Raw genomic sequence first — 53,365 nt, forward strand, 5'->3', positions numbered from 1 at the left:
GCCGTCATCGAACGCGTGCGTCAGATGGCCGACGCCTGGGAGCAGCAGCTTCCCGACGTCATCCGTACACCCGCCGTCGTAAGCGCCCTGCGCGCTGCCCTCGACCAGCCGCAGCAGCCCACCACCTGACCCCGCCAACTGCCCCGCCCCAGGAGGGACGACCATGATCGAACTCCCCGCGTTCCTCACCCACGGAACCGCTGCCTGCGCCCAGCCCGACCACAACCCCGACCTCTGGGCCTCCGCCCTCCCCGCCGACCAACGCGAAGCCGCCCGCATCTGCCAGGGCTGCCCCCTCCGACCGGCATGCGCCGACCACGCCCTCAACCGGCCCGAGGAACGCGGCACCTGGGGCGGGCTCACCGCCAAGGAGCGCCGCCGCATCCTCCGCCCCGGTGACGAAACGTGGCTCGACGCACAGGGCCGGGTTCGTGTCCCCTGCGGCACGTACAAGGCGCTGTGTGCCCATATCCGGTACGGGGAGGAGTGCCAGACCTGCCGGGGCGCCCAGGCCATCCGTGTGGAGACGCAGCGCCGTGCACGGCTCGCCGAGGAACACATCAGCGGCGGGTCGGCCACAGGGGCGGTCATTCACCGCCGGTTGGGAGAGGACGTGTGCCTCGGGTGCCTGCGAGCGGAGCGGGCGAACACGGCGGCAAGGCGGGCAGCACGGCAGGCCAGGGAGCAGCGGCCGGCGCTGGCCTTGGCGTCATGACCGCCACCATCACAAGCAAGGAGCAGCACCATGCCAGTTGATCCGTACCGTGGCGTCATTCAGGCCGTTGACCGGTTGACGACGCAGGTCCGACGGGTCGCCGACGCGATGACGACGCCCGTCGTCGAGGACGCCGACAACGTGCAGACGACGGGTGACGACGCCCCGGCCGCGCAGCTTGCCTCCGTCGTGGCGACGCCCGACGCCGCCAAGGAGACGCCCGACGACGACCCGCACCAGCCCGCATACGACGCCGTGTTCGCGTACATCCGCAGCCAGCCCTGCGATTTCCTACCGGACACCGTCGTCGGGCGGAACGCGATGATCTGGCACGCCGTTCACGCCGCTCTCGACGCCATGCCCGCCAAGGAGGGGCCGCGCTGACCTGTAGACGACATCCCGCCCCCGTCGCATCATGTGGCGGTGGGTACACCGTTCGCCGAGTTCCTCAGCTACACCGAGCCGCATCCCGAGCCCTGCCCCACGTGCGGCACGTGGGGCCAGCGGAAGTACACCGAGCCGAGCAAGACGGAACAGAAGATCGTTTGCGTCAACCGGTACTGCTCCGTCTCACCGTTCCATGACCCCGACGCCCATTGGCCCCCCAAGCGCTGACGCAGCACAGACGCCCCGCCACCCACACGGTGACGGGGCGTCGACATACCCAGACGACGCACGTCGGACTACTCCGACGACGCCCTGTTCTTCCCCGCCGCGATCTGGCCGGCCGTCTCCCCCGTCACGCCCATGCGCGCACCGATCGCCCGGTACGTATGCCCCTGCCCCTTGGCCGTGATGACTGCCTGCTGGCGCACGTCGGCCAGCACCCGATGCAGCTCGGGCCACTCCCGGAGCAGCTCGGAACAGGCCGCGGCCCGGTCCACCGCATCCGGGATCGCCTCCAGCGCACGCAGCGCCTCACGCACCCGTTCCACCTCTTCAGCCACGACAGCCACCTCCCGGCCGGAGCGTAGGACTGCACAGACACCCACCCAAGGGGTACCCTCTGGAACATCCAAGGGATACCCCTTGGATGCGTCTGGACGGGCCGACGACGCCCAACGACGCCCAACAACTGAACGAGCCCCGGCAGGACTGCGAATCCCGACCGAGGCTCTGACCACCGGAGAGTGACCTCCATGGGCTGGAAGAAGCCTCGCACATCCCCGCTCCCAGCGGGACCCTGGTACGCCACACTCGCGACCAGTGCCGGACGCCCCGCCGTCCTCGGCGCCACCCTCATCATGTCGATGCCCGGCGAGTACCACGTCGCGAAGTTCGCCGGATGGTCCGACCCGTGGGCGTACGGCATGCCGTTCTCGCTCTCGGCCTACGCCGGTATCGCCGCCGTCGTCGCCGCTACCAGGCCGAAGGGTGCCCGCGGGCGGTTCTCCGCAACGATCGGCGCAGCGTTCGCGATCGTCCTCGCCCTGGCCGCGCAGGTCGTCGCGCACCTCGTGAACACCGGGCACATGAACCATGACCAGGCTTGGCTCATCGCCGTTACGTCGATGGTGCCCCCGGCTGTCCTCGCGCACCTGCTGCACCTCGCCGCGACCCCGACACCCACCGCCGCCCCGTCGACCAGCGTCGACACCCCTGAGGAGACGGCCGTCGTCGAGCGCGTCGAGCAGGCGCCCGTGCTGCCGCCGCTCCCGACGCAGCCCCCGGCCGCGCAGCTCCCAGCCCCGACCCCGGTTGCGCCGCAGCCGCAGCCAGTGCCCGCCCCGATCGTCTACCGCGACCCGCGGTGCGCCGCCGTCCGCCCGCTGTACGACGCAGGGACGCGGCCCGGCACCGCCGCCATGCGCGACGCCCTCATCACTGCTGGGCATGGCCGCGTCGGAGACTCCACCATCCGCGGCGTCATCCGGGCCGAGATCGAGGATCACGAGCCGAGCCTCAAGAGCCTCCCGGCCACACTCCCGCTCGCCGTCGGGCAGAACCCGTAGGCCCGGCCGTGCTCGCCGCCCTCGGCGTGCTCTTCCCGCTCGCGGCCCTCCTCGGGCTGCTCGGTCTCGCCTACGTGGCCACCCCCGACGTCCCCCGCATCACCGGGACCGTCGCCCTCATCGTCACCCTCGCGGCGCTCGGCGCCGCCATCCTCCACTGAGGACTCATGTCTGATCACCCGATCACCCCGACCCGGATCATTCCGGCCGGCGCCCCGCTTCCCGACCGCGGGCCCGAGCCTGGCGAGGTTCCGCCGTGGCGTGCCGCCCCAGCCACGCCCGCGCCGCCTGCGGCCCCAGTTCCGCCGCCTGCCGCACCACCGGCCGCACCGCCGCCCCCGCCGCCCGTGCAGCAGATCTTCATCCCGCAAGGCCCGTTCGAGTTCCACGTCACCCTCCAGCCCCCGGAGCCCGAGCCGACCCGGTGGGAGCGATTCACTGCCTGGATCGGGCAGTTCGGCCGACCGTGGCAGATCTGCGGGGCCCTCACCCTCGCCCTCCTGCCGATCCCTGGCGTCGGGTACAGCGTCGCCACCACCTGGGCCTCCGCCGTGTCCGAGACCCGCGGCATGTGGGGGCAGGGCGCCGCATACGGGCTCGCGTGCACACCACTCGCCTGGACCCTGCTGCGCATCTACTACCACGGCGGCACCATCCGCCGGCTGCTCGTCCTCGCCGTGTCCGTCGTCGGTCTGACCGGCGCCATCCACCTCTACGACCCCATCACCTGGATCACCGGAGTCACCCGATGAACACCGCTACCACCGGCGTCACGCTCGCCGGAGCCGCCATCGCCGTCACCATCCTGTTCATCCAGCTCCGGAAATGGTGGACCGGGGGACGCGCGCTGAAAGACCTCCTCCCCACCGTCCAAGGGCTGCTCACCGGAGCACTCGGCACCATGTGCGCGGGCGGCCTCCTCGGCTGGCTCGCCGGATGCACCCGCCAAGGCGTCAACTCCGCAGGAGGCAAGGCCATCACCGGAGTGACCGGCACCGATTCAGGCGCACCGCTGGCCGGCGCCTCCATGGGCCAGCTCACCCCCGAGGGTGGAGTCGTCGTCTTCATCGTTGCCGTCGCTCTCGTCCTCTCGTACAAGGCTGCGAGCAAGGAGGACAAGGGCAAGCTGCTCGGCGCGCTGGCCGCAGGATTCATTCTCTGCGCCGTGGCGGGCGTCGCTGGTGCGCTGGAGGGCCTGCCCGAGCTGGTGAACGGCATCGGTCTCAGCGGCCGAAACGCGCTGGAGGGGAACCTCTGATGGCCGAGCCAGAGACCACCAAACGGACCCGCGCCGCGCGCACCCTCACCGCCGGGCAGCGCTACCTCATCCGCAACCTTGCCGAGCGCGCCGCCGAATGGGTACGCGCCGGCCGCCGCGACGACCTCGATGGACTCGCCGCGATCCTCGGCTGCATCCTGCGCCTGGTCCTGCTCGCCGCCGGAGCGTACGGAACGTGGTGGCTGCTCCGGCGCTGGCCCGCGATCCTGTGGGCCGCCGTCCCGCTGTGGTGCTGGGCCGCCGTGCGCGCCATCCCCGACGACGAGGAGGAGACCCCCGAGGCGGCCGAGTCCATCGAGGCGCAGCGGGAGCAGCTGCACACCCTGATCCGCGACCTCATCGCGGACCGGCCCGGCGTGCACCTCGCCACCCTCCTCACCCACCTTCGGCGGCACGGGCAGGGGGAGGGCTGGGAAGTGTCTGATCTGCGGACCCGGCTGCCGCTCCTCGGCATCCCCGTCCGCCGCTCCGTGAAGGTGGACCGGAAGGTGGCGTACGGCGTCCACCGAGACGACCTCCCGCAGCCCTCCCCGGCCGAGGGTGAGCAGCAGGCCGCCTGACGGTCTACCACCCCCGTCTACCTGCGGATCTACCACCACAGCTACCCCGATCTACCGACCCGCCTACCCCGGATCTACCAGCACGAGAGGATGACCCCATGGACGACCTGGTGCAGTTCCTCCGCGACCGCCTCGACGAAGACGAGCAAATCGCGCACATCGGCAACGCCTCCGAGCCGCCGCTGACCTGGCGGCAGATCGGCGAGACGGGCGTGATCGTCGCGTCCGACGGCGACCGTGCCGAAGAGTGCGCGAACGGGAACTGGGCGGGCGTTGCTGAGCACATCGCCCGCCATGACCCGGCCCGCGTCCTGCGCGAGGTCGAAGCCAAGCGGGAGCTGCTCAGTCGATACGAAGCCATGGCTGCTGGGGTGCTCGTAATGACAGGCGCTGAGGCGATCCTCTCGGAGTACAGGCGGGTCCTCCTGCCTCACCTCGCCCTGCCCTACGCCGACCACCCCGACTACCGGGACACCTGGCGGTCGTAGCCCAGTTGTCAGTCCCGGCCCGTACCGTGAACGTGTCCCCATTCGCGCTTCATGGCTGCGGCGCTGCTCGGACCCGAGGCCCCGCCCGAACATCCCCCCGGGCGGGGCTTCTTCACATCGTCATCACGTCTCGCGCACGTACATGGCACGATGCTTTCCCGGACCAATCCGCCCAGGGGGATACATGTACACCCGCGCCACCATCGCCGTGCTCGCCGCCGCGCTGCTCACCCTCACCGCCTGTTCCTCGTCGAACGACGACAAGCCCACTGCCGCGTCGTCGTCGAGCGAGCCCAGCACGAAGCAGCCGACCACACCCTCGCTGGGTACCGAGGACGGCCCGGAGGAGGCCGTCATCGCGTACACGGCCGCGTACTTCAAGGGCGACGCCACCACCGCGTACGAGATCCTGTCGAAGCGCTGCCAAGGGAAGGTCGGTCTGGATGCATATGCCGGTGTCGTGAAGCAGGCCGCAGCCGACTACGGCAACGACCACCCAGCCACAAACGTAAAGGCGAACGTCTCTGGGGATATGGCCCGCGTCACGTACAAGGTGAACGGGTTGCCCAAGTTCGACCAGGAGGCGCAGCCGTGGGCGCGTGAGGGCGGCGCCTGGCGGTACGACGCCTGCTGAACCGGCCCGGCCCCGCCATTGTGCGGGGCCGACGCATGTCCGCGACATACACACCTCAAGATCCTGGAACGCCCGAAATCCGTACCCTCCCGACCAGGAGGAGGTACGGACATGGACGACCCGCAGGCACGCCCGCACGACGGCCGAGGCCGGTTCGTCCGTACCCTCAGTACTGCCGAGCGAGACGCGGCTGCGGCTGATCTCCGGTCGAAGGGCTGGACGTACCCACGCATCGCCGAGCACCTCGGCTACAACCACCGCGCCGACGCGTACAACGCCGTCCAACGTGTCCTCAAGGAGACCGTGCGCGAGGCCGGCGAAGAGCTGCGGACGCTGGAGCTGGAGCGCCTCGACGCCCTGTACGTCGCCGCTTCCGAGGTGCTGGAGCGCGAGCACGTCACCGTGTCCAACGGCCGCGTCGTCGACCTCCACGGCGCCCCCATCCCCGACGACGGCCCAGTCCTCGCCGCAATCGATCGCCTCCTGAAGATCCAGGAACGCCGCGCCCGCCTCCTCGGCCTCGACGCACCCGTGAAGCGCGACATCAGCCTGACCGACGAACGCGCAGCCGCGATCGAGGCCCTCGTCGAGGAGCTGGGCGAGCAGTGACCAACCTGCGCGACCGCCTCGCCGGCATGACCGAAGCAGAGCTGGACCTCCTGGAGGAGAAGCTCCGCGCCAAGCTCTGGCAGAAGAAATGGGACCGCTGGACCCCGTATCCGTGGCAGGTGGCCCCGGACGGGGTAGAGACCCACGGCATGTGGCTCCAGCTCGGCGGCCGAGGCACCGGCAAAACCGACGGCTGCGCCCGGTACATGGTCCAGCACGTCAACGGGCCAGCCTGCGACGACCGAGTACCCGGCGGGCACCGGATGAGCATCATCGCGCCGACACAGGGTGACGCCGTTGAGTCCGCCGTCAACGGGCCGTCCGGGCTCAAGGCCCACGATCCGCGCGTCGTCTTGAGGACCACCGCAGGCGGCACACACGTGCGTTGGCCCAGCGGAGCCGAGGCGAAGCTCTTCGGGGCGCACACCCCCGACGACGTGGAACGCCTCCGCTCCGGCGGTAACAGATGCTTGGTGTGGCTGGAGGAGGCCGCAGCGATGCGCCGCCTCGGCCCCGCCCTCACCCACTCCGCCATGGGACTCCGCGTCGGCCCGAACCCCCACTACATCGCGAGCACGACGCCGAAGCCTCGCAAGGAGATCAGGGACCTGCTCGCCCGCCCGGACGTCATCACGACCAAGGGCCGCACCCGCGACGCGATCCACCTCCCCGAGATGATGCGCACCAAGCTGGTCGCCCAGTACGCCGGCACCCGCCTGGAACGCCAGGAGCTCGACGGGGAACTGATCGACGACATCGAGGGCGCCCTGTGGTCGTGGCGCGGCCTCGATGCGACTCGGGTTGGTGCGGCCCCGCCCATGGCCCGGATCGTCGTCGCGATCGACCCTGCGGCCAAGGGTGGTAGCGAGTCTGACGAGATGGGCATCGTCGTGGCCGGGCTCGGCCAGTCCCTCATCCCCGACCGGAACGGGTTCGCCCGCAGGCATGGGTACGTCCTTGATGATCTGTCCGGCCGGATGTCCCCGGAGGAGTGCATGCGGAAGGCCGCGCAGGCGTATCACGCGTGGAAGGCCGATCTCGTTGTTGCCGAGGTGAACAACGGTGGCGACTGGATCGGACTCGCCATGCGGCAGACCGACCCGACGGTGAACTACGACACCGTCACCGCCACCCGCGGCAAAGCCACCAGGGCCGAGCCGGTCGCCGCCATCTTCGACCAGCTGGCCGCGCACATCGTCACGTCTTTCCCGCATCTGGAGGAGCAGCTCACCACGTGGGTGCCGGGCGACGACAGTCCGGACCGGCTCGACGCCACGGTCTGGGCCCTCACCAAGCTCATGCTCGCGCCTGCGGGCAACTACGCCGCGGTCGCATAGGAGGACTACGTGGGACGGATCAAGGACGTGCTCGACGTGGCGTTCGGCCGACGCGCGATCGGCGGCGTGGACACGCTGCGGGACCGGCGCCCGATCACCGTCGCGTCGATCGGTGGGCAGCAGTCCCTCACCCTTGACCTGGACGCCGAGGCCCGCGGCTACACCCACAGCGCGGTGGCGTACCGGTGCGTGGCTGCCATCGCCGACAACGGGAGCTCGGTGCCGGTAGTTGTACGGCGCCCGGACGGTTCGATCATTGAGCAGCACCCCGTCGCGCAGCTCTTCAACAAGCGGCCCAACGGCCAGATGTCCGGCCGTGTCTTCAAGTCGCTGCTGCTTCAGCAGGCCGAGTTGGCCGGACAGTCCTTCGTGTGGCTGGACCGCGGGGAGACCGGGCTCGGTGACGTGACCGAGGCGCACCCCGTGTTCGACCAGGTCGACGTCATCGTGTCGAAGCCGCTGGCGCAGCGGCCGACGACGGCCGACGTGATCGGGTTCATGATCCGGCGTCTCGACGGGGTGCAAGTCCCCGTGCTGCCGGAGGAGATGCTGTGGTTGCGGTATCCGCACCCGTTCGATCCGCTCGGGTGCTTGGCCCCGTGGAAGGCGGCCCGGCACGCGGTGGACATGGACGCGTATGCCCGGGAGTGGCAGCGGTCCAGCTACAAGAACGGGGCGTCGCCGACGGGCGTCATCTACCTCGGGCAGATGGAGGAGCAGCAGTTCATCGCTGCCAAGGCGTCGTGGCGTAGCAGCATGCAGGGCCCTGCGAACGCGGGTAAGAACCTGCTCGTCGCGTCTCCGCCTGGTGGCGGTACTCCGGTGTCGTACGCGCGTGTCGGGTTGACGGCCGAGGAGATGGACTACCTCGAATCCCGCATGGCCAACGCGTCCGAGGTCATGATGGCGTTTGGGGTGCCGCACGACTACTTGAGCGCGGGTACCACGTACGAGAACCGGTCCGCGGCCAAGACGCTGCTGTGGTCGGACACGATCAAGCCGAAGCTGGAACTGATCGGCTCAGAGATCGACCGCATCCTCCTGCCCTCCGATGCCGAGGAGGCCGAGTTCGACCTGAGCGGCGTCGACGCCTTGCAGGAGTCCCGGACGGCCGTCGTCGACCGCACCGTGTCCCTCGTCGACTCCGACATCCTCCTCCTCGACGAAGCCCGCGCCGACGTCGGGCACGACCCGCTGCCTGGCGGTGCCGGGCAGCAGACCATCACCGCGTACCGGGCCCAGTACAACGCCGCCCCGCCCGCAGCAGGTCAGCGCCTGGACGCTCCCGCGCTGGAGGCCGCCGTGCAACGGGCCGTGGCCGAGGTGCTGGCGCCCGTCGTCGCGAGAATGACGCAGGTTGACGCCCCGTCGGCGACCCGTCGTCTGGAACTGACGCGCGCGGACGACGCCCCGTCGTCACCGTCGCTGGACGACATCAACGCCGCGTACGACGACCTGGAGGCGGCCGGGCGGTCCGCCGTGCGGGCGCTCGCGCGGGAGCAGCAGGAGCGGGTGCTGCGGGACTTCGACCGGCTGATGAAGAAGCCGCAGCGCTCCACTGACTGGCTCACCGGGCTGCGTGCCGAGGCGTGCGCCCTTGCCCGCGAGGCCACCGTCCGCTTGGCCCCGCCCGACCTTGACATCGTGCCGGCCGCGCGCGCCACGGACATGGACGTCGCGACCGGCCCTGACGGGTGGGAGGAACGGATTCGCGCTCGCGAGATCTTCGACCCCCGGTATTGGCGGCGCCGCACGGCCGAGGCGCTGCGCCCGTTCGTCGAGCGGGCATGGCGCCGCGGCGGCGTGTCCATCAACCCGTCGTTCGACCTCGACGAGCCAGACGTGGCCGGCGCCCTGGACGACCGGATCGACGAACTGGCCGGGCAGATCACCGCCACCACGGAGCAGGTGCTCCGCAGCCAGCTGCTCGCGCATGGCGTGTCCGAGGGCGAGTCCGTGCCGGAGCTCCGGGCCCGCATCCAGCAGGTGTTCACCAACCTCGGCGACTACCGCGCCACGATGATCGCCCGCACGGAGACCGTCGGCGGCTACTCGGCGGCCTCACACATGGCCGCGCTCGATCGGGGCGCGGTGCGGAAGACGTGGGTGTCGACCGACGACCGGCGGACCCGGCGCACCCACCGCGCGGCGCAGGGCTCCACCGTGGCGATGAACCGGCGCTTCCCGCTGACCGAGTCCCGGTGGCCGGCTGATCCGGCCGCGCCCGCCAGCCAGTCCATCCAGTGCCGGTGTGCGCTGACCTTCGAGTTCGAGGAGAACTGACCATGGCGACTCTGCTGCGCGGCGAGGTTCGCGCCATCCTCCAGCCCGCCGGAACAGCTCAGTACCAGGGGGCGTACTGCCCGCCCGGGGTTCCGTTCAAGGAGGTCCGCCGCGGCCCGTTCGACGGGAAGCAGGACATCGCCGTCCGGCCGGACGGCGACGGGGAGTTGCCCCGCCACATGACGTTCGGCGGCGGCCGGGTCGTCTACGAGTACGACGGCCGTGACAAGCAGCAGCGGGCTGTTTACCGGTACTCGCCGCTGCTGTCCCCGTCGCACCGCGAGGTGATGAACGGGGTTGCCGAGGTGTACGCCGAGCACGCACTGAAGAAGGAGGGCCAGCGATGAGCGAGCTGGAGTTCAGGTCTCTGGAAGACATCGACTGGCGTCTCGACGACGGGGCCGACGGCACGTTCGAGGGGCTGGCATGCCGATACGGCGTCGTCGACAGCTACGGCACCACGTTCCACCCGCGCGCGTTCCGGAAGGGCCTCAAGGGTCAGTACGCGATGCTGTTCATGCACTCCCCGTTCCAGCCCGTTGGGACTTTCACCGCTGAGGAGCGAGACGACGGCCTGTACATCAGCGGCCGGTACGACGACACCGCAGCCGGGCGTGACGCCCGCACCATGGCCCGATCCGGGTCCGCCTCCGAGCTGTCCGTAGGGTTCGTCCGTACCGACCTCCCCCCGTGGGAGAAGCTCGCCGAGATGAGCGACGAGGACCGCGAGGAGACGATCGTGAACATCAAGGGCGCCCGGCTGGTGGAGGTCTCGCAGATCACCGCCCGCATGGCTGCGGTCCCCGGCTCGAAGCTCAAGACGGTCCGCAGCGCCCTCGGTGATCTGTACGAGCAGGTCGACGCCCCCACCCTCGACGAGCAGGCGCACCAGGCCGAGCGGGAACAGGTCGACGGCGACCGACGGATGGCCGAGCGGCGCCGCCGGGCCGCGCTGCTGCGGCTGGCGTCCTGACGGATGCGTCCTATGAAAACTCACACCAAGTAACATGATCTTGCGGGGCGGTGGGGGCGACGACGCAGGTAAACGCCCGTCGTCGCCCGCGACATACACCCCTCCCAAACGCGGCAAAGACGTTTCGATCTACCCTCGCCGCAATGATCCGGGGCTCACACCGGACGTAAAAGCCGTGAGCATGCCGGGCGCGATCCACCGGCCGTGAAAGACGGACCGCAGACCCCCAGACATCTGGGCGGCTGCGAGCCGTCCACGGACCGAAAGGACGCGGCCCATGAGCAACTTCGCCCGCATCCGCCCCATCGGTCGCCGTCGCGACGGACGGCCGATCTACCCGATCAAGGGCGGGGCCCCCACCCTCACCGAGCAGCGCGACGAGATCATGCGCCTGCTCCAGGACGACTCCTACGACGGCGACGTCGACGAGCTGATGCAGCGCGCCGACGACATCGCCGCGAAGATCGAGCAGGCCAACCAGCGTGACGCCCGACTGCGCACCCTGCGCGCCGCGAACCTTCCCGCTGGCGATCCGGCCCCGGACACCCGCCGCGAGCAGCCAGGCATGCAGCCCGACGACCAGGGGCGACAGCATCCGCTGACCGTTGCTGAGAACTTCGTTCGGTCCAAGGCGCTGGAGACCTTCCGTGCGAATGGTGCCGTCGGCAAGTTCAGCGTGGAGTACCGCGACGCGCCGACCGGCACGGTCACCACCACGAACGGTGTCCCGACCCGGCCGGAGCGGGTGCCGGGGATCATCCCGCAGAACCCCGACTTCCCTCTCCTCATCGCGAACCTCCTCGACCGGCAGACGTCCAGCGGCAACACGCTGGAGTACGTCCGCGACACCTCCGGCCCCGTCGAGGGCACCGGCACGTGGAACAAGGCGGCCGTGGTTCCGGAAGGGACGATGAAGCCGCAGAGCGGACCGTTCTCGTGGGACACGATCACCACGTCCCTCAAGACGGTCGCGCACTGGGTGCCGATCACCCGCCAGGCCGCCGACGACGACGGCCAGATGATGGGGTACATCAACGGCCGCCTCACCTATGGCCTCGAATTCCAGATGGACCGGCAGATCCTCACCGGCAACGGCACCACGCAGATGCAGGGGATCCTCACCACCCCGGGCATCGGCGCGTACCAGCCGGGCGCCGGATCCACGGACTCGAAGCTCATCACGCTCCGCAAGGCGAAGACGCAGGGGGAGCTTGCGCTCTACCCGCCGGACGCCGTGGTCCTCAACCCGCTGGACTGGCAGGACATCGAGCTGGACAGCGACGGCATCGGCCAATTCCGCGTCATCACCAACGTGACCGAGGGCGCTGCGGCACTCCGCATCTGGGGCCTCCAGGTCGTCACCTCCGTCGCCATGGCGGCTGGCACCGCCCTGCTCGGCGGCTACCGCACCGGGGCCACCCTGTGGGAGCGGCAGGGCATCACGATCCTGATGACCGACAGCCACGCCGACCTCTTCCTCGCGAACACCCTGGTCATCCTGGCCGAGCGCCGAGCGAACGTCGCAGTCCACACCCCGGCGGCGTTCGTCAAGGTCACGTTCGCGGCGGCCCCGTGATGGGATTCATCCAGGCCGCCGTCAGCAGCGGCACACGAGTTGAGGGCCAGGACGTCGTAGACCTCCGCGTCGTCGAAGGCGACCTCGGCGGCGGGTCCACGGCGTGGGCCGACATCACCGGCAAGCCCGCCACGTTCGCGCCGACGATCGGCGCCACCGCTACGACCGCAGTCGCGGGCAACGATTCGCGGCTGGTGGCCGGCGCCGCCGGTACGGCGACCGTGCGGGCGCTCGGCACCACAGGGACTACGGCAGCTGCGGGCAACGACGCGCGGTTCCTCACCGGCACTGCAACCGCGGTCAACAACGCGGCGACGTTCGCCGACCTCACTGCGGCCACGACCGCCTACAACACTCTGCTCGCCGCTCTGCGGGCGCGCGGCATCATCACCGGGAGCTGATCAGCATGGCAGCGAAGAAGACCGAGGAGCAGCCCAACGAAGCTGTGAGGACTCGGGAGTACGCGGCTGGCACCGGCTGGCAGGTCGGGCAGACCGCGCCGGAGGACGCGTTCCGGGCGCTGGACGCCGCTGGGACCGGTGCCCCGGTCGGCCCGGTCGTATCCGCCCACCCGGGCGGGTACGCCCGCCAGATCGTCGCCAAGGGCGCCCTCGTGACGGAGGGCGTGCGCCGCGAGCTCGACGCGGCCAAGGCCGAGAGCACCGGGGCCTGACACATGGCGTACTGCTCTGTGGAACAGGCGAAGAACGCAGGCTGCACCGGCACTGATGCCGAGGTCGCTGCGTGGATCAGCGCTGCCACGGAGCGGATCACCGCCTACACGCAGCAGCTCTTCGAGCCCACACCCTTGGTGGTCGTGGTAGACGTGGCGCCGGATGGGACGTGTCTCCTCCCGCGCCGCGTCCGCGCGGTCTCCTCTGTGACGCCCGTCGTCGCCATGGACGACGCCCCGTCGCTTCCGTCGTCGGCATGGCGGCTTACGTCGTCTGACGTGCTTGGACAGGTCGACGCCGTACTCCTGCGCTGGGGCGGCTACGACGACCTCATTGCCGGAGCCGAGTCCTACAACGGTGGGTGGCGCGGCCTGTTCGAGAGCTGGGGCCTGGAGCAGGCCCGCATCGTCGGGGAGTTCGGATACGCCGAAGTCCCGCTGCTTGTCGGCCAGGCCTGCGCCCTGCTTGCCGCGCACATCCAGGCGCAGGCTGCTCCGTCCGACGCGGACGCGCAGCAGTCACCGGGGCTCGACGTGGACGACGAGGGCAACAACGTCCGCATCGAGGACGACACCGAGTCGACGACGCCCGTCTCCCCGTCGGCGTCGACCGGATCGACGCAGGTAGACGCCCTCCTCGTCGGCTACCTCAACCGCGGCTACAACCTGATCGGCGGTGTCTGATGGTCTCCGGCAGCTTCAGCATGGACTCCCGCCAGTTCGAGCGCGGCCTCCGCCGATGGGTCGGCCGTCTCTCCACCGAGTCGAAGCGCGCCGCAGACCGGACCGGCACCCGCGTCCAAAACGAGGCGCGCCGTCGAGCCCCGGTCGACACCGGCCGCCTCCGCTCCTCGATCGTGTCCCGAGCCGAGGACCACGGCCGGACGTACACCGTCACCGTCGGTACCAACGTCGACTACGCCGAAGACGTCGAACACGGCACAGCCCCGCACCGCATCTACCCCCGCACCAAAGCCGCCCTGTACTGGCCCGGAGCGGCGCACCCCGTCGCGTACGTCAACCACCCCGGCACAGCCCCGCACCCCTTCCTCGCACCGGCCATCGCCATGGCCGAGAGGTGGCTGCGCGAGGAGCTGGCCCGCGCCGGCAGGAGGGTCCGCTGATGGCCGCGACCACGTCCGGCGCCATCAAGGCCCGGCTCGAAGGACTTCAGTTCGGGGTGCCCGTCTTCCGCGACGGGCCCCGCGAGGGGCAGGCCCCGCCGTTCGTCGTCGTTACCGAGGCACTGTCCACCACCCTCGACACCGCGAACGGCGACTTCGGCGACCCAACCGCCCCGATCACGATCGTCGAGAAGGTGGCCGTCGACCTCGTGCAGAACGCCCGCATCAAGTCAGGTGCGGCCACAGCGAAGAACGTCGAGCGGTACGGGCTGGCAGAGGCAATCGCGCGAGCCCTTCACGGCCACGGGCTGCCCGCCCACCCGACCAAGGTCACTGCGGTCCGCGTCACGGACATAGATCGGTTCCCCATCAGCGACAACCGGATCCGCACCAGCATCACCGTGCAAATCCACCGCGAACTCCTGACCGAGGAGGTCACCCCCGCATGACCACCGTCGCCATCCTCGACCTTCCCCGAGACGACGTCATCGCCGGACTCGGCCCCGACTACTGGCCGACCCGCCCCGACGCGACCCTGCTCCGCATCGACCCTGCGACCGGCGTCACCGACGGCGCCGTAATCGTCTACCCCACCCCCGGCCGCCCCGGCTATTTCTGGTGGCTCATCGACGGCGCCATCCCGCCGCAAGCCGCAGGCACCGCCACCGAGGACCTGGCCGCGCAGGTAGAGGGCTCGGTACTGGAGTCCCCGCCTCCTTCGGACGACCCCGACCAGCCTCAGCCCTCCCGCCCATAGCCGTCCGGGCCGAATCCCGGCACCAGGAAGGACCAGACATCATGCCGCTCTCCCGAGTCACAAAGCTGTACGCAGTCGAGGACTGCAAGATCTTCCCTCTGCTTGCTGACCCTGCCGGCGGTACTCCGTCGTATGGGGAGGGCATCGACGTGCCCGGCATCAAGTCGATGGAGATCTCCGGCGACGTGGAGGTGAAGGAACTCCGAGGCGACAACGGCCTGCTGGACTCGGACTCGTCGATCTCGAACGTCACGGTCAGCTACCCGCACGCCAAGTTGTCGCTCGACGTGCTGAAGGCGCTCGTGACCAGCACGGTCACGGACTCGGGCACGACCCCGGCCCAGAAGAGCAAGTGGTCGCTGAAGCAGGGCGCGAAGCCTCTCCCGTACAAGATCGTCGGGAAGACCCCGACCAGCGGTGGTGACGCCGTCGGCGGCGACGTGTACTTCACCCTCTTCAAGTGCGTCATGTCGTCCTTCCCCGGCATGGGCCTGGCGGAGGAGGACTACCGGACCGTCGAGAACGAAGCGCGCGCCGTTCCGCTCATCAGCACGGGCGAGTGGGTGGACGTTGAGATCCACGAGACAGCCGCCCCCATTCCGACCACCGCCACCCCGTGATCCCCGGGCGGGTGCGCGGACCCTTCGCCTACGCCGCCGCCCGCCCGGCCCCTCCAACACCCGCCAGGCCGAAACCCGGCACTGACCTCGGAGCGACACCGTGACCACAGCAGCACCCCTCACCGCCCTCGGCCGCGAGATCCACTTTGTGGACGGCACCACCGCCCGTCTCCGCTACAGCCTCGGCGCCCTCGCCCTGCTCGAACAGCGGCATGGTGGCATCGACGCGATTCTCGGCGTCTTCGAGAAGATCGACGGGAAGGGCGGGCTCTCCGGCGTCGTCATCGGCCCGATGCTCGAACTGATCGGCGCCGGACTCACCGGGTCTGGTGGGTTCGTTCCGCACATCACCGAGCGCGTCACCACCGTCCGCGAGGAAACCCCCGACGGCCGCAAGACCAGCCGGGACGTGCGTGAAGTCACCGCCGTCCGCTACGTCCGCCAGAGCGACCGGCGCGAACTGGGCGACCTCCTCGACTTCAACGGCTTCGACCAGCTGGTGGACGCCATGACGGCCGCGTTCGCGGAGGCCTTCCCGCAGGGGGAAGCACAGGCCCCGGCGGGGCCGGTCATCGACGTGGAACTGCCCGACACCTTCCGTGGGACGAGCTCTACTACCTCGGCACCGTCACCCTCGGACGCTCTGATGACGCCTTCTGGCACCTGACGCTCGCCCAGCTCCTCGCCCTCGCCGATCAGCACCGCCACGCCGCAGGAACGGCGGGCGGACAGTCGGCCGCCGAACCCGCCGGCGGCGAATCTCTTCTCGGATTCGCTGCGATGCGCCGCACCTGAACGGAGGTGACCCATGGCCGATGACCCGAACCTGACCGGGCGTGTACGCCTCGACTTGACCGGCCTCATCGAGGGCCTGCGGTTCGCGCGTGCCCTCACCAACCGGCAGATCAGCCGCCTCGTCCGCGACGCTAACCAGCGGCTCCGCAGCCTCGACACCACCCGTCTCACGACTGGGCTTTCTCGCGTCGCCGGAATGATCGGCGGACTTGGGCGGCTGGCCGCGCCCTTCGCCATGGCTGGTGCAGCGGTCGGCAGTCTGATCCCGCTCCTTGCCGGGGTGGCCTCGGCGTTGCAGCAGATGGCTCCGGCCGCCGCGCTCGCGGTATCGGGTGTCCTGGCGATCGGTCTTGCGGCCGGCACATTGAAGCTGGCCATGTCGGGGGTCAGCGACGCCGTGAAGGCCGCACTGGACCCCAGTGATCCGGAGGCGTATGCCGAGGCGCTGAAGAAGCTCAGCCCGAACGCGCGCGCGTTCGTGCAGGAAATTCATAAGGCACAACCCGCCCTCGACGCCATCAAGAAGACCGTCCAGGACAAGGTCTTTGCCGGGCTCGACAAGCAGCTCGCGTCGACCGGAAAGGTTGCGCTGCCCGTACTGAAGCGGGCCCTGTCCGACACCGCCGGAACGCTCAACCAGATGGGCAAAGGCGTGCTCACCGCTGTCCGTGGCCTCGCCAAGGACGGCACCCTCGGGACCGCGCTGAGGGGCGCCACCAGCGGCCTCAACGAATTCCGCCGCGCGCCTGGCCAAGTCGTCACCGCACTCGGACAGATCGGTGCCGCCGCGGCGCCTGCATTCAAACGGGTCTCGAAGGCAGGCGGGACCGCCTTGGACCGGCTGTCCGCGAAAATCGCCAAAGCCTTCGAGTCCGGCGGCATGGAGAAGGCGATCAACGGCGCCATCGACCTCCTCGCACAACTCGGCCGGGTGGTAGGCAACGTCGGCGCCATCTTCGGCAACATGTTCAAGGCGGTCAGCCAGGGCGGGGACGGCCTCTTCGGGACACTGGAGAAGATCACCGGCGCGCTGAGAAGTGCGACCGCCACTCCCGGATTCCAGCGGGCGCTTCTGGCCCTGTCACAGACGATGGGCGTCGTCGCCTCCACCGTGGCGCCGCTCCTCGGCCAGGCCCTGGGTGTCCTCGGCCCGGTCGTCGAAGCGTTGGCCGGCCCCGCGCAGCAGCTCGTGCGGGTCCTTGGGGATGCGCTCAGCCGGGTCATGACCGCACTTGGGCCGGTTCTTGCCTCGCTCGCCAGAGCGTTCGGCAATCTGGTGGTGTCGCTGCTGCCCCTGGTCGACGTGGCGGGCACTCTCATTGCTGCCCTGTTGCCTGCACTGGTCCCACTCTTCGATGCCCTGTCGCAGGTCTTCGTGGCGCTGGCCCCGGTCATTCAGCAGATCGCGACCAACCTGTCGGCTCAGCTGGTACCGATCCTGGAATCACTGGCCCCGATCCTCGCGCAGATCCTGCCGCCCTTTGTCCAGTTGGCGCAGGACGCCGGGCCACAGCTCACGGAGATGCTTGCCCGGCTGACCCCGGGGTTCGTGGACCTGTCAACGAAGATCGCTGCTCTGTGGATCCAGATGGCGCCCCTGATCGCCAAGGTGCTGGAGCTCCAAGTAGCGCTCGCTGAGAAGCTGCTGCCGATCATCCTGCCGGTCGTCGGCGGCCTCGTCATGCTGATCACGACCGGGTTCAGCGCGCTGGTGGACATCCTGTCCCGATACGTTGTTCCGGCCATTCAGTTTGTCGTGGCCGTCCTCCAGGGCGACTTCAGCGGCGCCGTGAAGCACGCCACGACGATCGTGTCCAACTTCAAAGAGGACGCGCTCAAGGCCATCAAGGGAATGGCTGACCAGGTCGGGCCGCTCCTCGCGCGCTTCGCTGCTGCGGTCGGTCAGTATGCGCTGGACGCCGGACACCGGCTCGTGGACTCCATCCGCCAACGGATCGCCGAGGCTCTCGGCTACTTCCGTGACCTGCCCAGCCGGATCCGCGGTGCCATTCCGTCGGCCGGGTCGATTCTGACCGGGATCGGGCGGTCGATTGTGCAGGGCCTGGTCGACGGGATTCGGTCGGCGATTCCGTCGGTGCAGAGTGTGCTGTCCGGGCTGACGGACATGATCCCGAACTGGAAGGGCCCGAAGCGCAAGGACGCGACTCTGCTGACCCCGGCGGGTAAGTCCATCATCAAGGGACTCGTCGCAGGGATCGACGCGTCCACGGCATCTTTGAAGTCGAAGCTCACCTCGATCACGAACACGATCGAGCGCGCGATCACGATCAACAAGGGCAACCGCAAGAAAGTCGGCGGCCTCGACGGGCTGCTACGCCGTGTGAACAGCGACAACAAGCGGCTGATCGCCCTGGCCAAGCAACGCGACTCGGCAGCGGCCCGGCTCAAGGCCGCTCAGAAGCGCCTTGATGACGCCATCAAGGAGCGCTCAAAGGCCGCGGCGGACATCCGTGACGGGATCCTCGGCGACGCGAACATCACCACCGGCAACAACGTGGTGAACAGCGTCTCCGCGATCACGGTCGGGCTCCAGCTCGCTGTGAAGAAGACGCAGGACTTCGCTGCGAACTTGGCCAAGCTGAAGAAGGCCGGGCTGCGGTCCGATCTGCTCGGCGACATCGCGAACGCGGGTGTGGAAGGCGGCGCGGCGACCGCCGAGGCGCTGGCCCGAGCAACTCCGGCCGAGCTGAAGCGCATCAACGACCTCCAGGCGCAGCTTGCTAAAGCCGCCTCGTCGACCGGCACGTCTGTGGCGAGCGCACTGTACGACTCCGGCGTGAAGGCCGCGCAGGGCTTGGTGGATGGGCTGAAGCGGCAGCAGGGCGCCATCGAAAAGCAGATGGAGCGGATCGCGACGGCGATGGTCAAGGCGATGAAGAAGGCCCTCAAAATCAAGTCCCCGTCGCGGGTGTTCATGGGGATCGGGCAGCTTTCCGGAGACGGTCTCCGCGAGGGCATGCTCCGGTCCCGTGCTGCCGTGGCCGCCGCATCCGCGTCCATGGCCAACGCCGCGGTCGGCGCCGCCGATGTCGCCGGTCGCGCAATGCGGACGATCCCGGCTCCTGGTCAGCTCACCACCGCCTACGCAGGCGCCACAGGCGGCGGCGACACGCACAACACGTTCAACCTCTACGGCACAGAGACCCGGCCCGATGACATCCTCCGTGCCCTGTCGTGGCGCGGCCTCGTAGGGAGGCGCTGATGCCCCAGCAGCAGCTCGGCCGCATCCAGTGGGGGCCGCTCACTTTCGGCCCCGGCACCCCGTACGTGGTCACCGCGATCGAGGGCATCGACGACATGCCCGACATCCGAGCCGAGGACGTGGCCCGGCCTGACCAGCACGGCGACTACACCGGACCGGATTTCACCGGGCCGCGCGTCGTGCAGATCAGGCTCGGCATACGCGGCCAGTCCCCGGACGACCTGCGGGCCCTCACCCTGGCACTGCGGGATGCAACACAGCCGCAGCGCCAGCCCGCCCCGTTCCAGCTCCTCGACCAAGGCATTCTGGTGTACGGCAAGGTGCGCCGCCGGAACGTGCCGTACGACGCCGAGTACCTGTGGCGCCTGGGCACCGCAGCGCTGGAAATCTACTGCGCCGACCCGTACCTGTACGGGCTCAACGAGCAGACCGCGAGTACAGCCGCGTACTCCCCGGCGGCCGGCCGGACGTATCCGCTGGCCTACGCCGGGGTCGGCCCTGCGGTGCGGAACCTTGTGCTGAACCCCAGCTTCGAGGAGACCTTCACTACCGAGACGACTGGTTTCGGTACCAACAGCATGCGGTCGCGCGTGTCCGCTGAGTCGTACGTGGGCCAGTACAGCGTGCAGCACGCCATCAGTACGGCCTCTGCCCAGGGCGGCACGTCGTGGAACATCGAACCGGTCGCGGCCGGGCAGACGGTGCGGTTCGGCGTGTGGGTGAAGATCCCGGCGACGGGAATCGCTGCGCTGGAACTCTGGTGGCGCAACCAGACCACCAACCTGAACACGACGCCCGTCCTCGCCCAGGCCACCCCGGGAACGTGGGCGCGCGTCTCCGGCTCGTACACCGTGGCCGCCGGGCAAACCTGCGACCGGGTGGCCGCGGTCGCCACCGCCTCGGCGGCAGGCGCCGCCACGTGGTGGGCGGACGCCGCGCTCGCACAGGTCGGCGGCACGGCCCTCACAACGTACTTCGACGGGTCGACTGGTGGCATCTGGGAGGGCATCCCGAACGCCTCGGTGTCGTCCCGCCCGACAGGCGCCAACCGCACGTACGGCAGCGCGGGCACCTCCGGCCGACTCACCGCCGTCAACGGAGGCGCAAGCCCCGCGTACCCGGTGCTCCGCGTCGACGGCCCCGTAGCCAACCCCAGCATCGAGCAGGTCACCACCGGCGGCGGCCTCACCTTGGACGCCACGATCCAGGCCGGCGAGTACCTGATCATCGACACCCGTACCCGGGCCGTGCTCCTCATGGGGTCCAGCCCGCGCCGCTCCTGGGTGCGCGCCGGGTCCACATGGCCACTGCTCCAGCCCGGCTCCAACGAACTCGCCTACCGGGGCTCAGCGCTTCCGGGCGCGCCCGGCCAATCGTCCCTGCTCACCGTCACATGGCGCGACACGAGCCTGTAGAAGGAAGGACCCACCCATGGCACTGATCAACCCCCCGGCATGGATGCAGGCCGGCAGCTACCCGGCCCGCACGGACCGGCTCGTCATCGCCTCCATGCTGAGCTACCCCGGATTCCTCGTTGACGAGTCCACTCCGCTCCGCATCCGGCAAGGCGTCAGGCCGAGCTACACCAACCAGCAGCTGAAGGTGCGGGCGGCACCGACACCGAACATGACCGTCATCGTGTCCGCGGGCATGGCCTACGTCGACAACCACGACGCGGGCGGCTCCGGCACGTACGTCTGCATCAACGACTCCGACGTCACCCTGCCCATCCAGCCTGCGGGCGGCACCGGGCAGTACCGGAAAGACTGTGTGATCGCGAGCGTCTACGACGCCGAGACCGCCGGATCGGCATCGGAATGGCGACTGGAGGTAATCCAGGGCACCTACGCCGCGTCGGCCGGCGCCGCAGTCCGGCCGAGCCTGCCGCCGAACGCCCAGATCCTTGCAGATATCGCGGTTGGCGCGTCGGTCACCTCGATCGGTGCGGGCAGCATCAGCGATGTTCGGCAGTACAGTGTCGGGCTCGGCGGCGTGCTCCCCACGTCGGCGTCTGGTGCTCCGCCCCGCCCGCATCCAGGGCAGGTGCTGTACCAGGTGGACACGGACCTGTTCGAGGTCGGGCTCCAGGCCGGAGGGAAGCGCCAGGTACGAGAGCAGATCCGTCCGTCGATGTCCGACCAGGTGAGCTTCCCCAGCTCCCCCGTCACCGGTTCCTTCACGGACTTCACGAGTGGACAGTGGCCGCCGATCACGGTGACGGTTCCTCCGTCCGGCATGCTGCGGATCACCATTGGGGCGGCCGTCGTGAACACAAATTCCGGCACCTCAACCGCATGGGCTCGGTGGCGGTCGTCGGGCGGTCTCACCGAGTCGTCTACGTCAGCAAACGCTGTCAGCACCATGGGCTCCCGGGTGTACGCCAGCCGCACTGTCGTCCGATCCGGTCTCACGCCCGGCGTTACCGTCACCTTCACCCCGCAGTACAACGTGTCGTCGTACGCCTCTGGGGCCACGTCTGTCACGGATGGGCAGCTGATCGTGGAGCCGATCGCATGACGACGGCCACTCTGGGCTTCTCAACTCTCGCGACCGCGGCGGGCCCGGATCCCGAGCACACGTATACGTACCTGTTCTGCGACCTCATGACCGACACCGTCCTGGCCGAGCTGCCGCTTTCCGGGGTCACGTACTCCACCATCCTCAATGGCATCGGGACGCTTACCGCCACGGTGCCATACGCGGACGAGACAATCCCGCTGGACCCCGAGACCGCGACGACGCCGGGAAGGACCGCGGTCTACGTCGACCGGGACGGGGTGATCGTGTGGGGCGGCATCGTCTGGACCCGCCAGCCGAATGGGGCCCGCAGCAAGGAGATCCAGGCCGCCGAGTTCCTGTCCTACTACCAGCGCCGGTACGTGAAGACGACGCTCAGCACGGACACCAGCGCGATCCTGAACACCGCCTATGTACCCGGCGGGCAGCGCCTGTACACGGATCAGAAGTACATCGCATGGTCACTGCTCACGTATGCCAACGCACAGACGGGCGGCAACCCGCGAATCAACGTCGACGCGCTCACCGCACCCGCGCACGGCATCGTTCGGCAGGCGACGTACTACGGGTTCGAGCGGCCCGAGATCTACAAGGCGTTCACCGAACTCGCCGCCGCCGACAACGGATTCGACTTCGGGTGCGATGTCGGCTGGACATCCTCGGCCAACAACCAGGCGCCCACCCGATACCGGAAGGTTCGTACCTGGTACCCGCGCAGGGGTCGGACCGCCGACGAGTCCGGGCTCGTGTTCGTGAAGGGCGGGCAGGGTGCGTCGATCCTGTCGTACGACTGGCCCGAGGACGGCACCGCCTCCGCTACCGAGGTGAGCGCACTCGGTGCCGGAACCGGTGAGGCCAAGGTGAGCACCGTCGTACAAGACGCGGATCGTCTGGCCTCCGGCTGGCCGCTCCTGGAGGCCGTGACCACATACGACGGGGTCATCGAGCAGGCACAGCTCAACGGCCTTGCCAACGCTGAGCTGACCGCGCGCGGACAGGCGCAAGTGCAGCCCACGTTCGAAGTCAGCGCCGACACCGACCCCGCATTCGGTAGCTACTCCGTCGGCGACGAAGCGCTCTTCATCATCGACCCCGAGCCGATCACGCCAGCCGGCCGCCAGGGTGTGCTCCGCATCATCGGCATTGAGAACACCGCAGCGGCCGGTCCCGAGCGCGTGCGTCTCACCTGCGTGGCGGTGTGACGTGGCCCAGTACTCCACGACCCCGGACTTCCTTCAGCGCTTGGCCGTACTGGAAGAGCAGGTCGCGCAGCTTCGCCGGACCGGCTGGGAGCGGGATGAGCTGCCGTTCTACCCGACGTCGATGCAGACAATGCCGTACACGGACGCGACCAGCTTTACGTCGGTGTGGGAGACGATCCTCGCTCCGCGCACAGCATCGCTATCGCTGGGGCTGGTGGCCATCGGCGACCAGGTCGGCACCACGAACACGGGCGGGGCGTGGCAGGTCGTGCTCGCGGAGGCCGACATCGTCATGGCTGGGAGCGTCCCCGCCACCTTCAGCTACCAGTTCGCGGCACAGGTCATTGACCTCACCCCGTACCGGGCCCTCACCGAACTCAAGGTCCAGATCCAGGTCCGCCGCACGTCCGGCGCGACAACGGGCGGCAAATTCGGCGGCGGCGGTGCCATCGGCATGGCCCCGCGCTACGCCCGACTTCTCTGAAAGGAACACCATGGCGACACCACTGTCCGCCGCTGCGGTCCTCGCAGCCCTCCGCGCCGAGGGCGTCCGCACTGTCGAAGTCGGCGACTGGCGCAACCGCAACCGCAACCAGAAGGGCCCATGGGGCCCGCTCAACGGCAGCATCGTCCACCACACCGTCACCAAGGGCACCTCGTCCACCGTCGCCATGGTCCGCGACGGCTACGCGTCCCTGCCGGGCCCGCTGTGCCACGGCATGATCGCGAAGGACGGCACCGTACACATGGTCGGCTGGGGCCGCACCAACCACGCCGGCGGCGGCGACCCCAAGGTGTTGGAGCAGGTCATAGCCGAGTCGTACGGCACCCGGCCGACTCCGCCGACCCGCGGCAACAGCGATGGGGTCGACGGCAACAGCAGGTTCTACGGGTGGGAGTGCGAGAACCTCGGCGACGGCAAGGACCCCTGGCCCAAGGCGCAGTACGACGCGATCGTGCGTGTCCAGGCGGCTCTGTGCCGGGCGCATGGCTGGTCGGCGAAGTCTGTGATCGGCCACCTGGAGTGGTCAAGCGACAAGGTCGACCCCCGCGGCTTCAGCATGCAGCAGCTGCGCGCCGACGTGGCCGAGCGGCTGAAGCACTCCGCGTCGTGGTCGCCCGGCGCACCCGCACCCACCGCCCCGCCGAAGGAGAAGCCTGCGGCGAGCACGGACAGCAAGGTCACCGCCCTGCACACCAACCTCCTCTCCATTGGGGAGATCGGCACGACTGCGAAGGGGACGGCGTCCGGCCGCGTCGAGCACGGCGCCGGCTACTTCCTCGCCCACATCCTCGACGAGGTCCGTCAGCTCCGCGCGGATGTCACCGCACTCAAGAAGGAGAAGTGACCATGGCTGCACCTGTCGAAGCGAAGGTGAAGGCGTCGGCCGCCGCCACATTCCTGGCCGGTCTCGCGATCGCCGTACTGAACGCGGTGGCCGCGGACTCCAGCCTGCTCGGCCCGCTGCCGTCGTGGCTCCAGGCGCCGCTCCTCGCGCTCGTTCCGGCCGGGCTGACGTGGCTGGCCGGGTACCAGGCCCGGCACACCTCGCGCAGCAGATACGGGGACGTCGAATGAGCGAGAGCACCACCGGAGTCGTGGCCGTGGACGTGGCGGTCATCTGGTCAGTAGCCGCTGCGGCCATAGCTGCCGGACTCGGCCTGCTGTGGCGTATGACGCGCGGTGTCCGTCGCATCGTCACTAGGGTCGACGAGTTCGTCGACGACTGGAATGGCGTACCTGGTCGGCCTGGCGTTCCGGGCCGGCCGGGTGTGATGGCTCGGCTGGATGGGATCGAGGAGCGCCTCGGGTCTGTGGAACACGAACTGCACCCGAACTCGGGCGGCTCACTCCGGGACGCGGTGGATCGCGTGGATGTCCGAACCCAGCAGCTCACCGCGGACGTGGACCCGTGAGCGGCCTCTCTGCCACACTGGCCATGGTCCCGCCGTACCCCCGTCGGCGAGGCCAGCTTCACAACCTCGCCCCCTGTTCCGGCTACGGCCGGGCAGGGGGCGGTTTCGTCGTGTCTGGGGTCAAGCTCCCAGCACGTCCATGAGGTGGTCGTCGAGATCGGCGACGAAATCCTCTCGCCTCCACGGGCGGAGCTCGGCCCGTGCGCGGCGCAGGCGAATGGCCGGCACCCGGCCGCCGGTGGTTGCGGCGGCAAGCACGCATTCATGCAGGAGGTCGGTCGCTGCCCGGGGGTCGCCCATGCGGATCCGGGCGAGCGCCTGGTCCGTCGTCACGATTGCCCGCTGCACCTGCTCCCGGGGCGCGGCCAGGGCAGCCGCCGATGCTGCGAACCGGTCGTGCGCTCGTGCGGGATCGCCTACGTACAGCTCACACACACCCTCGAACCCGCGCAAGTGCCCGCTGCTGAAGCTGCTGCCCGACGGGTCCCCGTCGGCCTGGTCTTCGATGTCGTACCAGGCCAGGCCGAGCGCCGCCCGTGCCTGACGCTCCATCCCGGCCCGCGCGGCGACTTCCGCTTGCAACGCGTGCGCTCGTGCCCGGACGCGGGTGCTGTCCCCAGTGCGTGCAGCGCGCACGGCCTGGTCGACGAGCAGTCGGGCGTCCGCGAGGTCGGGCGACGAGTACAGGGTGACGAGGGCGTGGCTCATGTGTACGGACGCGCGCCGCCACGGATCTCCGAGCTGTCCCGCCTGGGTGGTGGCTGCGGCGTACAGGGAACGGGAGGCGTCATCGTCGCGGGTCTCGAAAGCTAGCCGCCCGGCCAGGGTGCAGGCGGCGACAGCCACGGCCCGCACCTGCCCAGCCACCGGTTCAGGCAGCGCCCCGGCTTGGAGTTGACGGCACGCCTCGACCACAGGCGCGAGTAGAAGCTGTAAGCGGACCATCGGCACGGCCCCCACCTGCGCGTTAACGTCGGAGACGGCCGCGGCAAGTCCGGCAGCGATCTCCTCATCCGCCCGGGACGGGTCGGATAGCGCCGCCGACAGCCCACCCTGCGCTTCGGGAGCCAGCAAAGCAAGCATGCCGCCGCTGTCCGTCGCGGTACGAACGAGCGCGGTGCGCAGGGCAGCGATGCGGGTCTCACTCTCGCCGAGGTCGAGCAGGGCACCCAGGAGCTCGGCAAGGTCGCTGCCCGCGCCGACGGACATCTGCCCGGCCGGGGTCCGGGCGTAGAAGTGGGTGAGAAGCAGCTGGTACCGCTCGTCTGGCAGCGTCGGTGCCGCGGACTCCCACCGGGCGACGGACCGTTGCACGCTCGCTACTGTCGGCAGACGCGGATGGTGCAGGTCCTCGGCAAGCTGGGAAAGCGCGCGTGCGACGTCGGCGAGGGACAGCCCGCGCCGTGTCCGTAGCCGCTTCAGCTTCGCCGCCCCCGCGGCCCTGGTGCCCATCTGGCAATAGTGGCGCAGGACATGCTGGCACGGGGTCTATACGGGCACGATCAGCCTCGGCTTTCCCTGCTCTGCCGTGTAGGTGATCGTCTGCCACGTTCCGGTCGACGGCTCCGCGGTGTGAGGGAATCCGATGGTCATCGACGTGCGATCGACCATCCACCGGTTGCGTGCGTGGTATGCCGGGGTCCGCAGCTCGGCCGCTCCGAGCTCCACAATCTCCGTGATGCGGTCCCTCGTTCGAGCGATGGCCTGCCGCGCTTCAGCTGGCTGCTGGTCCACCGTGCCCGGAGTCACAATCGTGATACTCGCATCCGCCTGACCCGCGAGCCAGAGCAGGGCAAGTGAGTCGATGCCCATTGCACCGCCGATGTAGAAGTGACCCTGCGCGAAAGGGCCGAGGTAGTTGGCGAACAGCTGGCCGTACTCGGCAAGCGGGCGATGTCCCGTGTTCCGGGTTCCTGTAATCGCCACTGTCCGCATGATCAACTCCGTGTCATAGGTTGTCATATCCCGCCGCTCCGTCCCGGCTGAGACCGTCAGTACATGGACGCCACCGACCTGCAAAAACTAGCGGGCCACCTGCGGAGCCATGGGCTGCAGGTCGCCACCCTCGAACCCGAGCTGCGTCTCCACGCGAGCAACCCGCTGCACGGGATGCTCACCGAGGAGATTGTCGCCATCGATGGGCGTTACGTCACGAGCTTCGAGTACGAGATTGGCGAGCAGGGGCACGAGAGGCAGTGCGCCGCTCGCATCGCGTATCTCCTCGCTGTCCCGGCCTCCAGCGCTGCGGGCTCGGCATGACCGCCCCCACGAAGCCGGCCGCCGCGCCGGATGCCGCGTACCGCACCTGGATCGGCCACACCACGGTCTGCGCCACCTGCCGCGCCGGGGCCACGTGTCCCACGGCTGTCCGGCTCGGCCGGGTCTGGCGGGAGGCCCGCCGATGACCCACTGCCCGCAGGGCGAGCATGACTTCGCCATCGAGGACGCCAGAGGGGCCTACTGCGAGGAGCACGGGATCACCCTGATCTGGCAGCCGGATCCCGAACAAGGAGAGGTGCTACCCGTAACAGCGCCGACCGAGAAGGGCCAGAAGTGAACTGCCCCAACTGCGGCGCTTTCACGTACGAAGACAACCTCGGCCAGTGGTTCTGCTCGCAAAACTGCGGGTGGAACAGCGGCTACGCATTGGGAGGGCAACATGAACTGTCCAAGTTGCGGCGCGGGTACTCAGCAAACCCCCACAGGCGGGTGGCTGTGCGGGAACTGCGGTTGGCAGTCCGGAGCCGTGCCTGCTCCGGCACCGCCGGGGGTAGCCTCCGAGCATGACCCGGCACCCCGAACGAGCGCCTAAGCCCGCTGCGACGAGCGGCGAGATCACCCGCACGGACTGTCGACGCTGCGGCCACGAGGTGCACGGCATCGACGGCCGGTACGCGTGCCCACTGTGCGGCTGGGTGAACCACTGGAACGAGGGCCACACGACACTGCCCACGGGACGCGACGACAACCGCGGGTAGCCCCGGCCCTCAAGCCTGCCCCGGCAGGCCGCCCGCATCGGCCTGCCGGGGCTCATTCGCGGACGAGGTCTGCGAGCGGTACACCGAGCGCGTCGGCGATGAGGACGAGGTCGCCGTATCGGGGGTCACTGGTCCCGCGCTCGATCCTCTGAAGTGTCCGGCGATTGATACCGGTCATCTCTGCGAGAACCTCCTGCGTGAGCAGTGCATTGTCGCGGAGGTCTCTGATCCGGATCCCGAGTATCTGGCGCTGGTGGTGGATTCGCTCGGGCAGGTCTCGGGGCACTCGACAAACGTGTGACCTGCATGATTTCTTGTCAGCGACAGGTGTGTCGCTTTTTGTAACACCTACTCAGACGACCGTCTGTTCGCCGAGCACCCCCGGCGGACGGGCGGTCTCTTTGCGTCCCGAACCGGGCCTGGGAGACGTGGGAGACGATTTGGGAGATGATCAAGAGGAGTCGTTGCATTGCTCTGCTAGATACTGCGAGATGTTGCGAGATACGCGGAGCAAGCAACCGCAGGTCAGCGCCATATCTCCAGGTCGGCACCCCACCCGGCTAGCATCCCGCCGGATCGACAGGATCTTCTGGGAGACCAAGAAGGCCTGATCCTGGCTCGGGCCGCCCGACCTTCACTTTCGTGGGTCGAATCGCCCACCCGACCGCACCCGGTCCGCGGGCCGCCGAACACGGCGTCCATGACGGACCGAGTGCGGTCTTCTGCGTACGGGCACGGGTGGGCGCGGATCCGCGGCGTGATGACGGCGGACGCATGGCCGGGGACGAGCCGGACCTGCTCGATGTACGCACACCAGTGGGAAACGCACTGGCCAACTCGGTCCCTCGCGGACCAACATGACACGCATGAGCGACACACCCGCACGCTGGAGCCCGGCAACCGTCTACCCCGACATGTGGGTCGACCCGGACGACGACCCCCGCCACAACGAAGGAGTTGGTTCGGACGGCGAGTTGGCGACGCTGCAGGACTTCCTGACGAACTACCGCATGACCCTGCGGATGAAGTGCCAGGGCCTGGACGCGGAGCAACTGGCCCGTCGGTCGGTTCCGCCGTCGACGATGTCGTTGCTGGGCCTGGTTCGGCACCTCGCCGAAGTGGAACGGGACTGGCGCAACTGGATCAGCGACGGTGATCCGCTGCCGAAGCTGTACGGCAAGCGCGACGCGGACTTCGACGGCGCCGTCGCCGATCAGGCCGAGGTCGACACCGCGTACTCCGACCTGGAGCGCGAGCAGGCCGCGACCGATGCCGCGCTGGCCGAGCACCCGGATCTGGGCGAGCGCCTGGGGAAGGACCGCATTGCGGTGCGGGAGCTGATGGTTCACAGGATCGACGAGTATGCCCGTCACTGCGGGCACGCCGACCTGCTGCGCGAGTGCGTCGACGGCAGGGTGGGCCAGTGAGGTTCCCTCGGCGAGGACCGTTTCCGAGACGTGCCGAGGACGAGGACGGGGTCCTGCACCTGCTCCGTGACGACGGGACCGGACTACCCAGCGTCCGGGAGAAGGAGCCGGCCAAGGAGCCGGCCTTCATGGACGGCCGCGTGCTCACCGGCCGAATCGGCCGACACCGCTGGGCCGTTCGGCATGCAGACAGGCGTGAGGCGTGCCTGGCTGTCGTCGACCTCAGTCGGCATGCGGAGGACCTTTCGCACGCCGATTGCCATGGGCCGCTCTGCCACGGCTCCCGCAAACTGCGGGACTGCGCGGTCCCGTTACGAGAAGCGTAGGGTCAACTCCCTTCGGGGGCGAGCCGTTTGTCCGGGGTGAGGGCCCGGGCGGCCGTCCCGGCCCTCACCGTCACCAGAGGCCTGCCGGACCTCGCCCGAACCGGGGGGCGATCGTTCCGGTCCGTTGGCCTGCTGCGATGCTGTCGGTCGCCGTCCATGCGGCCGCCGTCGTCGTCTTCGTCGCCGGTCACTCTCGCCGCACCCACCGGGACCATATGGAGCCGGACGGGACCGATTCCCCTCTTCGTACACGGAGGACGGGATCGATCCCGGCCCGGACCGGACGCGCACCGATCCGTGGCTGTCGGCCGTCGACCGGGGTGTCACCGATACCCCAAATGTGACCGATGAGTTTCCGGGGCGGGATCAGTCGGTATGGGTGGACATGCGCGCAGCAGGGACAGACATGCGCTCACGACAGGAGACAGGGATGACCACCGAGGGCTTCACCACATGTCTGTGGTTCGACGGACAGGCAGAGGAGGCGGCGGAGTACTACCTCACGGTCTTCAAGAACTCCCGCCTCGGCAGGATCGGCCGCTACACCGAAGCGGGCCCCGGGCCCGCCGGGTCGGCGATGGCGGTCGAGTTCGAGATCAACGGCCAGAAGTTCGTGGGGCTGAACGGTGGACCGCAGTTCACCTTCAACGAGTCCATCTCGTTCCAGATCCACTGCGCGGACCAGGACGAGGTGGACTACTACTGGAGCAGCCTCACCGACGGGGGCGAGGAGGGGCCCTGCGGCTGGCTGAAGGACAGGTACGGCGTCTCCTGGCAGGTCGTCCCCGAGGTGCTGATCGATCTGATCGGCGACCGGGACGCGGCGAAGGCGGCCCGCACCACCGCGGCGATGATGACGATGAACAAGCTGGACATCGCCGCGCTGCGGAAAGCGCACGACGAGGGGTGACAGGGCCAGGATGCCGGACGGATCGGCCTCCGTCCGGCATTCTCGCGTCACCGCGGGGCCCACGTAGAAGGTTCGCGCCGCCGCGGAGGCGTCCCGCGTCACCGGCGCGAGCCGGCCCTCGTCCGACGGGGACCGAGGAACGCGCCCGCCAGCAACGCGCCGGCCAGCACCAGGGCCGAGTCGACCAGGATCGCGGCCGAGACGCCCGACAGGACGCCTTCGGGTCCGGTGTCGCCGACGAAGGACATCCGGGCGGTGGTGACGGCACTCATCACCGGGATGCCCATCGTGATGCCGACCTGCTGGGTCATGGTGGCGAGGCCGGTCGCCAGGCCCTGTTCCTCGTCGGCCAGTCCGGAGGTCGCGGTGACCATGAAGCCGACGATCACCAGCATGTTGCCGATGCCGCCGATGAACGTGGCCACCAGCAGGAGCCAGATCCATGCCCCCGACGTTCCGAGCGCCACCAGGGGAAGAGTGGCGACGGCCTGGACGACGCCACCCATGACGATGGTCGCCCGGCTGCCGAACCGACCGACCGCGCGACCGCCGGACGCGCCGCCGATCACGGTGCCGATGCCCAGGACACCGAAGGCGAGACCGGTGGCGAGCGGCGAGTAGCCGAGAACCTCCTGCAGATAGAGGGTGAGCAGGAAGACCAGTGAGGTCTCGGTGACGAAGGCGATCAGGCCTGCGGCATTGCCCCAGATGACACTGCTCCGCTTCAGGATGCGCACGGGAACCAGCGGCGCAGCGGCCCTCTTCTCCACGTGCCAGAAGCCCACGAGGAGCACGAGACCCGCGAGGAGTGCGGCCAGGGTGGTGGGCGTGGTCCAGCCGGACTCACCTGCCTGGGTCAGTCCGTAGACGAGCAGGAGCAGTCCGCCGGTGACGGTCACGGCTCCCGGGACGTCCGGCCGGGGACGGTTCGCAGGGCGCGAGTCGGTGATGACGGCGGGGGCGAGAGCCACCACCAGGGCGGCCACCGGCACGTTGACGAAGAAGGCCCAGCGCCAGGAGAGCAGATCGGTGAGCAGCCCACCGAGGATGGCCCCGGCGGTGAATCCGGCGGACATCAGAGCGCCGTTGAGGCCCAGCGCGCGCTCCCGCAGCGGTCCCTCCTTGAAGGCGGTGGTCAGCAGGGCAAGTCCGGCCGGGGTGACCGCGGCCGTGGCGAGACCCTGCAACACCCTTGCGGTGATCAGGACTTCGGGCGAGGTGGCAAGTCCGCCCAGGGCGGAGGAGAGACCGAGGACGACCATGCCGCCCAGGAACAGCCGCTTGCGGCCGACGAGGTCGGCGACCCGGCCGAACAGCAGGGTGAATCCGGCGGCGGCGAGCGCGAACGCGGTGGCGATCCACTGCAGGCGGGAGAGCGGGAAGCCGAGACCCTCGCCCACGACGGGCAGCGCGACGTTCAGGATCGAGAAGTCCACGGCGATCATGAACTGGGCGCCGAGAAGGAGAGCCAGGACGAGCTTCTGCCGTCCGGTCATACGGATCTTCGAGTGCGGGGCGGCGACCGGAGCGGTGGCGTCGGTGGCGTCGGTGGCGTCGGTGGCGTCGGGTGATGGTGCGTGACTGGGTGCGGACATGATGGCCCTTCCTCGATGAGAGGCATAACGGGACTATGGTTCCGTTAAGATGAGGGTCACGGTAACAGAGTCGGACCAACTAATGGAACTGGAGACCCGTTATGGCGCGCGAGGATGCGGAACCCGGCACCGTCCGACCCGGCGGCCGTACCGCCCGGGTACGCGAATCCGTCCTGCGGGCCGCGGGCGACGCCCTGGCCGAGCACGGCTTCGACGGTCTGGACCTCGCAGACGTCGCGCGCCGCGCGGAAGTCGGCAAGACCACCGTCTACCGGCGCTGGTCCACACCCACCGGCCTGATCGCCGACCTTCTCCACGACATGGCCGAGCAGTCCTCACCCCGTACGGACACGGGCTCCCTGGCCGGGGACCTCAGGGCCAACGCCCGGCTGGTGGTCACCACCCTCACCGATCCGCGACAGGGCGCCCTGTTCAAGTCCGTGATCGCGGCGGCGACCTGCGATCCGCGCACCGCGGAGGCGCTGCACCGCTTCTACGCGATCCGCGTCACGGAGTGGTCGGGCTGTGTCACCGACGCCGTCGGGCGCGGCGAACTGCCCCCGGGCACGGACCCGGACGAGGTGATCCGCGCCGTGTCGGCGCCCCTCTACTACCGGCTGCTGGCCAGCGGCGACCCGCTCGACGAGGCGGCGGCGGACCGCGCCGCCGAAGCCGCGGTCGCGGCGGCGCGGGCGGGCGCGTACGTGAGGTGAGGGGCGGGCGGGCGGCCACGTGGGCACGCAGACGTGCCGCCCGGGGGTGGCCGACGCCTGCGGTGCGGCCCGCCGCACACCCGGCCCGACCGGAGATCAGTCCGTCTTCAGCAGATGCCGGTAGCTTTCCGGATTCTCCCTGAGATACGCGGCCAGGCTCGTCGCCGGATGCCCGGTGAGGTGCGGTACGGCGTCCGAGACCGTGGACATCTCGCCTGCGGCGATGGCCTCGTACGACGTCACCCAGCCGGCCACCTCCCAGTCCTCGGCCCCGTACCCGGCCCGTGAGGCGTACGCATCGTCGCGGGTCTCGGGCACGTAGGTGACGGTCCGTCCACTGGCCCGGCCGATCTCCTCGGCAGCTTCGGCGAGGGTGAACGCCTCGGGGCCCGTGAGGTCGTACGTGACCCCGTCGTGGCGGGTTCCGTCGCTCTCGGTGTCGGCCAGCAGCACGGCGGTCGCGGCGTCCGCGATGTCCTCGTGCCCCACCGCCGCCACCCGGCCGTCGCCGCCCGGACCGCGCAGCACCCCGTCGGCGCCGGTCATCGCCGGGAGTCCCGCGAGGTACAGATTGTCGCGCAGGAAGGTGTAACGGACCTCGGCGACCCGGATGTGCGCCTCGGTGTGCCAGTGGTCCCGGGCGAAGGTGAACGTCGCTTCCGGCGCGGCACCGACGAAGGAGACATAGACGATGCGTTCGACGCCCGCGGCGACCGCCGCGTCCACCGCCGTCGTGTGCTGGCGCACCCGGTCGGGACTCTCGTGCGCCGACACGAGGAACAGGGTGTGCGCCCCGGCGAGGGCGCGGCGCATGGCTTCCCCGTCGCCGTAGGGAGCGGGCGGCGCGATGGCCGCGCCGGGCAGCTCCGGCAGCCGGGACGGGTCACGGCCGAGGAGTCGCACGGGCACCCCGGCTCGTGCGAGGCGCCGTGCGACACGGCCGCCGACCGCACCGCTCGCGCCGGTGACGGCGACGATGGGAGCGCTGATGCTCGCCGGGCCGGTGCGACCCGTGGGTCCGGTGGGGGGTGCGGGATTCATGCGGAGTCGCCTTCCTTGCGGAGCCAGGGGCGCACCTCCACGACCGCGTCCACCGGGACGGGGCCGTAGATGTGCGGGAACTCCTCGCCGCCGGGCGCGACGGACTCGTACCGTACGGGGGCCGGGAGCAGGGCGGGGTCGATGACGAGGACCACCAGGTCCTGGTCACCGGCCCCGGGCCGGCTCCCGGCGCCGTACAGCGTCTCGGCCACGCCGTCGAGCTGGTGCGGCAGCGAGCAGTGGATGAAGCCCTCTTCGTGCAGGGTGCGGCCGCGGGTGGACATCTCGCACGTCCCGATCCCGCGGGCCGCCTCCCACAGGGGGCGTTCGGTGAGGTGCAGCAACAATTCGGCCATGGGCCAAAGCTAGCCGCGTCGACGCGCCCTGCGGGCCATCAGCGTGGCCGCCGATCCGGCCACGAGGAGAACCGCCGCAATGCCGCCGAGAATCCATTCGCCGCCCGAGGAACCCGTGTTCGGAAGCGAGCTCCCGTGTCCCGGGTCGTCCGGCCACTGGCGATCGGGCTTGTGCGACCACTCGTGGTCCGGCTCGTGCGACCACTCGTGCTCCGGCTTGTGCGACCACTCATGGTCCGGCTCGTGCGACCACTCGTGCTCCGGCTCGTGCGACCACTCATGGTCCGGCTTGTGCGGCCACGAGTGGGTGGGCTTCGGTGCGGGCGTGGTGTGCGAGGGAGTCGGATGGGGGGTCTTCGATTCCGACGGGGTCGGAGTCGGGGTCGGGGTGGGCTCCTCGCCGCAGGTCGGCAGATCCCCGTCGAAGGGATAGGCGTGCAGCTCCTGGCCGCCGGACTCCCCCTCGGAGGTGTGGGTCAGTGAACCCGCGGTGTAGAAACGGCCGTTGGTGCCGCTCATCGCGAGCGTCGTCACGCTCGACCGATTGCCGACCAGCACGCTGCCCTGGAACTGACCGGTGCCCTTCAACCCGATCTCGGTGGCGTCGGGAAAGTTCCACATCAGGTGTTCGCGGAGCCCGGCCTGGGGCAGCGAGCCCATCAGCGTGCTGATGTTGCGGCTGCTGCCGTAGACGTTGACCAGCACGGTCGCGCCGTCCGGAATGCCGTTGAACGCGATGCCCTGCTGCCCGCCCTGGGCCGACGTCACATCGGCGTCCACGGCGAAGACCTGGAGCGCGGAGCTGCCGTCACCGGTGAACACGGTCTCGAAGCCGTTGTTCTGCACGGTGCCCGTGGCCGGCCGGCGGTGGTCCTTGTCGTCGTCGTACGCGTAGCAGTGGCTGGCCGCGGTCAACTGGTCGCGCAGCACGGTGTACGGCGCCGTGGCCCCGGGGTCCTTGACCGGCGCCGGGATCACCGTTCCGCTGAGGTTCTGGGCGTACTTCACCACGCCGTGGTTCGGCCCTTCTTCGGCGAGCAGCCGCTCACCGGTCGCCACGGTCAGATCGCCGCCCACGGTCAGATAGTCGGAATCATTGGGCGGTGGCACCCGGGAGCCCACGCCGACTACGCCGACGTTGTAGATCCGCGAGGCGCTCGCACGCTTGGCCATGTCGAAATCGCCAAGGGTGACAATCTTCCCCTCGGCCTCGGCGGCGGCCTCCCGGACCAGGAAGTCACCGCCGACGAAGATGTTGATGTTGCTGTCGTGTTCGGTGACGGGCCGATTGCTCGGGTCGGGCCATGCCGTCGGACAGTCGTTCCCCAGACACGGGCCGAGCCCGCCGGGCAGCGGGTCGGCGACGGCGGTGGACGCGAGCGTGCCCACCATCGCCGCAGCCGCCGTCACGGCCACCGCCGCCCGGATACTTGTACCGCACCTACGTGTACGTGTTGACATATAGGGCAATATGCAGCTTTTGTGAATAAATGATCAGTATGGCACGCCGTTCGATGTCCGATCTACCTGGATACTCCGATATGTGAAACCACGTCACGGCAGGCCGCGCGCTCGGGGTGCATCGGCGCACGCCACATGTACGCACGTGCGTCAGGCCGTGTCCGCCAGCAGTTCGGCCTCCACCCGCGGGTCCAGGCCGACCGGGGCCCGGTCCGGCCGTTGCGGGGCCACGCCGCCCAGCTCCCCCAGCCACTTCCAGGTGTCGGCGACCGTCTCCTCGACCGGTCGGCAGCGCAGACCGGCCGCGTGCGCCTTGCTGACATCGCCCCGGTGCAGGGTGTCGTACAACTCGCCCGGCGGCAGCCAGACCGGCAGATCGCTCCAGGGCTCCACCCCTGCCGCCAGGATGGTCTCCGCGGGGGTCCAGCGGAGTTCCGCAGCGGAGCCGGTGACGCGTACACAGGCTTCCAGCAGCTGCCCCATGGTCGCGTGACCGGGCCGGCTGACCAGGTTGTACGGCCCGTGCAGGCCGGCGCGGCCGGCTTCCAGGAGCCAGTCGGCGAGGTCGCGGGCGTCGATGTACTGGAGCATCAGGTCGGGCGTACCCGGGGCCAGTACGGGCCCGCCGCGGGCAATTCGCAGCAGCCACCAGGGCAGCCTGCCGATGTTCTCCCCCGGCCCCAGGATCAGCCCCGCGCGGGCCAGGAGGGCGCGGTCCCCGAAGGCATCGAGCGCGGCCAGTTCCCCGCCGCGTTTGGCGAGCGGGTACGGGACGTCCCCACCGGCGTCGGGCGAGGCACCGGACACCAGCGGGCCGTCCTCGGGCAGACCGGCCGGGGCCGGACAGTCGTACACGGAACGGCTGGAGACGTACGCGTACCGGGCGGCCCGGCCGGCCAGCAGACGGGCCGCGTCCCGTACGGCCGCGGGGGCACCGCTCCACGTGTCGACGACCAGGTCCCAGACGTGCGAGCCCGCGCCGCGACCGGCGGCCCCGGCCAGCGCGGCGAGGCCGTCTTGGGCGGTTCGGTCGCCGAGGAGTTCCGTCACGCCCGGCGGCGGCGCGTGACGGCCTCGGTGGAACACCGTCACCTCCCAGCCGCGCGCGAGCGCCGCCTCGGTGACGGCCCGGCCGACGAATTCCGTACCACCCAGCGTCAGAAGCCTCATGGGACCCGACTCTGCCCGCCGGACACCCGGATCGGAACCGTTCCTCGCTCTCGGCGGAATCGGACAGCGGTCCGTCACGGCGTGCGGGCGAGCGGACTGCGGTTGCGCAGCAGCCACTGGTGGTACCCGGCCGCGCGCTGGGCCGCCTCCCGGTAGGCCGCCTCCAGCTCCGCGTACACCGCCGCCATGTCGGCGCCCGGCCGGGACACCAACAGCAGCCGTACCGCGAGGGGGTCGTCGCGCAGGGGTCGGATCGCCATGTCGTCGCGCGGTCCGGAGGTGGGCTGGCAGGGGGCGACCGCTTCGCCCAGCACGACCAGGGACGCGGCGGTGAGGTAGTCGCCGTGCAGAACGGTGGGCGCGAGGCCGGCCTCTCCGAACACCCGGCGCAGCCCGTCCCATTCGCCGTCGACAGTGGGGTCGACCATCCATCGGTCGGCGGCCAGGTCCCCGAGGTCGACCACGGGCCGGGCGGCGGCCGGATGGTCCCGGGCCATGCAGATGAACTGCGGTTCACGGTCCAGGAGCACGCGCTGCACCAAGCCCTCCGGGACGGTCAGCGGGCAGCCCTCGACCTCGTGCACGAAGGCGACGTCGAGCCCGCCCGCCTCGACCGTGCGCAGCAGCGCGCTGGCCGATACGTCGACCCGCAGCGAGATGTCCGTGTCGGGCAGCCGGAGCCGCAGTCTGCGCAGCCAGCCGCCGATGACCCGGCTGGCGGTGCAGCCGATGCGCAGCCGCGGGCCGCGCACCGCGTCGGCCTCCGCCTTCGCGTCGCTGACCAGAGCCGTCATCCCGTCGACCAGGGGGCGGGCCCGGCTGAGGACGGCGCGGCCGAGCAACGTCGGTCGGCAGCCGGTCCGTTCCCGGCGGAACAGCTCGGCGCCCAGGGCGTTCTCGATCCGGCGCAGCTGGGTGGTCAGGGAGGGCTGACTCACACCCAGCGTGCGGGCCGCTCGGTGCAGGCTGCCCGTGTCGGCGATGGCGCACAGCGCCCTGAGGTGTCTCACCTCAAGCTCCATGCCGTCGAGCGTAGGGCGGCGGGTGGCTGACGCACCAGACGCCACAATCCCATCAAAACCCTTTAATTCAGCGGGAGTTGTCAGATGCTTCGTCGACAGGACCGGAGGTGGCGATAGGCCGGTGCTATCGCCGGTTGACATCATCCGCCACGGCTTCCGCTCCCCGACACTCTCTCCGTACCGCCTCCCGTCCGAGTCCGATCATCGGACGGGTTCATCGGATCGGTAATCGGTAGGAGACCCCCCATGAGACACCCCAGGACCGTCCTGTCGGCCGTGGTCGGCCTCGGCTTCGGACTCGCGGCCGCGCTGGGCACCGCACCCGCCATCGCCTCCTCTCCCGCACCCGCCGCACCGCCCGCCGCCGCCTCGGCGGAACACGCGGGCTACACCGCCCACTCCGGGTCGCACGAGAGCGCCGCCGCCAACAAGGCGTTCTTCGAGGCGGTCGCCAAGTCCGTCGCCGAGAAGCGGGCGGCCAACCCCGGCGCCCAGTCGGTCACCATCGTCTACAGCACGGCCAACGCGCCGAGCTTCCGCACCCAGATAGCCAACAGCGCGCAGATCTGGAACAGCTCGGTCTCCAACGTCCGGCTGCAGGAAGGCTCGAACGCCGACTTCGCCTACTACGAGGGCAACGACCCGAGCGGGTCGTACGCCAGCACCGACGGGCACGGCAACGGCTACATCTTCCTCGACTACGCGCAGAACCAGCAGTACAACTCGACCCGTGTCACCGCCCACGAGACCGGCCATGTGCTCGGCCTGCCGGATCACTACTCCGGTCCGTGCAGCGAGCTGATGTCGGGCGGCGGCCCCGGCACGTCCTGTACGAATCCCTACCCCAACGCGAACGAGCGCAGCCAGGTGAACTACCTGTGGCAGAACGGCTTCGCGGCCGCGCTCGCGCGCAGCTCCTCCTGACACCGCCCGGCAGCTCAACGGCCCGGGCGGCCACCTCGTAGGACGGGGTGGCCGCCCGGGCCCGCGGACGAAGACCGAAAAGGAGCAGTCCGGCGACGTGCCGCCACGCCGGGCCGGCCGTCGCAACCCTCCCCGGCCTACGGGCTGTTGAGCGCGGTACGGACCAGGGACAGCAGCTCGTCCTCCGTCATCCCCAACTCACGTGCGTCCGCTACCACTTCGCGCACCCGCCCGAGCAGTCGGGCCCGGTGCGGGGACGCGCCGCCGGTGACGACCGCACCGCGCCCCCGGCGCAGTTCGATCAGCCCCTCCTCGCGGAGCTGCTGATAACCCCGCAGCACCGTGTGGACATTGACCCCGAGGGACTCGGCGAGCACCCGCGCGGCGGGCAGCCGCTCGCCCGGTGCCACCGTCCCGTCGGCGACGGCGCGGCGCACGGATGCCGCGATCTGATCGCCGAGCGGCACGGTGGAGGTGGGATCGACCCGGAACAGCATGGTCAGTGCTCCGCCCGTCGCTGGTCGATCAGGGTGTTGAGGAGCGCGGCCGCGGTCGCCGAGTCGTCGACGGTCACCGCGAAGTCCCGGCCGCCTGCCAGCGTCGCCACGATGCCCTCACCGGAGCGGATCATGACACCGGTCCGCCCCGGGCGGATGCGGTAGCCCCAGCCGCCGTACTCCGTGAGGGGGTTGATGTGCCGGCTGGTGACCGTCTCGATCCGGTCGAGCGGCACCCTCAGGCGCGGCCAGGGGAGCATGCCCGAGACGGTGATGCCGCGCCGGTCCACCACCACGTACGGGCGGGCGAAGCCGGCCATCAGCACCCCGAGGAGCAGCGGCGGGATCGCGACCGCCCAGCCCGAGACGAACAGCAGCACCACTCCGCCGACCACGAGCGCGAGCGCGATCAGTGGCAGCCACCAACTGCCGGTACCGCGCGCCCATCCGGCGACCTCCCCGTCGGCGAGCGTGATCCGCGCTTCGTCCATGGCCGGCACGGTCGCGGCCGACGGCTCCGGTACGGGGGCGAGCGCGGCCATCGCCAGCCCCAGCCCCCAGGCGAGCACGGCGACTCCCAGGGCGACGGCGAGCTGCCACATCGGGAGCGACACCCCCTGGGCGTCGCCCCGCGCGTTCTCGGCGGCATCCACGTTGGCGATCAGCACGGCGGCCATCACCCAGCCGAGGAACCCGGCGAAGGCATAGCCACCGGCGGTCAGCCGGCGATGGGCGCGCCCGTAGAACTTCCCCCGCACCACCATGAGGGTCCACAGCGTCCCGATCACGGCGAACAGCAGGACGTCGGCCACGACGTGCCCCGTCTGCCCCATGTACCCGTTCGCCCGGCCGTCGGCCCGGAAGTGGCTGGCCGGCTGCCCGGGCAACCGGTCGCGGAACGCGACGAACAGGACCAGGTCGGCGACGAGCGCCAGCAGGAACGGCAGGGCGACGAGCGTCGCGCGGCCCAGGTTCTTACGCATCATGAAAACCTCCATTGTTCGCATGTTAGTAGAACAATGGAGAGCCGACAAGATTCCGGCGGGCGCCGGGCAGGTCTTCGCGCCATCGCATCGGGCAGCCCCACGGGATCCTTATGGGCGGCAACGTCCGGGGCCTCGCGGCGGGCGGAGACCGCCGGGGCCCGGAACAACGAAACCGTCCCGCACCGGATCGGTTCCGGTACGGGACGGGACGGTTTCAGCGGTGGGACAAGGAGGATCAGGCCAGCTCCAGCGGGAACGCGCCCCGGTGGCCGGTGCCGGCACCCCGGTCCGGGCGGGGCTCGTACTCGCGGCAGCTCCAGACCTCCTGGACGAATCCGGTGCGCCGGTCCCACAGGTCCACGACATCGCTCTCACCGGCTGCTCCGCGGTAGGCGTCCTTGGCACCCCGGAAGCATGCGAGACCGCCGGAAAGGCCCCGGCCGGGGGCCGGGAAGTAGTCGGAGAAGGCACAGGCGATGCAGGTCTGGAGGCGCACCCCGGGCGGCAGGGTGCGCTGGATCGTGGCGAGGGCGGACGCGAAGTCGCTCTCCGCGCGGTGGGATCCGTAGGCGGCCCCGCCGAACTGCAGCTCCAGGTGGAGGTACGGATCAGGGCGGCGCAGCGCCAACAGGCAGCTGAGCGTGGCGTGGTGGACGGCTTCGTCCCAGAGGACCGGGAGTGGCAGGTCCCACTCCAGGACGCAGTCGCCCAGCGCGCCGTCCACCAGGGCGAACAGGCCGTCGGCCGGTGGAGTGCCGGCCACCGGGGTGAGGCCGTCGAAGCTCTCGCCCTCGAAGTCGATGCCCCTGATCCGGAGGCGGAGTTGCTGTCCGTCGGTGGTGAGGATGACCGCGTCGGAACCCTGCCGGTCCCGGTACCACCCTGCCCATGACTCATCTGTCATGGGCACGGACTGTAGCCCGTGCCCATGACAGTCGCCCGGTCGCCCTCCTCTTCACCTCACGGGCCTTGTGACCTCGGCTCCTTGCTCCGTTCCTCCTTCCACCGTCCCCTTCCTCGCTCCGCGCCCTCCGCTCCCCTTCGGAGTACCGCCTCCGCCGCCGCGTGTGCCGCCTCCTCCTCTCCGCCCCCCGGCTCAGTGCGTCCGGCTCAGTGCGTCCGGCTCAGTGCGTCCCGCTCAGTGCGTCCCGCTCGGCACGTCCGGCTCAGTGCGTCCGGCGGGTGACGAACTCCGCCAGGGTCAGGAGGTCGCCCGCCGGGGCCAGGTCGGGTACCGCCCGGGACAGGTGGTGGACCGCGCGGGCCATCCGGTCCGCAGCGCTGATCTGTGCCCAGTCCCGGCCGCCGGCCCGGTCGACGGCGTCGGCGGCGCGGCCGACCTCACCGGGTGTGTTCATGGATCCCCGGTAGAGCTCGGCGAGTTCGGCCGCCGCAGGGGTGGCGGAGGTCAGTGCGGCGACCACGGGCAGGGATTTCTTGTGGGCGACGAGATCCGCCCCGACCGGTTTCCCGGTCTGTGCCGGATCCCCCCAGATGCCGATCAGATCGTCGATGAGCTGGAAGGCGAGACCGGCCTCCCGGCCGAAGCCGTCCAGCGCGCCGACCGCCCGCTCCTCCGCGCCGGCGTACAGGGCTCCCAGTGCACAGGCGCAGCCGAGCAGCGCGCCCGTCTTGGCGGTGGCCATGGTCAGGCACTCGTCGAGCGACACCTCGTCCGGACCTCGGTCCTCGAAGGCGCAGTCGGCCTGCTGGCCCGCGCACAGCTCGATGACACAGGCCGAGAGCCTTGCCGAGGCACGGGCCGAGGCCGGGTCGGTGTCCTCGGCCAGCAGCCGCTGGGCGAGGGCGAGCATGGCGTCGCCGGCGATTACCGCGTCCGGGATGCCGAAGACCGCCCAGGCGGTGAGCCGGTGCCGACGGGTCCGGTCCTCGTCGATGATGTCGTCGTGCAGCAGGGTGAAGTTGTGCGCCAGCTCCACTGCGACGGCGGCCCGTACCGCCCGTTGCGGATCGCCGCCCAGCGCACGGGCGGCGGCGAGGACGAGCGCGGGTCTGATCGCCTTGCCCGCCCGCGTCGCGGACGGGGTGCCGTCGGCCTCCTGCCAGCCGAGGTGGTACAGCGCCACCCGGCGCAGGGATCCGGGCAAGGACTCGACGGCGGCGCGCAGTTGGGGATCGACGAGGACCCGGGCCTGTTCGAGAAGGGCCATGGCCTCCTGCCCCTGCGCGGCCGGGAGGGGTGCCGTGGCCTCCGAGCCCCGGAGGCCACGGGCGGCCGGATCGTCGTCCCCCGGGGCCCGGGGGGTGGGTGATGGGGGTGCGTGATGGGTCTTCACTGGGACGTCCTCCCGAGGCCGCCCCGGGCACGGCTGCCCGGTGGCGGAGGTTGACGGGGCCCGGACACCGGCGCCCGGGCCCCGAGGGTCTACCGCCGACGGCTGACCTCGACGTTTTCCAGCACGCCGAGTGCGTCCGGTACGAGGATGGCCGCGGAGTAGTAGGCCGTCACCAGGTAGGAGATGATCGCCTGCTCGTCGATGCCCATGAAGCGGACGGACAGACTGGGCTCGATCTCGTCCGGGATGCCGGTCTGGTGGAGACCGATCACGCCCTGCTCGTCCTCGCCCGTCCTCATGCAGATGATCGACGTGGTCCGGGCGTCGCTGACCGGGATCTTGTTGGACGGGAAGATCGGTACGCCCCGCCAGGCCGGCACACGGTGTCCGCCGACGTCCACGGTCTCCGACACCAGACCGCGCTTGTTGCACTCGCGGCCGAATGCGGCGATGGCCTTCGGGTGGGCGAGAAAGAGCTTCGAGCCGCGGCGGCGTGAGAGCAGTTCGTCCATGTCGTCGGGGCCGGGCACACCGTCGTGCGGCTGGAGGCGCTGCCCGTAGTCGCAGTTGTTGAGCAGACCGAACTCGCGATTGTTGATCAGCTCGTGCTCCTGGCGCTCGCGCAGCGCCTCGACCGTGAGCCGCAACTGCTGCTCGGTCTGGTTCATCGGCTGGTTGTAGAGGTCGGCGACCCGGCTGTGGACCTTCAGCACGGTCTGGGCGACGCTCAGTTCGTACTCGCGCGGCGCCGCCTCGTAGTCGACGTACGTGTGCGGGACGACGGCCTCGCCGACATGGCCGGCGGAGAGGCCGATCTCCGCCTCGCCGTACTTGTTGGTGCGCTGCCGCGGGACGCTGAGCAGTCCGGCGAGATGGGCGCGGAGCGAACCCGCGCGCTCCGCGAGGTTGAGCACATCCGCCCGCCGGAGCGTCAGCACCTTGCAGTCGGTGACGGCGCGGGCGGTGTACTCCCACACGGCGTCGCCGTCGATCAGGGCGTGGTCGCCGAAGTAGGCCCCGTCGGCGTGGACCCCGAGCACCGTCTCGTCCCCGTACCGGCCGGTGCCGACCTTCTCGACCTTGCCGTGCGCCAGCAGGAAGACGCGGTCCGCCGCGTCCCCGGTGGTGGCCAGCACCTGGCCGGCGGCGATGTCGCGCTGCTCACACCGCCGGGCGAGCTCGCCGAGCACCTCTTCGTCACCGAAGTCCCGCAGAGCCGGAAGCTCTCCGAGCTCAGCGGGGATGACCGCGACCCGGTCACCGGTCTGCACGAAGGTCACCCGGCCGTCCCCCACCGAGTAGCTCAGCCTCCGGTTCACCCGGTACGTGCCGCCCTGCACCTGGACCCACGGCAGCATCTTCAGCAGCCACCGTGAGCTGATCTCCTGCATCTGCGGAGCGGACTTGGTGGTCGTCGCGAGGTTCCGCGCAGCCGCCGTGCCCAGACTCTGCTGCGGCGGCACCGGCGCGTTCTGAACCTCTTCACCAACGGACATGTGACGCCCTTTCGATCATTGGTCGACCTGCGCGAAGAAGCCTTTCAGCACGGAGAGTCGGCACGCCATTACACAAATGAGTGCGACTAATCGGCTTTGGGCTGGGCACGACGCTCAGCGATGTCCACGGGCGGCATTAACTTGCATCCGCAATGCAAGTTATCTAGCGTGGCCGTCATGCGGCTGACGAGATTCACCGACGTGGCACTGCGCGTGCTGATGCGCCTCGCCGTCGTGGAGAACGAGGATCCGCCGACCACGCGGGAGGTGGCGGCCACCATGGAAGTGCCGTACACCCACACCGCGAAGGTCGTCGCCAAGCTCCAGCATCTCGGCCTCATCGAGGCACGCCGGGGCCGCGGCGGCGGACTCAGTCTCACCGGAGCGGGCCGGTCCGCCTCCATCGGCGCGCTCGTCCGGGAGCTCGAAGGACCCGGCGACGTCGTCGACTGCGAGGGCTCCGCCCCATGCCCCCTGCGCGCGGCCTGCAGACTGCGCGGCGCGCTGCGCCTGGCCGAGGAGGCCTTCTATGCCTCGCTCGACCCGATCACCGTCACCGAACTCGTCGCCTCCCCCACCGGACCGCTGCTGATCGGCATCAGCAGCAGCCGCCCGGCCCCCGGCTGACCCGGGGCCGGACCAGCGCACACCACACCACAAGCGCCGCCACCCGGTTCCGCGCTGCCCAAAAATAAGAATCTTAAATACCAATTCTAGATCCAGGAGTCCACAGATGCTCTCCGAGACGTCGACCGCCACTGTCCGCGCCACCCTCCCCGCCGTGGGGGCGGCCATCGGGGACATCGCCGATCTCTTCTACCGCAAGCTCTTCGACGCCCACCCCGAGTTGCTCCGCGACCTCTTCAACCGCGGCAACCAGGCATCCGGCGCCCAGCGCCAGGCGCTCGCGGGCTCCATCGCCGCCTTCGCGACCCTGCTGGTCGAGCAGCCGGACACCCGACCCGACGTGATGCTCGGCCGGATCGCCCACAAGCACGCCTCGCTCGGCATCACCCCCGCGCAGTACGACATCGTGCACACGCATCTGTTCGCCGCCATCGCCGAGGTCCTCGGCGACGCGGTCACCCCGGAGGTCGCCGCCGCCTGGGACGAGGTCCACTGGCTGATGGCGGGCGCCCTGATCTCGATCGAGGAGCGGCTGTACGCGCAGCAGGGCATCGTCGCCGGGGACGTGTGGCGCGAATGGGAGGTGATCGCCCGGGTCGAGGAGACCGCGGACGTCGCCACCTTCCAGCTCCGGCCGGCCGACGGCTCCCCCGCCCCCGTCTTCCGCCCCGGTCAGTACGTCTCCGTGCAGGTGGAACTCCCCGACGGCGCCCGCCAGATCCGCCAGTACAGCCTTTCCAGCGCCCCGGGTTCGCCGCTGCGCTCGATCACCGTCAAGCGGGTGCACGGCGGTGGATCGCCCGACGGCGAGGTCTCCCGTCATCTCCACGCCGAGGTCGGAGCCGGTGACCGACTGCGGGTCTCCGCCCCGTACGGCGACCTCGTGCTCGACAGCACGGACGCCCCGCTGCTGCTCGCCTCCGCGGGCATCGGCTGCACCCCGATGCTCTCGATGCTGGAGCACCTCGCGGCGACCGGCCACCGCGCCCCGGTCACCGTCGTGCACGGCGACCGCTCCCCCGCCGACCACGCGCTGCGCACGGACCACGCCCTGCTGACCGGCAAACTCGCCGACGCCGCCGCCCACTTCTGGTACGAGAACCCGGAGCCCGGCCACCGCGCCGACCGCACCGGACCGGTCGACCTGAGCGACCTCGCGATCGCCCCGGGCACCCACGCCTACCTCTGCGGTCCGCTGCCCTTCATGCGCACCGTGCGCGGTCAGTTGCTGGCCAAGGGGGTCCCGGCGGCCGACATCCACTACGAGGTCTTCGGCCCCGATCTGTGGCTCGCGCAGGACTGAACCCGGCCCGTTCTCGCGGGGTCCGACCGGATCGACTCGCTCACGCTCCGGACCACCGGTCCGGCAGACGGCCCGGAGAGCGACACGCGTGATCGCCAAGGACGGCCGGGTCCATCCGGTCGCCACGGCAGGGCGGTCCACGCCGGACTCGGCGACGCCGACGTCCTGCGCGCCGTCGTCGCCGAGAAGCACCTCCCCTCCACCAACGAGACCGACCCGGACGGTCGGCCACAAGGAGTGGCAGCCCGGCAGGATCGATCCACGCGGCTTCACGACGGACTCCGCGCGGGACCGGAACCGGGACCGCCTGAAATGCCCCGTAACCGCCCCTGTCCGGTCCGGCCCGGTGCGGCACGACGACAATGGCGTCATGCCTTCCGAAGTGTTCGACCTGTCCCGCCTGCGGCCGGTGCTCCCGTCACCTCTGCAACCGGCCGAGGACGACCGCTTCGCGCGCCACGGCGTGCGGCTGCTGCTCAAGCGGGACGATCTGATCCACCCCGATCTCCCGGGCAACAAATGGCGCAAGCTCTCCCCCAACCTGCGGGCCGCCGCCGGGCGCACCGTGCTGACTTTCGGGGGCGCGTACTCCAACCATCTGCGGGCCACCGCCGCCGCCGGGCGGCTGCTCGGCTTCCCCACCGTCGGGGTCGTACGCGGCGACGAACTCGCCGACCGCCCCCTCAACCCCTCGCTGGCCCGGTGCGCCGCCGACGGGATGACCCTGCATTTCATGGACCGCAGGACGTACCGCGCCAAGGCCGATCCGGAGGTCCTGGCGGGGCTGCTGAGCACCTACGGGGAGTGCTGCGTCATCCCGGAGGGCGGGAGCAACGCCGCGGCCGCACAGGGCTGCACGGAGCTGGGCCAGGAGCTGCGCGGCAGGGCCGATGTGGTCGCGGTGGCCTGCGGTACCGGCGGCACCCTCGCCGGTCTCGCCGCCGGTCTCGCGCCGGGGCAGCGCGCCCTCGGCGTCCCGGTGCTGCGCGGCGGTTTCCTCGGCGACGCGGTACGGGAACTGCAGCAGGAGGCGTTCGGCGGGGCGGCCGGGTCGTGGTCCTTGGACGAACGCTTCCACTTCGGTGGATACGCTCGTACGCCCCCGCCGCTGCACGCCTTCGCGGACGACTTCGAGCAGCGGCACGGGCTGCCCGTCGAGCGGCTCTACGTCGCCAAGCTGCTGTACGCGCTCACCACGCTCACCGAAGAGGGAGCCTTCCCCGCGGGAACCACGGTCGCGGCCGTCGTCACGGGCCGGCCGTAGACGCCCCCGTCAGGGCGCGCTCGATTCCTCCCGGTAGGCCGCCGCCTCCTCCAGGTCGAGCCGTCTGAGCAGCGTGCGGAGCATCTCGTCGTCGATCCGCCGCTCGTCCCGCAGCCGTACGAAGACCTCGCGCTCGGCCTCGATCATCTCCCCGGCCAGACGCCGGTACGTGTCGTCCGCCGACTCCCCGGTCACCGGGTTGGCGGCGCCGAGGCGCTCCCACACGGCGTTGCGGCGGCGCTCCAGGACGGCGCGCAGCCGGTCGGTGAGCGGTCCGGGCAGAGCGTTGCGCCGGTCGGTGAGGAGTTCCTCCAGGCGTGCCTCGGCGGCCGTGGACGCCTCGCTCTGCGCCTGCGCCTCCGCCAGCGTCTGTGCCGTCGCGTCGCGCCCCGGAAGCCTGAGGACGCGCACCAGCAGCGGCAGGCTGAGCCCCTGGATGACGAGGGTGCCGATGACGGTGGTGAAGGTCAGGAACAGCACGAGGTTGCGGGCCGGGAAGGCCTGCCCGCCGGTCGTGACCATCGGGATGGAGAAGGCGATGGCGAGCGAGACGACCCCGCGCATCCCGGCCCAGCCGACGATCAGCGGCGCCGTCCAGTCCGTGCCGGGCTCGCGCTCCCTGATCCGCTTCGACAGCCATCTGGGCAGATACGTCGCCGGGTAGACCCAGACGAAGCGGACCACGACGACGGCGAGGAACACGGCGAGCGCGTACCAGAGGGCGTCCGCCACGGCGTACGTACCGAGCCCCTTCAGTACGAAGGGCAGTTGGAGCCCGATCAGCGCGAAGACCGCGGACTCCAGGATGAACGCGACCATCTTCCAGACGGCCGCCTCCTGGAGCCGGGTCGCGAAGTCGACCTGCCAGGCCCGGTGACCCAGATAGAGCGCGACGACGACCACGGCGAGCACCCCGGAGGCGTGCACGCGTTCCGCCGCCGCGTACGCCACGAAGGGGATCAGCAGGGACAGCGTGTTCTGCAGCAGCGCTTCCTTGAGGTGCGTACGGAGCCAGTGCAGCGGCACCATCAGCGCCAGGCCGACCACGACACCGCCGACGGCCGCGAGGAGGAATTCGCCGATCCCGGCGCCCCAGCTCATGCCCTCGCCGACGGCGGCGGCGAGCGCCACCTTGTAGGCGGTGATCGCGGTGGCGTCGTTCACCAGGGACTCACCCTGCAGGATCGTCGTGACCCGGGCGGGCAGCCCGACCCGGCGGGCGATCGCGGCGGCCGTGACGGCGTCCGGCGGGGCGACCACCGCGCCGAGCACCAGCGCGGCGGTGGGCGGCAGATCGGGCACGAGGCGGTACGCGAGCCAGCCGACCGCCGCGGTCGCGAACAGCACGTAACCGACGGAGAGCAGCGCGACCGGCCGGATATTGGCCCGCAGATCGAGGTACGAGCTGTCGACCGCCGCCGTGTAGAGCAGCGGCGGCAGCAGCAGCGGAAGTACGACGTGCGCGTCCAGGGTGTACGTCGGCACCCCGGGCAGATACGAGGCGATCAGCCCCGCCGTGACCAGCAGGAGGGGGGCCGGCACGGGGGTGCGGCGCGCGGCCCCCGCGACAGCCGCACTGGCTGCGACCAGTGCCACCAGAGGCAATGCGTCCATCTCACGGTCCTCACATCCGTCGTAACCTGACAATCATGAGTGACTGCCCGCACCTGTCCGAACTGCCGCGCCCCGAGCCGGCCCCGCTCAGCGAGACCTGTACCGGCTGTCTCGCGGCGGGCACCCACCCGGTGCAGCTGCGACTCTGCCTCGCCTGCGGCCATGTCGGCTGCTGCGATTCGTCACCGCTGCGGCACGCCACCGCCCACTTCAAGGAGACCGGTCATCCGGTGATGCGGAGCTTCGAGCCCGGCGAAAGCTGGCGCTGGTGCTTCGTGGACGGTTCGATCGTCTGACGTCCGGGTACGTCAATCCGGCGCCGGTTGTTCGGAATTGACCTCAGCAGACCCCTAGCCACCGTTTGTGCTCATAGGCTTACCATGAGTGACACTCGTGGGCTGGGGCCGTCCGTTCGCGATCCGCGGGCAGGCCCCGGGGCCCGGCGACACGGCATCATGGATCGCGATAGCGTCGCCGGACCAGAACCGAAGACGTACCGCATGGCTCCGGGGCACCCTTCCCGGACCCTCGAAAGAGTTTGTGCCACCTTGGAGGTGAGGGTGTCCCAGATCGCAGGCGAGCCCGGGAATCAGGACTTCGTAGAGGTCCGGCTGCCCGCTGCGGGTGCCTACCTGTCAGTGCTGCGTACGGCCACGGCCGGCCTCGCAGCGCGCTTGGACTTCACACTCGACGAGATCGAGGATCTCCGCATCGCCGTCGACGAGGCCTGCGCGATCCTGCTCCAGCAGGCCGTGCCGGGCTCCGTCCTCAGCTGCGTCTTCCGGCTCATCGAGGATTCTCTTGAGGTGACGGTGTCGGCGCCGACGACGGACGGCCGGGCGCCGGAGCGCGACACCTTCGCCTGGACGGTGCTCTCCGCGCTGGCCGGCAAGGTCGACTCCTCGGTCGCCGACGACCGCACGGTCAGCATCAGCCTGTACAAACAGCGCGGCGCGGGACCCGGGCCGGCGTGAGCAACGGGAACGGGGACGGTCCTGTGCGGGACGAGACGATCCGACCAGGGGTGGTGCGCGCAGCGGGCATCCCGGAGCAGCAGGCCCTGCCCCATCCGGAGGACGGGGCGGACGGGCCTGCGGGCCCCACGGTCGCGTTGGAGCAGTCGCAGGCGGAGCGGGCAGGCCAGATGAGCGAGCACGGGCACCACGATCCACATGACCGCAGCGGGGCGCGGGCGCTGTTCGTCGAACTGCGCGGGCTTCCCGACGGATCGGCCGAGAAGGCGGAGCTGCGCAATCGGCTGGTGCGGATGCATCTGCCGCTCGTGGAGCACCTGGCCCGCCGGTTCCGCAATCGCGGCGAGCCGCTGGACGACCTGACCCAGGTCGCCACGATCGGGCTGATCAAGTCGGTCGACCGGTTCGACCCGGACCGAGGCGTCGAGTTCTCGACGTACGCGACACCCACGGTCGTCGGCGAGATCAAGCGCCACTTCCGTGACAAGGGCTGGGCGGTCCGGGTGCCGCGTCGGCTCCAGGAGCTGCGGCTCTCGCTCACCACGGCCACCGCCGAACTCTCCCAGCAGCACGGCCGCTCGCCGACGGTGCACGAGCTGGCGGAGCGGCTGGGCATCTCCGAGGAAGAGGTCCTGGAGGGCCTGGAATCGGCCAATGCGTACAGCACGCTCTCGCTGGACGTGCCGGACACGGACGACGAGTCCCCCGCGGTGGCGGACACTCTGGGCTCCGAGGACGAGGCGCTGGAGGGCGTCGAGTACCGGGAGTCGCTCAAACCGCTGCTGGAGGACCTGCCGCCGCGCGAGAAGCGGATCCTGCTGCTGCGGTTCTTCGGCAACATGACCCAGTCGCAGATCGCCCAGGAGGTCGGCATCTCGCAGATGCACGTCTCGCGACTGCTGGCCCGCACCCTGGCGCAGCTGCGTGAGCGGCTGCTCGTCGAGGAGTAGGGCGGGAGACGCGGGGCGGGGGTCCGACGCCTGTGCGCGGAGCCGACGCGAACGCCGACTCCGTGCGCCGGGCAGTCGCTGCGGGACAGCCGGCTCGGGCGGCGGCTGGGCACGGGCAGCGGCTCGTGTCCGCCCGGCAGGCGGTGGCCGGGCCATCAGGTGCGGCGGTGTCGCGCGCGTGACAGCCGCAGCGAAACGGCCCGCTCATGCGTCCCGGCGGCCGACGGCTCCCGTGGCTCAGAGCCTGTCGGGTGGCCTCGGATCGGATGGCGGACGTGGCCTGGTGCGTGCGATTCCGAGGCGGAGGAGGGAGTCGACGCGGAGCATTGGCGACCAACGCGGGAAGCGTGCGTGCCAGGGCGTGGCCGCCCGGTCGGAGGTCACCCGACAGGCTCTCAGGCGTCCGGCGTGGTGCCCGGCCTGCGAATGCCCAGTTCGTCGATCGTCGTCGGCCTGACCAGCTGATAGAGCGCCGTCAGGACCACCGCCGCGAGGACGATCCCGGCCGGGATCAGCACGCCGTGGGACCTCAGCAGGGTCCAGGCCACCGGAAGCCCGATGATCTGCGTGATGAGCGCGGGGCCGCGGCTCCAGCTGCGCCGCAGCAGCAGGCCACGTGCGGCGATCAGCGGGATCAGGCCGAGCGCGATCAGCGTGAGGCCGCCCATCTCCGCCTGCTGCGGGCTCTCGGGGCGCCCCAGCAACCCCATCACCAGCATGTAGATCCCGCCGACGACGAGCGCCGCCCCTTCCAGGGCGTTGAGTCCGGCCACGAGCGTGATCCTGCTCGGCTTCGCCGGTCCGACCGAGGGCGCGGGCGACTCCGAAACCGACTCGGAGGTCGGCTCGGAGGGCGTGTTCTGCTGAGTACTCACCCTTGCAGGTTGGCATCCCGGCACCGCGAAAGCGAAGCCGGGGGTCGGAAACGTACGGGAACGGACGACCGCCCCTCGCCCCACCGCACCCGGTCCGTCACCGAGCGTGAAGGCCATGGGGCGGGACTTCAGAGCGATACCACTCGGTAGGTAGTCTGGCCGTCATGCGCGCACTCCTTGTGGTCAATCCAGCTGCTACCACCACCAGTGCGCGGACGCGTGATGTGCTCATCCACGCACTGGCCAGCGAGATGAAGCTGGAGGCCGTGACCACCGAGTACCGGGGCCACGCCCGGGACCTGGGCCGTCGGGCCGCGGACTCCGGGGAGATCGACCTGGTGGTCGCCCTGGGCGGCGACGGCACGGTCAACGAGGTCGTCAACGGCCTGCTCCACAGCGGCCCCGACCTGGACAACCTGCCGAGCCTCGCGGTGGTCCCCGGCGGCTCCACCAATGTCTTCGCGCGCGCCCTCGGCCTGCCCAACGACGCGGTGGAGGCGACCGGCGCGATCCTGGACGCGCTCGCCAACCGGACCGAACGCACGGTCGGCCTGGGACTGGCGGCCGGCACCCCCGGCACCGCGGACGAGTCGGTCCCGGAACGCTGGTTCACTTTCTGCGCCGGACTCGGATTCGACGCGGGCGTGGTCGGCCGGGTCGAACAGAAACGCGAATCGGGTAAGCGCTCCACGCACGCGCTGTATGTCCGCCAGTTCGTCCGGCAATTCCTGGAGGAACCGCACCGCAGACACGGGGCAATCACGCTGGAGACACCCGGACAACCGCCTGTGACCGATCTTGCACTGTCGATAATCTCCAACACGGCCCCCTGGACCTACCTGGGGAATCGCCCCATGTACGCGTCCCCCAGAGCCACGTTCGACACCGGCCTGGACGTGCTCGGACTGAAGCGGCTCTCCACCGCGGCCGTGGCCCGGTACGGCACCCAACTGCTGACTTCGAGCCCCGAGAAGGGCCCGTCCGGGAAGCATGCCGTTTCACTCCATGACCTCACGGACTTCACCTTGCATTCAAAGGCGCCACTACCCTTTCAGATGGACGGCGACCATCTGGGAGTGCGCACCAGTGTGACGTTCACAGGCGTACGCCGTGCACTGCGTGTGATTGTGTGAGTGGAAGTGACCAAAGTCCTTTAACTCGAACGTTTGGGCTGGACTCCACCCCATAGAAGTACGGCTGTGACCTAGTCGACACCGAGGAATCAAAAAAAAGTTTCCGGAAGGGGTTGTATCCGCCGCCGAGGTTTGCGAATCTCTACATGGCGATCGGGACGGCCCGCAACAACGGCCTCCACTGAGAGCCAG

General features: G+C 70.1%; 64 protein-coding genes. 47 read left to right on the forward strand and 17 right to left on the reverse strand.

The features are described from left to right. The first annotated feature begins 163 nt into the window (after positions 1-163). The 3 genes from ACIOHC_RS24120 to ACIOHC_RS24130 are packed head-to-tail and all read left to right on the forward strand — an operon-like array spanning position 164 to position 1,330. The gene (locus ACIOHC_RS24120; protein ID WP_401843931.1) at positions 164-715 is read left to right on the forward strand and encodes a WhiB family transcriptional regulator; all 552 of its coding nucleotides are present in this window, start codon (positions 164-166) and stop codon (positions 713-715) included. Between the two features lie 30 nt (positions 716-745). After that, positions 746-1,099 (forward strand): hypothetical protein, encoded by a 354-nt coding sequence (locus tag ACIOHC_RS24125; protein ID WP_401843933.1) that lies wholly within the window; start codon positions 746-748, stop codon positions 1,097-1,099. Between the two features lie 39 nt (positions 1,100-1,138). Then, positions 1,139-1,330, forward strand: coding sequence for a hypothetical protein (locus tag ACIOHC_RS24130; protein WP_401843934.1), 192 nt, complete (start codon positions 1,139-1,141; stop codon positions 1,328-1,330). A 68-nt stretch (positions 1,331-1,398) separates the two neighbouring features. Here ACIOHC_RS24130 and ACIOHC_RS24135 read toward each other — a convergent pair whose 3' ends face one another. Further along, on the reverse strand, positions 1,399-1,662 hold the full coding sequence (locus ACIOHC_RS24135) for a hypothetical protein (protein ID WP_401843936.1): 264 nt from the start codon (positions 1,660-1,662) through the stop codon (positions 1,399-1,401). 192 nt (positions 1,663-1,854) lie between these two features. Between ACIOHC_RS24135 and ACIOHC_RS24140 the strand changes: the two genes are divergently transcribed. The 29 genes from ACIOHC_RS24140 (at position 1,855) to ACIOHC_RS24280 (ending at position 25,234) form a co-directional block, all read left to right on the forward strand. Then, the gene (locus tag ACIOHC_RS24140; protein ID WP_401843938.1) at positions 1,855-2,667 is read left to right on the forward strand and encodes a hypothetical protein; all 813 of its coding nucleotides are present in this window, start codon (positions 1,855-1,857) and stop codon (positions 2,665-2,667) included. A gap of 8 nt (positions 2,668-2,675) precedes the next feature. Continuing rightward, positions 2,676-2,828: a hypothetical protein gene (locus tag ACIOHC_RS24145; RefSeq protein WP_401843940.1), complete on the forward strand. Its 153-nt coding sequence runs from the start codon at positions 2,676-2,678 to the stop codon at positions 2,826-2,828. Positions 2,829-3,014: 186 nt separating this feature from the next. Beyond that, positions 3,015-3,419: a hypothetical protein gene (locus ACIOHC_RS24150; RefSeq protein ID WP_401843942.1), complete on the forward strand. Its 405-nt coding sequence runs from the start codon at positions 3,015-3,017 to the stop codon at positions 3,417-3,419. Beyond that, positions 3,416-3,925, forward strand: coding sequence for a hypothetical protein (locus tag ACIOHC_RS24155; protein WP_401843944.1), 510 nt, complete (start codon positions 3,416-3,418; stop codon positions 3,923-3,925). The genes ACIOHC_RS24150 and ACIOHC_RS24155 overlap by 4 nt, the downstream gene beginning before the upstream one ends. After that, positions 3,925-4,506 carry a hypothetical protein gene (locus ACIOHC_RS24160; protein ID WP_401843946.1) on the forward strand — a complete coding sequence of 194 codons (582 nt, stop codon included), beginning with the start codon at positions 3,925-3,927 and terminating at the stop codon, positions 4,504-4,506. The genes ACIOHC_RS24155 and ACIOHC_RS24160 overlap by 1 nt, the downstream gene beginning before the upstream one ends. Positions 4,507-4,604: 98 nt before the next feature. Continuing rightward, positions 4,605-4,994, forward strand: coding sequence for a DUF6221 family protein (locus ACIOHC_RS24165; protein ID WP_401843947.1), 390 nt, complete (start codon positions 4,605-4,607; stop codon positions 4,992-4,994). Positions 4,995-5,178: 184 nt separating this feature from the next. Beyond that, positions 5,179-5,628 carry a hypothetical protein gene (locus tag ACIOHC_RS24170; protein ID WP_401843949.1) on the forward strand — a complete coding sequence of 150 codons (450 nt, stop codon included), beginning with the start codon at positions 5,179-5,181 and terminating at the stop codon, positions 5,626-5,628. Positions 5,629-5,739: 111 nt separating this feature from the next. After that, positions 5,740-6,237, forward strand: coding sequence for a hypothetical protein (locus ACIOHC_RS24175; RefSeq protein ID WP_401843952.1), 498 nt, complete (start codon positions 5,740-5,742; stop codon positions 6,235-6,237). Further along, positions 6,234-7,574 carry a terminase large subunit domain-containing protein gene (locus ACIOHC_RS24180; protein WP_401843954.1) on the forward strand — a complete coding sequence of 447 codons (1,341 nt, stop codon included), beginning with the start codon at positions 6,234-6,236 and terminating at the stop codon, positions 7,572-7,574. The genes ACIOHC_RS24175 and ACIOHC_RS24180 overlap by 4 nt, the downstream gene beginning before the upstream one ends. A 9-nt stretch (positions 7,575-7,583) precedes the next feature. After that, a complete protein-coding gene (locus ACIOHC_RS24185; RefSeq protein ID WP_401843955.1) occupies positions 7,584-9,857 on the forward strand; it encodes a phage portal protein in 2,274 nt (757 codons plus the stop codon). A gap of 2 nt (positions 9,858-9,859) precedes the next feature. Beyond that, the gene (locus ACIOHC_RS24190; RefSeq protein ID WP_401843956.1) at positions 9,860-10,204 is read left to right on the forward strand and encodes a hypothetical protein; all 345 of its coding nucleotides are present in this window, start codon (positions 9,860-9,862) and stop codon (positions 10,202-10,204) included. Further along, positions 10,201-10,830, forward strand: a complete 630-nt coding sequence (locus ACIOHC_RS24195; protein WP_401843958.1) for an HK97 family phage prohead protease — start codon at positions 10,201-10,203, stop codon at positions 10,828-10,830. Before ACIOHC_RS24190 ends, ACIOHC_RS24195 begins: the two co-directional genes overlap by 4 nt. A 277-nt stretch (positions 10,831-11,107) precedes the next feature. Further along, positions 11,108-12,406, forward strand: a complete 1,299-nt coding sequence (locus tag ACIOHC_RS24200) for a phage major capsid protein (RefSeq protein ID WP_401843961.1) — start codon at positions 11,108-11,110, stop codon at positions 12,404-12,406. Beyond that, positions 12,406-12,807 (forward strand): hypothetical protein, encoded by a 402-nt coding sequence (locus ACIOHC_RS24205; protein WP_401843963.1) that lies wholly within the window; start codon positions 12,406-12,408, stop codon positions 12,805-12,807. Before ACIOHC_RS24200 ends, ACIOHC_RS24205 begins: the two co-directional genes overlap by 1 nt. 5 nt (positions 12,808-12,812) lie before the next feature. Then, positions 12,813-13,079 (forward strand): hypothetical protein, encoded by a 267-nt coding sequence (locus ACIOHC_RS24210; protein ID WP_401843965.1) that lies wholly within the window; start codon positions 12,813-12,815, stop codon positions 13,077-13,079. Between the two features lie 3 nt (positions 13,080-13,082). Further along, positions 13,083-13,763, forward strand: a complete 681-nt coding sequence (locus ACIOHC_RS24215) for a hypothetical protein (protein WP_401843968.1) — start codon at positions 13,083-13,085, stop codon at positions 13,761-13,763. Next, on the forward strand, positions 13,763-14,203 hold the full coding sequence (locus ACIOHC_RS24220) for an HK97 gp10 family phage protein (protein WP_401843970.1): 441 nt from the start codon (positions 13,763-13,765) through the stop codon (positions 14,201-14,203). The genes ACIOHC_RS24215 and ACIOHC_RS24220 overlap by 1 nt, the downstream gene beginning before the upstream one ends. After that, on the forward strand, positions 14,203-14,652 hold the full coding sequence (locus ACIOHC_RS24225) for a hypothetical protein (RefSeq protein ID WP_401843972.1): 450 nt from the start codon (positions 14,203-14,205) through the stop codon (positions 14,650-14,652). Before ACIOHC_RS24220 ends, ACIOHC_RS24225 begins: the two co-directional genes overlap by 1 nt. Next, the gene (locus tag ACIOHC_RS24230) at positions 14,649-14,960 is read left to right on the forward strand and encodes a hypothetical protein (protein WP_401843973.1); all 312 of its coding nucleotides are present in this window, start codon (positions 14,649-14,651) and stop codon (positions 14,958-14,960) included. The genes ACIOHC_RS24225 and ACIOHC_RS24230 overlap by 4 nt, the downstream gene beginning before the upstream one ends. Before the next feature lie 41 nt (positions 14,961-15,001). After that, entirely contained in the window at positions 15,002-15,580 is a 579-nt protein-coding gene (locus ACIOHC_RS24235) for a phage tail protein (protein ID WP_401843976.1), read from the forward strand. A 100-nt stretch (positions 15,581-15,680) separates the two neighbouring features. Then, positions 15,681-16,247 carry a hypothetical protein gene (locus tag ACIOHC_RS24240; protein ID WP_401843979.1) on the forward strand — a complete coding sequence of 189 codons (567 nt, stop codon included), beginning with the start codon at positions 15,681-15,683 and terminating at the stop codon, positions 16,245-16,247. Between the two features lie 141 nt (positions 16,248-16,388). Further along, complete coding sequence (locus ACIOHC_RS24245) at positions 16,389-19,598, forward strand: hypothetical protein (RefSeq protein ID WP_401843982.1); 3,210 nt, start codon at positions 16,389-16,391, stop codon at positions 19,596-19,598. Beyond that, positions 19,598-21,013, forward strand: coding sequence for a phage distal tail protein (locus ACIOHC_RS24250; RefSeq protein ID WP_401843984.1), 1,416 nt, complete (start codon positions 19,598-19,600; stop codon positions 21,011-21,013). The genes ACIOHC_RS24245 and ACIOHC_RS24250 overlap by 1 nt, the downstream gene beginning before the upstream one ends. 16 nt (positions 21,014-21,029) lie before the next feature. Beyond that, positions 21,030-22,115, forward strand: coding sequence for a hypothetical protein (locus ACIOHC_RS24255; protein WP_401843985.1), 1,086 nt, complete (start codon positions 21,030-21,032; stop codon positions 22,113-22,115). Then, the gene (locus ACIOHC_RS24260; protein WP_401843986.1) at positions 22,112-23,317 is read left to right on the forward strand and encodes a hypothetical protein; all 1,206 of its coding nucleotides are present in this window, start codon (positions 22,112-22,114) and stop codon (positions 23,315-23,317) included. The genes ACIOHC_RS24255 and ACIOHC_RS24260 overlap by 4 nt, the downstream gene beginning before the upstream one ends. A gap of 1 nt (position 23,318) precedes the next feature. After that, positions 23,319-23,801 carry a hypothetical protein gene (locus ACIOHC_RS24265; protein ID WP_401843989.1) on the forward strand — a complete coding sequence of 161 codons (483 nt, stop codon included), beginning with the start codon at positions 23,319-23,321 and terminating at the stop codon, positions 23,799-23,801. Between the two features lie 10 nt (positions 23,802-23,811). After that, positions 23,812-24,666 (forward strand): N-acetylmuramoyl-L-alanine amidase, encoded by an 855-nt coding sequence (locus ACIOHC_RS24270; RefSeq protein WP_401843992.1) that lies wholly within the window; start codon positions 23,812-23,814, stop codon positions 24,664-24,666. A gap of 2 nt (positions 24,667-24,668) precedes the next feature. Next, complete coding sequence (locus tag ACIOHC_RS24275) at positions 24,669-24,896, forward strand: holin (protein ID WP_401843993.1); 228 nt, start codon at positions 24,669-24,671, stop codon at positions 24,894-24,896. Further along, positions 24,893-25,234 (forward strand): hypothetical protein, encoded by a 342-nt coding sequence (locus tag ACIOHC_RS24280; protein ID WP_401843996.1) that lies wholly within the window; start codon positions 24,893-24,895, stop codon positions 25,232-25,234. Before ACIOHC_RS24275 ends, ACIOHC_RS24280 begins: the two co-directional genes overlap by 4 nt. A gap of 120 nt (positions 25,235-25,354) precedes the next feature. On the opposite strand, the gene ACIOHC_RS24285 is transcribed toward ACIOHC_RS24280, so the two are convergent. Further along, positions 25,355-26,686 carry a hypothetical protein gene (locus tag ACIOHC_RS24285; RefSeq protein WP_401843997.1) on the reverse strand — a complete coding sequence of 444 codons (1,332 nt, stop codon included), beginning with the start codon at positions 26,684-26,686 and terminating at the stop codon, positions 25,355-25,357. 36 nt (positions 26,687-26,722) lie between these two features. Next, positions 26,723-27,196, reverse strand: coding sequence for a hypothetical protein (locus ACIOHC_RS24290; RefSeq protein WP_401844000.1), 474 nt, complete (start codon positions 27,194-27,196; stop codon positions 26,723-26,725). A gap of 36 nt (positions 27,197-27,232) precedes the next feature. Here ACIOHC_RS24290 and ACIOHC_RS24295 point away from each other — a divergent pair, with 36 nt between their 5' ends. The 4 genes from ACIOHC_RS24295 (at position 27,233) to ACIOHC_RS24310 (ending at position 28,212) form a co-directional block, all read left to right on the forward strand. Next, the gene (locus ACIOHC_RS24295) at positions 27,233-27,493 is read left to right on the forward strand and encodes a hypothetical protein (protein ID WP_401844002.1); all 261 of its coding nucleotides are present in this window, start codon (positions 27,233-27,235) and stop codon (positions 27,491-27,493) included. Then, a complete protein-coding gene (locus tag ACIOHC_RS24300; protein ID WP_401844003.1) occupies positions 27,490-27,639 on the forward strand; it encodes a hypothetical protein in 150 nt (49 codons plus the stop codon). Before ACIOHC_RS24295 ends, ACIOHC_RS24300 begins: the two co-directional genes overlap by 4 nt. After that, entirely contained in the window at positions 27,636-27,791 is a 156-nt protein-coding gene (locus tag ACIOHC_RS24305) for a hypothetical protein (protein ID WP_401844004.1), read from the forward strand. Before ACIOHC_RS24300 ends, ACIOHC_RS24305 begins: the two co-directional genes overlap by 4 nt. A 226-nt stretch (positions 27,792-28,017) precedes the next feature. Then, a complete protein-coding gene (locus ACIOHC_RS24310) occupies positions 28,018-28,212 on the forward strand; it encodes a hypothetical protein (RefSeq protein ID WP_401844006.1) in 195 nt (64 codons plus the stop codon). Positions 28,213-28,264: 52 nt separating this feature from the next. On the opposite strand, the gene ACIOHC_RS24315 is transcribed toward ACIOHC_RS24310, so the two are convergent. Then, positions 28,265-28,498 (reverse strand): helix-turn-helix domain-containing protein, encoded by a 234-nt coding sequence (locus ACIOHC_RS24315; protein WP_401844007.1) that lies wholly within the window; start codon positions 28,496-28,498, stop codon positions 28,265-28,267. A gap of 580 nt (positions 28,499-29,078) precedes the next feature. Between ACIOHC_RS24315 and ACIOHC_RS24320 the strand changes: the two genes are divergently transcribed. Both ACIOHC_RS24320 and ACIOHC_RS24325 read left to right on the forward strand, forming a co-directional pair. Next, entirely contained in the window at positions 29,079-29,639 is a 561-nt protein-coding gene (locus tag ACIOHC_RS24320; protein ID WP_365692073.1) for a DinB family protein, read from the forward strand. Positions 29,640-30,395: 756 nt separating this feature from the next. Next, positions 30,396-30,875, forward strand: a complete 480-nt coding sequence (locus tag ACIOHC_RS24325; protein ID WP_365692075.1) for a VOC family protein — start codon at positions 30,396-30,398, stop codon at positions 30,873-30,875. 98 nt (positions 30,876-30,973) lie between these two features. Here the strand turns inward: ACIOHC_RS24325 and ACIOHC_RS24330 are convergent, their stop codons facing one another. Next, entirely contained in the window at positions 30,974-32,470 is a 1,497-nt protein-coding gene (locus ACIOHC_RS24330) for an MFS transporter (RefSeq protein ID WP_401844009.1), read from the reverse strand. A gap of 101 nt (positions 32,471-32,571) precedes the next feature. Here ACIOHC_RS24330 and ACIOHC_RS24335 point away from each other — a divergent pair, with 101 nt between their 5' ends. Further along, complete coding sequence (locus tag ACIOHC_RS24335; RefSeq protein WP_401844011.1) at positions 32,572-33,183, forward strand: TetR/AcrR family transcriptional regulator; 612 nt, start codon at positions 32,572-32,574, stop codon at positions 33,181-33,183. Positions 33,184-33,279: 96 nt separating this feature from the next. Here ACIOHC_RS24335 and ACIOHC_RS24340 read toward each other — a convergent pair whose 3' ends face one another. The 5 genes from ACIOHC_RS24340 to ACIOHC_RS24360 form a co-directional block, all read right to left on the reverse strand. Continuing rightward, on the reverse strand, positions 33,280-34,224 hold the full coding sequence (locus tag ACIOHC_RS24340) for an NmrA family NAD(P)-binding protein (RefSeq protein ID WP_389636449.1): 945 nt from the start codon (positions 34,222-34,224) through the stop codon (positions 33,280-33,282). Continuing rightward, positions 34,221-34,580: a DUF952 domain-containing protein gene (locus ACIOHC_RS24345; RefSeq protein ID WP_401844013.1), complete on the reverse strand. Its 360-nt coding sequence runs from the start codon at positions 34,578-34,580 to the stop codon at positions 34,221-34,223. Before ACIOHC_RS24345 ends, ACIOHC_RS24340 begins: the two co-directional genes overlap by 4 nt. 9 nt (positions 34,581-34,589) lie before the next feature. Continuing rightward, complete coding sequence (locus tag ACIOHC_RS24350) at positions 34,590-36,041, reverse strand: choice-of-anchor A family protein (protein WP_401844014.1); 1,452 nt, start codon at positions 36,039-36,041, stop codon at positions 34,590-34,592. Positions 36,042-36,191: 150 nt separating this feature from the next. Beyond that, entirely contained in the window at positions 36,192-37,211 is a 1,020-nt protein-coding gene (locus tag ACIOHC_RS24355; RefSeq protein WP_401844017.1) for an NAD-dependent epimerase/dehydratase family protein, read from the reverse strand. A 74-nt stretch (positions 37,212-37,285) separates the two neighbouring features. Then, a complete protein-coding gene (locus tag ACIOHC_RS24360; protein ID WP_351078520.1) occupies positions 37,286-38,233 on the reverse strand; it encodes a LysR family transcriptional regulator in 948 nt (315 codons plus the stop codon). A gap of 246 nt (positions 38,234-38,479) precedes the next feature. Here ACIOHC_RS24360 and snpA point away from each other — a divergent pair, with 246 nt between their 5' ends. Then, positions 38,480-39,157, forward strand: a complete 678-nt coding sequence (gene snpA, locus ACIOHC_RS24365; protein ID WP_351078518.1) for a snapalysin — start codon at positions 38,480-38,482, stop codon at positions 39,155-39,157. Between the two features lie 137 nt (positions 39,158-39,294). On the opposite strand, the gene ACIOHC_RS24370 is transcribed toward snpA, so the two are convergent. The 5 genes from ACIOHC_RS24370 to ACIOHC_RS24390 all read right to left on the reverse strand — a co-directional run bounded on the left by ACIOHC_RS24370 (position 39,295) and on the right by ACIOHC_RS24390 (position 44,433). Further along, positions 39,295-39,654, reverse strand: coding sequence for a GntR family transcriptional regulator (locus tag ACIOHC_RS24370; protein ID WP_351078516.1), 360 nt, complete (start codon positions 39,652-39,654; stop codon positions 39,295-39,297). Between the two features lie 2 nt (positions 39,655-39,656). After that, on the reverse strand, positions 39,657-40,640 hold the full coding sequence (locus ACIOHC_RS24375; protein ID WP_351078514.1) for a DUF1648 domain-containing protein: 984 nt from the start codon (positions 40,638-40,640) through the stop codon (positions 39,657-39,659). A 235-nt stretch (positions 40,641-40,875) separates the two neighbouring features. Continuing rightward, positions 40,876-41,544, reverse strand: a complete 669-nt coding sequence (locus tag ACIOHC_RS24380; RefSeq protein WP_351078511.1) for a DUF6304 family protein — start codon at positions 41,542-41,544, stop codon at positions 40,876-40,878. A gap of 262 nt (positions 41,545-41,806) precedes the next feature. Next, a complete protein-coding gene (locus ACIOHC_RS24385) occupies positions 41,807-42,811 on the reverse strand; it encodes a family 2 encapsulin nanocompartment cargo protein polyprenyl transferase (protein ID WP_351078509.1) in 1,005 nt (334 codons plus the stop codon). Between the two features lie 215 nt (positions 42,812-43,026). Then, the gene (locus tag ACIOHC_RS24390; protein ID WP_351078507.1) at positions 43,027-44,433 is read right to left on the reverse strand and encodes a family 2B encapsulin nanocompartment shell protein; all 1,407 of its coding nucleotides are present in this window, start codon (positions 44,431-44,433) and stop codon (positions 43,027-43,029) included. A 177-nt stretch (positions 44,434-44,610) separates the two neighbouring features. On the opposite strand from ACIOHC_RS24390, the gene ACIOHC_RS24395 reads away from it, so the two are divergent. The 3 genes from ACIOHC_RS24395 (at position 44,611) to ACIOHC_RS24405 (ending at position 47,627) form a co-directional block, all read left to right on the forward strand. Continuing rightward, entirely contained in the window at positions 44,611-45,060 is a 450-nt protein-coding gene (locus tag ACIOHC_RS24395) for an Rrf2 family transcriptional regulator (protein WP_351078505.1), read from the forward strand. A gap of 106 nt (positions 45,061-45,166) precedes the next feature. Next, the gene (locus ACIOHC_RS24400) at positions 45,167-46,363 is read left to right on the forward strand and encodes a globin domain-containing protein (protein WP_365692088.1); all 1,197 of its coding nucleotides are present in this window, start codon (positions 45,167-45,169) and stop codon (positions 46,361-46,363) included. 370 nt (positions 46,364-46,733) lie between these two features. After that, entirely contained in the window at positions 46,734-47,627 is an 894-nt protein-coding gene (locus ACIOHC_RS24405; protein ID WP_351078499.1) for a pyridoxal-phosphate dependent enzyme, read from the forward strand. Positions 47,628-47,636: 9 nt separating this feature from the next. Here the strand turns inward: ACIOHC_RS24405 and ACIOHC_RS24410 are convergent, their stop codons facing one another. Next, the gene (locus ACIOHC_RS24410; protein ID WP_351078496.1) at positions 47,637-49,241 is read right to left on the reverse strand and encodes a Na+/H+ antiporter; all 1,605 of its coding nucleotides are present in this window, start codon (positions 49,239-49,241) and stop codon (positions 47,637-47,639) included. A gap of 35 nt (positions 49,242-49,276) precedes the next feature. Between ACIOHC_RS24410 and ACIOHC_RS24415 the strand changes: the two genes are divergently transcribed. The 3 genes from ACIOHC_RS24415 to ACIOHC_RS24425 all read left to right on the forward strand — a co-directional run bounded on the left by ACIOHC_RS24415 (position 49,277) and on the right by ACIOHC_RS24425 (position 51,165). After that, positions 49,277-49,537, forward strand: a complete 261-nt coding sequence (locus tag ACIOHC_RS24415; RefSeq protein WP_351078494.1) for a UBP-type zinc finger domain-containing protein — start codon at positions 49,277-49,279, stop codon at positions 49,535-49,537. A 264-nt stretch (positions 49,538-49,801) separates the two neighbouring features. Next, positions 49,802-50,215, forward strand: a complete 414-nt coding sequence (locus ACIOHC_RS24420) for an anti-sigma regulatory factor (protein ID WP_073781878.1) — start codon at positions 49,802-49,804, stop codon at positions 50,213-50,215. Further along, positions 50,212-51,165 carry an RNA polymerase sigma factor SigF gene (locus tag ACIOHC_RS24425; RefSeq protein ID WP_376219169.1) on the forward strand — a complete coding sequence of 318 codons (954 nt, stop codon included), beginning with the start codon at positions 50,212-50,214 and terminating at the stop codon, positions 51,163-51,165. Before ACIOHC_RS24420 ends, ACIOHC_RS24425 begins: the two co-directional genes overlap by 4 nt. A 395-nt stretch (positions 51,166-51,560) precedes the next feature. On the opposite strand, the gene ACIOHC_RS24430 is transcribed toward ACIOHC_RS24425, so the two are convergent. Continuing rightward, complete coding sequence (locus tag ACIOHC_RS24430; protein WP_351078641.1) at positions 51,561-51,938, reverse strand: hypothetical protein; 378 nt, start codon at positions 51,936-51,938, stop codon at positions 51,561-51,563. 266 nt (positions 51,939-52,204) lie between these two features. On the opposite strand from ACIOHC_RS24430, the gene ACIOHC_RS24435 reads away from it, so the two are divergent. Next, complete coding sequence (locus ACIOHC_RS24435) at positions 52,205-53,173, forward strand: diacylglycerol kinase family protein (RefSeq protein ID WP_351078491.1); 969 nt, start codon at positions 52,205-52,207, stop codon at positions 53,171-53,173. Positions 53,174-53,365 lie beyond the last annotated feature (192 nt).

The organism is Streptomyces sp. NPDC088252 (assembly GCF_044740965.1).
Taxonomy (GTDB): Bacteria; Actinomycetota; Actinomycetes; order Streptomycetales; family Streptomycetaceae; genus Streptomyces.

Excerpts from the sequence above, each read along its gene's own strand:
- ACIOHC_RS24435 (WP_351078491.1), top strand. The coding sequence starts at position 52,205 with ATGCGCGCACTCCTTGTGGTCAATCCAGCTGCTACCACCACCAGTGCG.
- ACIOHC_RS24175 (WP_401843952.1), top strand. The coding sequence starts at position 5,740 with ATGGACGACCCGCAGGCACGCCCGCACGACGGCCGAGGCCGGTTCGTC.
- ACIOHC_RS24235 (WP_401843976.1), top strand. The coding sequence starts at position 15,002 with ATGCCGCTCTCCCGAGTCACAAAGCTGTACGCAGTCGAGGACTGCAAG.
- ACIOHC_RS24165 (WP_401843947.1), top strand. The coding sequence starts at position 4,605 with ATGGACGACCTGGTGCAGTTCCTCCGCGACCGCCTCGACGAAGACGAG.
- ACIOHC_RS24285 (WP_401843997.1), bottom strand. The coding sequence starts at position 26,686 with ATGGGCACCAGGGCCGCGGGGGCGGCGAAGCTGAAGCGGCTACGGACA.
- ACIOHC_RS24310 (WP_401844006.1), top strand. The coding sequence starts at position 28,018 with ATGACCCGGCACCCCGAACGAGCGCCTAAGCCCGCTGCGACGAGCGGC.
- ACIOHC_RS24190 (WP_401843956.1), top strand. The coding sequence starts at position 9,860 with ATGGCGACTCTGCTGCGCGGCGAGGTTCGCGCCATCCTCCAGCCCGCC.
- ACIOHC_RS24215 (WP_401843968.1), top strand. The coding sequence starts at position 13,083 with ATGGCGTACTGCTCTGTGGAACAGGCGAAGAACGCAGGCTGCACCGGC.
- ACIOHC_RS24290 (WP_401844000.1), bottom strand. The coding sequence starts at position 27,196 with ATGACAACCTATGACACGGAGTTGATCATGCGGACAGTGGCGATTACA.
- ACIOHC_RS24160 (WP_401843946.1), top strand. The coding sequence starts at position 3,925 with ATGGCCGAGCCAGAGACCACCAAACGGACCCGCGCCGCGCGCACCCTC.
- ACIOHC_RS24395 (WP_351078505.1), top strand. The coding sequence starts at position 44,611 with ATGCGGCTGACGAGATTCACCGACGTGGCACTGCGCGTGCTGATGCGC.
- ACIOHC_RS24400 (WP_365692088.1), top strand. The coding sequence starts at position 45,167 with ATGCTCTCCGAGACGTCGACCGCCACTGTCCGCGCCACCCTCCCCGCC.
- ACIOHC_RS24170 (WP_401843949.1), top strand. The coding sequence starts at position 5,179 with ATGTACACCCGCGCCACCATCGCCGTGCTCGCCGCCGCGCTGCTCACC.
- ACIOHC_RS24270 (WP_401843992.1), top strand. The coding sequence starts at position 23,812 with ATGGCGACACCACTGTCCGCCGCTGCGGTCCTCGCAGCCCTCCGCGCC.
- ACIOHC_RS24305 (WP_401844004.1), top strand. The coding sequence starts at position 27,636 with ATGACCCACTGCCCGCAGGGCGAGCATGACTTCGCCATCGAGGACGCC.
- ACIOHC_RS24350 (WP_401844014.1), bottom strand. The coding sequence starts at position 36,041 with ATGTCAACACGTACACGTAGGTGCGGTACAAGTATCCGGGCGGCGGTG.
- ACIOHC_RS24345 (WP_401844013.1), bottom strand. The coding sequence starts at position 34,580 with ATGGCCGAATTGTTGCTGCACCTCACCGAACGCCCCCTGTGGGAGGCG.
- ACIOHC_RS24370 (WP_351078516.1), bottom strand. The coding sequence starts at position 39,654 with ATGCTGTTCCGGGTCGATCCCACCTCCACCGTGCCGCTCGGCGATCAG.
- ACIOHC_RS24320 (WP_365692073.1), top strand. The coding sequence starts at position 29,079 with ATGAGCGACACACCCGCACGCTGGAGCCCGGCAACCGTCTACCCCGAC.
- ACIOHC_RS24390 (WP_351078507.1), bottom strand. The coding sequence starts at position 44,433 with ATGTCCGTTGGTGAAGAGGTTCAGAACGCGCCGGTGCCGCCGCAGCAG.
- ACIOHC_RS24375 (WP_351078514.1), bottom strand. The coding sequence starts at position 40,640 with ATGATGCGTAAGAACCTGGGCCGCGCGACGCTCGTCGCCCTGCCGTTC.
- ACIOHC_RS24340 (WP_389636449.1), bottom strand. The coding sequence starts at position 34,224 with ATGAATCCCGCACCCCCCACCGGACCCACGGGTCGCACCGGCCCGGCG.
- ACIOHC_RS24205 (WP_401843963.1), top strand. The coding sequence starts at position 12,406 with ATGGGATTCATCCAGGCCGCCGTCAGCAGCGGCACACGAGTTGAGGGC.
- ACIOHC_RS24280 (WP_401843996.1), top strand. The coding sequence starts at position 24,893 with ATGAGCGAGAGCACCACCGGAGTCGTGGCCGTGGACGTGGCGGTCATC.
- ACIOHC_RS24360 (WP_351078520.1), bottom strand. The coding sequence starts at position 38,233 with ATGGAGCTTGAGGTGAGACACCTCAGGGCGCTGTGCGCCATCGCCGAC.
- ACIOHC_RS24210 (WP_401843965.1), top strand. The coding sequence starts at position 12,813 with ATGGCAGCGAAGAAGACCGAGGAGCAGCCCAACGAAGCTGTGAGGACT.
- ACIOHC_RS24245 (WP_401843982.1), top strand. The coding sequence starts at position 16,389 with ATGGCCGATGACCCGAACCTGACCGGGCGTGTACGCCTCGACTTGACC.
- ACIOHC_RS24325 (WP_365692075.1), top strand. The coding sequence starts at position 30,396 with ATGACCACCGAGGGCTTCACCACATGTCTGTGGTTCGACGGACAGGCA.
- ACIOHC_RS24225 (WP_401843972.1), top strand. The coding sequence starts at position 14,203 with ATGGCCGCGACCACGTCCGGCGCCATCAAGGCCCGGCTCGAAGGACTT.
- ACIOHC_RS24355 (WP_401844017.1), bottom strand. The coding sequence starts at position 37,211 with ATGAGGCTTCTGACGCTGGGTGGTACGGAATTCGTCGGCCGGGCCGTC.
- snpA (WP_351078518.1), top strand. The coding sequence starts at position 38,480 with ATGAGACACCCCAGGACCGTCCTGTCGGCCGTGGTCGGCCTCGGCTTC.
- ACIOHC_RS24120 (WP_401843931.1), top strand. The coding sequence starts at position 164 with ATGATCGAACTCCCCGCGTTCCTCACCCACGGAACCGCTGCCTGCGCC.
- ACIOHC_RS24230 (WP_401843973.1), top strand. The coding sequence starts at position 14,649 with ATGACCACCGTCGCCATCCTCGACCTTCCCCGAGACGACGTCATCGCC.
- ACIOHC_RS24410 (WP_351078496.1), bottom strand. The coding sequence starts at position 49,241 with ATGGACGCATTGCCTCTGGTGGCACTGGTCGCAGCCAGTGCGGCTGTC.
- ACIOHC_RS24330 (WP_401844009.1), bottom strand. The coding sequence starts at position 32,470 with ATGTCCGCACCCAGTCACGCACCATCACCCGACGCCACCGACGCCACC.
- ACIOHC_RS24250 (WP_401843984.1), top strand. The coding sequence starts at position 19,598 with ATGCCCCAGCAGCAGCTCGGCCGCATCCAGTGGGGGCCGCTCACTTTC.
- ACIOHC_RS24380 (WP_351078511.1), bottom strand. The coding sequence starts at position 41,544 with ATGACAGATGAGTCATGGGCAGGGTGGTACCGGGACCGGCAGGGTTCC.
- ACIOHC_RS24405 (WP_351078499.1), top strand. The coding sequence starts at position 46,734 with ATGCCTTCCGAAGTGTTCGACCTGTCCCGCCTGCGGCCGGTGCTCCCG.
- ACIOHC_RS24275 (WP_401843993.1), top strand. The coding sequence starts at position 24,669 with ATGGCTGCACCTGTCGAAGCGAAGGTGAAGGCGTCGGCCGCCGCCACA.
- ACIOHC_RS24125 (WP_401843933.1), top strand. The coding sequence starts at position 746 with ATGCCAGTTGATCCGTACCGTGGCGTCATTCAGGCCGTTGACCGGTTG.
- ACIOHC_RS24220 (WP_401843970.1), top strand. The coding sequence starts at position 13,763 with ATGGTCTCCGGCAGCTTCAGCATGGACTCCCGCCAGTTCGAGCGCGGC.
- ACIOHC_RS24140 (WP_401843938.1), top strand. The coding sequence starts at position 1,855 with ATGGGCTGGAAGAAGCCTCGCACATCCCCGCTCCCAGCGGGACCCTGG.
- ACIOHC_RS24255 (WP_401843985.1), top strand. The coding sequence starts at position 21,030 with ATGGCACTGATCAACCCCCCGGCATGGATGCAGGCCGGCAGCTACCCG.
- ACIOHC_RS24200 (WP_401843961.1), top strand. The coding sequence starts at position 11,108 with ATGAGCAACTTCGCCCGCATCCGCCCCATCGGTCGCCGTCGCGACGGA.
- ACIOHC_RS24195 (WP_401843958.1), top strand. The coding sequence starts at position 10,201 with ATGAGCGAGCTGGAGTTCAGGTCTCTGGAAGACATCGACTGGCGTCTC.
- ACIOHC_RS24155 (WP_401843944.1), top strand. The coding sequence starts at position 3,416 with ATGAACACCGCTACCACCGGCGTCACGCTCGCCGGAGCCGCCATCGCC.
- ACIOHC_RS24300 (WP_401844003.1), top strand. The coding sequence starts at position 27,490 with ATGACCGCCCCCACGAAGCCGGCCGCCGCGCCGGATGCCGCGTACCGC.
- ACIOHC_RS24335 (WP_401844011.1), top strand. The coding sequence starts at position 32,572 with ATGGCGCGCGAGGATGCGGAACCCGGCACCGTCCGACCCGGCGGCCGT.
- ACIOHC_RS24385 (WP_351078509.1), bottom strand. The coding sequence starts at position 42,811 with ATGGCCCTTCTCGAACAGGCCCGGGTCCTCGTCGATCCCCAACTGCGC.
- ACIOHC_RS24415 (WP_351078494.1), top strand. The coding sequence starts at position 49,277 with ATGAGTGACTGCCCGCACCTGTCCGAACTGCCGCGCCCCGAGCCGGCC.
- ACIOHC_RS24260 (WP_401843986.1), top strand. The coding sequence starts at position 22,112 with ATGACGACGGCCACTCTGGGCTTCTCAACTCTCGCGACCGCGGCGGGC.
- ACIOHC_RS24295 (WP_401844002.1), top strand. The coding sequence starts at position 27,233 with ATGGACGCCACCGACCTGCAAAAACTAGCGGGCCACCTGCGGAGCCAT.